Genomic DNA, 56,951 nt, shown 5'->3' on the forward strand with positions numbered 1-56,951 from the left:
ACCTCCCGCTTAACAATGCATGCAACATCTTCAAGCCCCTCTTGGGCAGTCGGAACTTTTTGGTCAAGCTTTGCTTGCGCAAAGCTTGCTGGGGGGCTAACGCCCCCACACCCCAGAACTTTGCCAACCAAGCCAGCTTTGGGAAAATCAAGCATGAATTCTGAAATCCGCAGGTGAATGAGGGTTTAATATCAAGCCTTGTCATTTGACATTGTTGGGAGTGAAACGCTATCAGATCAACAAGCGTTTTTAGAATTGCACGTCATTTTTCCGCCAGCGCTGAAACTTTGCCTGCGCAAAGTTTCATCAAAGTTTGTGATTCTTTCGTGGATTGCTGTTTAGGAAGGTTTTCACTTGAATTGGCAGTTCTAACTGAGATTCTTTTGAGCTACGCATCTAAAAAGGGTTCGAGTTTTTAGCGCTCCTTGGAGCGCGAGTTGAAGTCGAACCCGTTAAAGAACGCTCTTTTGACAATGAATCCAAAGTACAATCCGACCACTGAAAAACCCACTAAAAATTTAGCCACTCAAAAGGAATCACGACCTTTTGATCAAACTTTTGCTCTGCAAAAGTTTGTACTGGTGGGCCCGCGGGGGTTCGAACCCCGGACCTCCGCCGTGTGAGGGCGGCGTCATAACCAGGCTAGACCACGGGCCCGTCCCCGGAATTAGTGGGCGGAGGGGAAAATATAAAGCTTTCGCTAAGTTTCGTCGAGTATCTCTTTAGGGGCCCCCGCGAAGGCCACCAGGTACTCTGCCTCGACTACGTGGAGCCTGCCCGGAACGACCATAACGTGGGGCTGTCTCCCAAAGTCCTCCCTGATCATGTCCCTGACGTATCCTGCCCTGAGCGTCGGGTTCAGCGAGCCCGCCCTCGCAAGAACCACCACCAGCGTGTCCGGGGTGAAGACGTTTTCCTTCTTCATTTCCTCTACCTGGAGCAGTATTTCCATCGCCTCGTTGGCCGTCATGTAGCGGTTCTGCTCGGCCTTTATGTCGAGGAAGAGCATCGTGTGCAGGTTTCTTTCCATGTTCTCCTTTATCACGTCGTAGTGGCTCGTCGGAAACCAGTTCTTCTCGGGGTAGGCAACGGTTGCGCTCTTGCCAAACTTGTATATCTGCAGTCCGGTTATCGCTATCGCCGAGTAGATGCTCGGGGCGTGAATGACGTAGCTCTCGATTCCCAGCTCCTTGGCCCGTATCCTGAGGTCGGAGTGAGTCGTCGCCACCATTGGATCGCCTGCGGTGAGGAAGGCCACGTCCCTCTCCTTGGCTTCGCTCAGCACAATGCGCTCAAAGTGAAGTTCGACCTCCTCCCTGCTCAGTCGTCGAATTGGCTTTCCGATAAGCTCTTCCACCTTATCCAGGGTAGTACCCGCTAGGAGGGAGGTGTAAAATTCCGCAAAGATTAAGTCGCACTTTCTGGCGGTTTCAAGTCCTTTGAGCGTGATGTCCTTCTCGTCGTAAAGGCCGAGTCCTATGAAGTATATCGCCATGAGCCTCACCGGGGAGCGTAGGGCGGGGAGTTTTTAAGGTTGACTTTGCAAAGCAAAGTTTGTTAGGCAATTGCCGAAAAGCTTATAACGATTGACGAATATTTTACCAACATGCTTGAAAAGGAAAAAGAAGCCCTGGCAAAGAGAATAGCGGGGGAAATAACCCTCTCCTCCGACCCCGGCAAAACCATGCGCAAATGGCGCGAGATCTTCGGAATCAGCCAGACAGAACTCGCCGAATACCTCGGCGTCTCTTCTTCGGTCATAAGCGACTACGAGGGGGGCAGGAGGAAGAGCCCGGGTGCGTCGACCATAAGGAAGTTCGTTGAGGCCCTCCTGGAGATCGACGAGCGTCGCGGTGGAAACGTCATCAAGGCCTTCAGCAAGACCATCGGTAGCGAGCTTCCGACGAGCGCAATACTCGACATCAGGGAATTTGCTCTGCCTCTCACCATTAGAGATCTGGTCGGGGCCGTGAAGGGGGACGTCGTAGCCAACATGCACCTCCTCGACAGGCGCATATACGGTTACACCGTTGTTGACAGCATAAAGGCGATCCTCGAGATGAGCAGCGAGGAGTTCCTCAAGCTCTACGGCTGGACGACGGAGAGGGCACTGATATTCACCAAGGTCACAACTGGAAGGAGCCCGATGATAGCGGTTCGCGTTCAGGGGCTCAAACCGGCCGTTGTGGTTCTTCACGGGGTCAAGAAGCTCGACGAGCTCGCAGTAAAGCTGGCCGAGCGCGAGAGAGTTCCACTAGTCATCTCTCACGCGTCAAGTGAGGCGGAGCTAATAACTGGGCTCAGAAGGCTCGTTGAAAAAACGGAGAAGGAGCTATGAGCTCAATCCAATCTTTCCTTGCGCCACACCCCTCCCTGGGCTAGTCGGGTTAACCTGTCCCGTATATGGGCGAGCACATCGCTCAGTGTTTTCCCATTATCGTATTCCTCCAGTATTGCAAGGAGCTCCTCCCTGCTGTAGTCTTTCATCTCCCTGGCCAGTTCAGTCATCCTCGGATACGCGCGGACTATATTGTCGACTATTGTTATGTCAGCCATTCTCGCCGAACGGGAAAGCGGGTTGAGGTCGACGGTTATCACGAACTTGCCCATCCTCACGAGAGCCTCCGTTCTGTCGCCGTCCTCCAGCGGGACGACCACCACGTCGGCCTTCCAGATGCCTTCCTCGTCAACCTTTCCCCTCTCGTGCTCCAGGCCGGGGATGCGCTTCGTGGGGTTTATTCCGAGGAGCTCCACATCGGGATCGTGCTTCCTCAGCTCCTCGGCTATTGCCCTAACGCGCTCCTCCGTGCGGTAGAACAGGTTTATCTCAAGCCTGGCGTTCAGCGCTTTTGCCAGCTCTATCGTCTCCTTTGGGACTAGTGCTGCAACGTTCCCGTTGACCGAGATGACTGGGTGCTCCGCGAGGAGCAGTTTGGCCACTGCGGCCTTCATTGCCTTCTCGGCTGGTTCTATGGTTCTTTCGCCGATAAGGTAGTCAAAGGCCTCACCGCGGCCGTGGGCTATCAGCCCTGCCTTGGCGGTCATGCCCTTCTCCATCCCCTCGATGATCTTCTCCCTGTAGTACAGGCTCCAGTAGCGCGGGTGGCTCTTCGGTATCTCCACCATTCATATCACCGATTGAAGTTACTCACTCATGCTAAAAAGGCTTCCCAAAGCGGAAGAAGCCCCTATCGGGCTCTAAAGGGGGACGCTCTGGCCTTGTTTTGGGCGAAAAGGAGTTCTAAACCTTTGGTTCAAAAAACTGTTATAAACTCGAAGTTCAGAACTTAAGGTGAACAAAACTGTTCATATGTACGGGAGGTTTCATCCATGTACCGAATTACTGCGAAAGAAGAACTGGATGTTAGGGATTTCTTCATGGAGGTCGAGGCGCCACATGTGGCTAGAGCATGGAAGCCGGGCCAGTTTGTTGTTTTACTGATACACAAGAAGGGCGAGAGGATTCCGATGTCCGTCTATTACGCCGACAGGGAAACCGGAAGGCTGGGGATGTTCATCAGGAGGCACGGGAAGACCACCTTCGACCTCTGGGACAACTTCGACGTTGGCGACTCCCTCTACGCGGTTGCCGGACCGCTCGGGATGCCGATTGAGGTCAAGCACTACGGGAACGTCGTCTTCGTCTCCGACGCCGTCTGCGGCCAGGCCGAGAACTACGCCACGCTCAGGGCAATGAAGGAGGCCGGGAACTACACCATCTCCATCCAGACCTTCGAGGACAGGGCCCACTCCTACCCCGAGAAGTTCTTGGCGAAGCCCGTGGCCGACGAATACTACCTCACCACTGAGGACGGCTCTCGTGGAATCAAGGGACACTACCTCGACGTTCTGAGGGAGCTCATCGAGAAGGACAAGGTGGACATAGTTTTCGGCGGCGGGAAGCTGGGCTCGCTAAAGAAGCTCGCCGAGCTGACCAGGGAGTACGGAATTCCGACCATCGTCACGGTGAGGCAGATAATGGTGGACGGAACCGGCATGTGCGGCTCCTGCAGGATACTCTACGACGGGGAGATAAAGTTCGCCTGCCGCGACGGGCCGATGTTTGACGCCCACAAGGTAGACTGGGACGATGTCATAAGGCGTGACGGTAGATTCGTCCGCGAGCAGGAGATTGCCAAAAAGCACTACCTCGAGTCCAAGGGGGTGGTCTGAATGGCAAGGCCAAAGCTCATCAAGGAACGCGTTCCTACGCCCGAGAGACCCGTTGAGGAGCGGGTTAAGAGCTTCGTCGAGGTCAACCTCGGATACGACTTCGCCTCGGCCGTCAAAGAGGCCGAGCGCTGCATACAGTGTCCTCCGGAGTACGCACCATGTATCAAGGGCTGTCCGGTTCACATCAACATACCGGGCTTCCTGAAGGCCCTCCGCGAGAACGCGGACAATCCAGACGAGGCCGTAAAGAATGCCCTGCGCGTTATCTGGAACGACAACACCCTGCCGGCAGTTACCGGCCGCGTCTGCCCGCAGGAGGATCAGTGTGAAGCGCCGTGTGTCATGGGCAAGGTCGGAGACCCGATAAACATCGGGAAGCTCGAGAGGTTTGTAGCTGACTACGCGCGCGAGAAGGGCATAGACGAGGAACTCCTCTGCGAGTTCAAAGAATCCTGCACCGGAACAGGAGGCTCCGTGGCGGTGGTGGGTGCCGGGCCAGCTGGCCTGACCTGCGCCCTCGAGCTGGCGAAGATGGGTTACAAGGTCACCATCTTTGAGGCCCTTCACGAGGCGGGCGGAGTGCTGATGTACGGCATTCCCGAGTTCAGGCTGCCCAAGGACATCCTCAAAACCGAGCTGGAGAAGCTCGAGAAGCTCGGTGTTGAGGTGAAGACCAACTACATAGTTGGCAAGACGGTTACCATCGAGGAGCTCCTTCAGGAGTACGACGCGGTCTTCATAGGCACCGGGGCTGGAACTCCAAAACTGCTCAACATACCCGGAATACTCCTCGACAGGATATACAGCGCCAACGAGTTCCTCACGCGCGTGAACCTCATGAAGGCCTACAAGTTCCCCGAGTACGACACTCCGATAGCGATAGGGAAGAAGACCATAGTCATAGGCGCCGGGAACACGGCCATGGACGCGGCACGCTCCGCGCTCAGGCTCGGCTCCGAGGTCACGATAGCTTACCGTCGCGGGAGGGAGGACATGACGGCCAGGATTGAGGAAATCCATCACGCCGAGGAGGAGGGGGTTAAGTTCGAGTTCTTCCTCACACCGGTTGAGTTCATCGGCGATGAGAACGGCAAGATCAAGGCGGTTAAGTTCGAGAAGATGCGCCCGCTCGAGGAGAGGGACAAGCGCGGAAAGAGAAAGATAGTCGGAACCGGGGAATACGTGACCCTCGAGGCAGATACAGTCATCATAGCGATTGGTCTGGAGCCCAACAGAATACTGGTTGAGGCCAGCGGTTTTAAGGCCAACCCGGACGGAACGCTGATCGTCGACGAGAACCTCATGACCAGCATACCCGGTGTCTTCGCCGGCGGAGATGCAATAAGGGGAGAGGCAACGGTTATACTGGCGATGGGAGACGGAAAGAAGGCTGCGAAGGCAATAGATGCCTACATCAAGCAGAAGAAGGCAAATGCCTGACCCTTTCTTTTTCTCGCCCCCTACCACTGCCTTTTTCTATCCCCGACGAAGAACTTCATGAAGCCCGAGAAGTCCTCGCCGCGGAAGGCCGCGTAGAGATTCTGGGTCTCCTCCGGAGTGAGCCACTCGATCCTCTCTGGAATTCCCTCCTCAAGGAGGTAGAGTATCTCGTCCCCCTTCCTGGCAACGTCGAGGGTGTAGATTTTTTTCCCGTGCTTCCTGGCCAGCTCGATCTCCCTGACGACCAGGGAGGTGAACTTGCCGACTATGGCTATCGCCACGAATATCTCCGCCTCTGGAATCAGGTGGTCGGTTGTTCTGAGGCCGTAGTCTGAGGGGATTACAAAGTTGTTGGAGCCGAACTTTTCCTCGAGTATCTCAAGAATGGCCTTCTCGGTGTGGGTGTGGTACAGTATCGTGGGCTCGCTCAGGTAGACGAGCGGGCCGTAGGTTTCGCGCTTCTTTTTCTTGAGGAATCCAAGCATGGAACCACCTCAGGTGGGGATAATGTCATCATCTTGGCATCAGGAGGGATGACACTCATCATCGGCAGTACAGAGACGGTCATCTCGTCGCCCTATTCGGGCAAAACTCCCCGAGTTGGGGATTTCAAATCATCGGAAGTGGCCACCATCATCGGAAGTGTTTTTGTGGTCGCAGTTCTTAAACCTTCTGTAATTCCCGGTTGGTAAAATGGGAGCCCCTGTGGGTAGACCAGAACCCCCAATGATTGTGTCATCGGAAGCACCCCTTAATTATATCTCATCTTGGTCTCCTGTGTTGTTTTCGTTGCCTTCCTTGAACACTTTCTCGACTTCGCTGATCATCGAGTCAAGTTCTTCATCACTATATCTTTCCCCTGACTCGTACTTGACACCAGCTGATCTGAATTTTTCGCGAATTTCTTTGATGTCTTCCGCGGTGAAGATTCCAAAGTAGGAAAGGAAAAAGTTGAGTGCTGTTATATAGTCTCCCTCGTTGATTTTTTGCAGGACTGCGGCTTTTAGCATCTCTCTCACGAGGTTATCCCTCTCATCAAACCTTTTCTCGATGTTTTCAGCCCCGAGAACATCGAACAGCATCTTTGCCCGCTCCCGTGGGTCTTCAATATCAATCTCGCCCCGGTTCACCTTCAATCTGAACTGTTTTGCATTTTTCATCATCTTTATAACCTGTTCGTCCCCCAAGAAGAAGATATAATTCCCAAGGACTTTCACCGCAGTCGCAACAATGTCAGAATAGCTGTAACTCTCCCCTAGTGCCATTTTGAGTTTTTTCTTGAACTCTTCGAGTAGAATATACGATTCTGGGGTTAATGTAACAACACCTTTTTTCTTTGCCACAACAACCACCGAGGAATCCTCGCTAAAAACACATATAAATCTTTTTGAAAATGCAGTTTTTTATGGTATGGATACTGTATTTTATGTCGCTACAACAACAGTGACCTTATCGAGCTCGGTTGTGGGTATTTGCTCAGGGAGCTCTGTTACAACAACAGTGTTTTCCACGACAACTGTCGTCTCAAAAAGCACAGCCCCCTCAGAATTCAATAGCCGCACGACGGTCGCCGCCCCGGGCTCAACACCCTCAAAGAGAAGCTGAAGCGCCGCTATTCGCCCCTCGTGGTCGAAAACAAAGTTCACTCGGGCTGTTGGGTGTTCCACCGAGGCAGAAGCCCAATCTGACCCATAACGGGCGCACAAGAGTAGAAGAAAGCCCACGAAGGCTTCCCTTTTCATCGGCATCACCCCCCGAGTGCGATTTCCTCAAGGGCGACCTCCTCGACGGCTTCAACCTCCACAAGCCTCTCCACGAGCTCCGGTTGCTCCTCGAGGTGGTGGACGAACTCGAAGATGAGCTTCCCGGCCTTCACAACCTCACTGAGCTTCTTCGTGCCGTAGCGGTCTCTCAAAGCCTTAATTGGGCACTTCCTCGCCCGCCCGAGGTCACAGTAATCGCAATAGTGGAGAGCGGGCTTCAGATAGCTCTCCTCGTCGAACCGCTCCACCACATCGGCGAGCTTCTGGAGGAGGGCTTCCCGCTTCTCATCGCTTAAAACGAGGCGGGAGAAGTGGCGGTTGGAGGGACGGACATTCAGGACGAACACCTCGTCGAAAAAGAGTGTGTAATACTTCAAAGTCAGATAGTCGTGCACCCATATCCACGATTTACCCCCAAACTCCAGCGAGCGCCCCTTATCCTTGATTTCGAAGCCAATTTCAACCCCGTCCCGGAAGAGGAGGACAAAATCAATAGTTGAGGTAAAACCGACCACCCGGCTGTTTTTGCTCTTAAAGGTGAGAACACAGCTCCTTTCCCAGTCTATCCGCTCCAGCTCGGGGTGTTTCTCTAAGAATTCATCGAGGTGGAGCCTGACGAAGTAGTTGAACACCGTGCCCCGCTTCCGCTTTTGGCGGAACTGGGCGAGCTCCTGACCGCCCCACCGGCCGGCGCCGGATCGGTGGGGGTTTTCCACCTGAAGGCGGCGGATAGCCTCCATTTTCTTAAATGCCTGCCATTCGCATCTTGCATAGGTTGAAAACGGAATGAGGTTTGTAGGGACTTTATGCTCATCTGAGAGGTCATCTTTAACAGCTTCCGCCTCGATACGGGCATATTCCTCGGCGGAAAGGGCATCGAGCCGCTCTTTCAGGTCGAGGACGAACGAGGCAAAAGCCCTCACAACGAGATGGTGCGCCTCGGAAACGGCCCGCGAGACGGGGGGAGCGGAGATGGTGATGCGGGACATTTTACTACCCAGTTAAGTAAATGACAAAAAGTGCTTAAAGGTGTGCACCGTGGTGCAGAAATGAAAGAAGAGGGGGGACGGCTGCCTCCGACCTCAATCCACCTCAACGACCGCGAGCTGGTAAATGGCGGTATGGTGGGGCTGGAGATAGAAGGTGGCCGTGTATCCGTCCCTTTCTGCAAAAACCGGCACATCTCTGGGGAATGCGAGGTAAAATGGCCTCGATACGGTGAAGTCCTCGACTTTGTGCGGCTTGTGATCCGTTTCTCCCCAGACCTCGATGGTGACGGTCGTGTTCGCCTCGGGGAAGTATGCATAGGTTGAATCGTTTTTGTAAGCCGCCAAGATGACCCTATCTCCGTCGCGGAGGTAGTGGGTGTCGTTATACTTGTCCACAACATACCAGTCCCAGATCATTGTGTTGTTCGCTACGGATACTGTAATTCTAACGAGGCGAGGAGCCGGGAGGTTGATTGTCCTCATCGAGGCGATTTCCACGACCTCAAAGCCCGGAAAGACCGCCCTGCTCCCGTCCACAATAACATCGGGCTTTACGAGCTCCAATTCCTTAGTGTGGGGCGGTTTCTTCTTTATCTGAAGAATAGCCTCTCCACCGCGGCAGTTGTAGAGGTAGATGCCATCCCCTGCATCTGGAAACGAGACATCACAATTGTTGATCGTGAGCTCGAAGGGAACTCTAATCGTGAAATTGGAGAGCAGTTTAGTGCCCTTCTCGATGGTGATGGCGCCGGGGGCGCCCGAACCCAGAATCAGCGGTTTCTCGGCGCTCGGGTGGACAACCAAGGCCGCTCCAGGGATTTTTTCAATTTGGCCAACTGGAGGCTTTATGTACTTATCTGCGCTACTGATCGTGAGTTTTAGCGCTTCTGTATCCGTAAGCCTAAACCCTAGGGCGACATCGTTCTCGGGGGCGGTCGGGTCGAGGACTTTCGATGCGGTGACTGCTGTTGTATCACCCTCGCTATGTACGATCGCGGTGGCGGTCGCAACGAGGAGAGTGAACAACACAGCTGAGAATATGAGCTTCTTCGTCGCCTTCAAGCTTTCACCAATAAGAAAATAGAAGAAGCGCTTTAAGACTCGGTATTCATCGGTGCGGTTGTGGGGGTGAGCCCAACAACAGCAAGTCCCATCGGCGCCCGCCCCCGGACGATTGCGACCGCCACGAGGTGATCTTTTCTAACGAAGCGGAGCTTCCAGTCAACCGAGGTGCCCAAATCGACTAGCAGAGAGCCGTCAATCCGGTAAACAAAGTCGGTGAAGGGGTCGCGGTGTTCGATGCGGGGCTTTCTGATGTCGAGCGACTGCCCCTCGGTTACGATACCCGACCACACGACGATTTTCTTCGCCTCAATCGTGAACCGCGGGAAGAAAAACGGCTCCTGACTGAAAAACGGCTCCGGAATTGGTTTATCACCCGGGTAGAGGTGGCACTCCGGGTAGCAGTAGAAATGTACTTCAGCCGGACGGTATTTTACGACCTTGTACATAATCTTCTCCTCACCGTCGATTTTCTCACCGTAGCGCCATATTGCCTTGAAATCGGGGGAAGCACCACGAGGCGGAAGATTTACGATGTAGTGGACTGCGACGACGAGGGCGAGCAGAACTATGGGTGCCGCGACGGCGAGTTTCGTCTTTGAGGCAGGTTTCTCCACATTATCACCATAGAAAAAGAATAGAACAAGTGGTTTAAGCCTCGCGGCTCAGCTTTCGACTGGGACAAATGCAATATTCACCACATCGTGATACCCATCGGGCTTCGCAAAGAGTACGATGTGGTTCTCTCCGAGGTATCTGCCCGACCACTTCGCCCCACCGAGGAAAATAAGCAGTTCTCCCCTTTTTTTGTAGTACTGGTAGCTGTTCATCAGCTGGTTCCACTCAGGGCTGCCCCACTGCGGCCTTCTGACCCCGATACCGCTCGTGGTGGCCGCACCAGTCCAGATGGCGATTTTGTCCGCCTCGATGTATAGATAGCCCGCACTGGCGGGATCGTAGAGGCGAATCTTCATCCCGAAGGGGTTTTTGAGCTCACACTTGTCTTTGCAGTAGATGTCAACCTGAAGGGCATCGTAGACGGAGAGGTTGTAGGAGACGACTGTGTGCTTTTCTATCGCCTCTGCGCGGCTCCAGATGCCTATGAAGTCTTCCTCGGGGGTGTTTGCAGGAGATCCGGGCACGGGCGGTGTTGCGCCGGGAACAACACCCTTCTCGCGGACGAACAGGCCAAAACCGACCGCAAGTGTGGCGGCCACGATCACGATGATATACTTCCAGTTCATTGTTTTCACCAGAATCTATGGTGAAGAAAAGTGTTTAAGGCTCGAATCGCTTCCGGCCGGGGTTTTTTATTTATATAAAAAAACTCTGCAAGAAAGAGAAAAAGGTCAGTTGTTCGGAACGAGGGATATGAAGTTGACTTTGATGTGTACCGGCCGAGAATCCCAGCTTTCTGCGGGGGAAATGCTAACTCTGTTGTAACCCGATGTAGAACTTGCGGCTGGTACGAATTCAATATACATTGGCGCTGTGGTATTATCGTCGCTATATGTCGCATAAACCTGCACGAGTATGAATATACTATTGTTTTCAGAAGTCATTGGCGCGAGACTGGGGTTCACGAATTCAAGTGAGTAGAGTTGCGATGGGTCAACTTGAAGCTCAAGCTCGAACGGCTCGGCATATGTGCGCCTTTCGTCGATATTTAAAGTCTCATTGTTCACACCTACCCAGTTAATCGAAGATACACCCGATGCCGTCGCAGATGGGTCATCTACGAAAATTTCAAGCCCGCTGTCCGTCGTTGTGTCAAATTCGGTTGTGCTAAAATATGCTGTATAATACTGTAGCATTAACGGGTCGTTCAGCCAGCTCCTATCGATGTCGCCCCCTTCCCCATCGGCGGTGCTCTGCTCCTTGCTTAGGACGAGGTGCAAGTATCTGTTCCCAATGAAGCCGTCTTCGACCTCGTTTAGCTCGATGCGCACTTTATAGATGTATATTTTTGTTGTATTGTCATAGCTCTTATCGGCGACCTTGGCGCTTCGTATGGGGAAAGTGGCGCTCACCGGTGCGGTCGCATTCAAATCGAGGTTCATTGGGCTCTTGAACTCGATGTAGGCAACATAGGTGCCGTTCTCGTTGTAAACAGGTATCTCTGTCCCAGACGGCGGGAGTGGAGCGAAGTAGTAGTAATCATAACCCTCCTGCTGTTTGGCGACTTCTCTCGTCGTTTTGTCCCCGAACATACCGAGGACACCGAGTGCCCGGTCTTTGTAGAACACGACAGCCAGCACAGCAATACCCACCAGGAGCAGTCCTATAATCAGCCTCTGCATTGTGGTTTCACCACAATATATAATAACCAAAACCCTTTAAGCCTCGTCACTTCTCCGGAGGGTTTACATACAACAAAAGACTGTGCCCCGGCCAGTTCCGTGAGTTTCTGACTCTTGGGGTGGAATCGTCGGGTCAGCCGTTTACCCACTCACAATAGATAGAGTCCCCGAATCCCACGACACTGACTATGGTACAACATTCTTGAAAAAAAAAGTAAAGTGGGTCAGGTCTTCACGAATGACCTGCGGAACCTCATCAGGATAGGCTTATCTCTCGAGATATAGCTTGAGAGCATAAAGAACTCGTGAAACTGCTCGCTCCTCATATTAACGATGTAATCGACCAGCCTCTCGTTAAATCTGTAGTAGTTCTTCAGCTGGCGGGCTTTGTTCTCGGAAAGGAGGCCGATGAAGACGGTGTTCAACTGCTCGAGTATCCTGTTGTCAATATCATCGGGGCTCTGGCTCGCTATCAGCATTGCGATGTTGAACTTCCTGACTTCCTTGATCATCTTCACAGCCGTCGCCACGAAGGTGTCCCCGAAGCGGCCGATGAGGCTCTTCAGCTCGGCGGTGTTGAAGTAGTTGTGCGCCTCGTCTATGAAGAGCACGATGGGGAGGCAGAGGTAGTCTGGGTTCTGCTGGTAAATGCTCATTCTGTAGCGGTAAAGTTCTTTGAGGAGCTTATGAACCATTAAGAGCGCTACAGTGGTTTCTACCCTTTGTCCCGCACCCGCCGAGGGTAGGCGGACAATAGTTACAGTGTAGGGTTTATCAATCTCCTCGACCCTGACCCGCTCATCTCCAGCAAAATCCCTCGTAATGGGGTTCCTTGCGAGGTTGTAGATGCGAGTGAAGACCCCAGTCCAGCTCTTTTTGTATTCCTTGATGTCGCTGACCCCAATTTCTGCAAGAACCTCCTCGGCGCTCTTCTCTTCGGCCCACCTCACGAGGTCGGTGAAGGTTTTTATGTCCTCGTGGTGCTTTATGTAGTCGAAGAGCTTTGTGAGCAAGTATTCCTGCTTCTGTCCGATGGCATCTTTCCCGCTCGAGCTCATCACTGTTGTCAAAGTTATGAAGTCGTCAGTCGTCATTTCGGAAAGCGGCACCTGGAAAGCTCTGTCCGTCCCGAACTCCTCGGCGAGGCTCTTTATCGTGATGGACTGCACTTTTAGGTTCTTCCCGCTCTTGCGGGCGAGGTCTTCGAGCTTTTTGAGGGCGAACCACTCACCGCTGACATCGAACACCACAACGGGGATGCCCCGGCGGATAAGCTCTTCAAGGGCGACGGAGGCGCCGTAAGACTTACCCGAACCAGACTTTCCAAAAATGCCCGAGTGGTTGTTCCCGAAGCTCTTAAAGGGCAGAGCGACCGCCGAGCCGTCAATCGTGTGCCCGATGCCGAGGAAAATTGCATTACTCAGTTCTCCGAGCTTCTCTCTCAGCTCCTCGGGCTTGAGAATGTACTTGATAATCTGCTTTATCCTCATAAGCTCGGCATCGAAACCGTTTTTTCCTGCCTGCTCGTATATGTCTTCGTGAGGCATAATGACCATTTCCTCGTGCTTCTCTATCCTGACCGGACGGTCTCCGGCCACGACGATGCCCTCGGAGATGGGGGCGGCCTGTCCTGCACTTGTGGCCGCTGGTGGGCTTCTGAGCCTTCCGGGGGCGCTCTCCTCACGGAGGCGGGCGAGGTCACTCGCGGTGAGGGCGCCGCGGGGAACGACGACCATCCGGCTCTCGACTTTCAATGGCGCCGGCTCAGCGGCCTTCTTGAAGAGGTAGAAGTTCATCGCCGCAACGACGAGGAAGACGACGACCGCGGCGGTGGCGGTTTCTGAAATGAAGTCGCCCGAAAGGGCATAGCCCGCGACGAAGAGCCCGATGGGCGCTGTGAGGAAAAGCGCGAAGATGACCGCGGCTATTAACCAGCCGGTTCTCATAGTTTCACCACACTGTATATAGAAGAAAGACCTTAAGCCTCAGGCTTTTTAGGGCGACAGTCGTCGTAACAACCACCGTTCTCTCGGGCTTGCTTCGTGGTAGGCCAAGGCGCCCAGCATAACGAGCGCCAAAAAGCCCAGGATCGCCGGCTTCCAAAGGACAAGGACAACCCCGGAAACGATGGCGATCACTCCGATGAGATTGTCAACGACTTCATCGCCAAGCTCCAATGTCACCACCGTGGAAAAATAAGAAAAAGTGGCTTAAGACCTCAGCAGGTTCGGGAGCACAGGGAGAATTATCGCGAGGAGGAGCGAGTACAGGATAATGAACTCCGGCAAAACCCTCTGCGGCCACGGGAGCCACAACAGGGCGGAGATGGGGGCGACGAGGGCGAGAACAAAGAAGAACTTGACGATACCCCGGCCGGTGCGCCCAAGCGGCCTGTACGGCCCGTAGCTGGCCGTCTGCTTCGAATATTCCTCGAGAAGGTCGAGGGGGTCGATCTCAATAATCGCCTTGTATTCGTTCCGCTTCTTCTTCCGCCCCCTCGTCTTCCGAACAGACACGGGTGCGCGGACATTTTTCTTCTTTTTCCGCCTCGCGGCCATTTTCACCACCCCTCAGATGACCGTAACCCGTGGGATCACCGCTCCGCAGGTGTGATAAACCTGGAACCCCTTTATGACGACTTCCTCCCTCCAGCGCTCGTCGGTCGGGCTTATAACAAGCTGGTGGCCATCTTCGCAGAAAACCCGGGCTCCCTGCAGGTTTTTGAGGAGAACCGACGGCTCGGGAACCCTAAAAACACGAGCGGGCGCCACAGGGCAGATGCGGGTGATGGCATAGGTGTTCTCTTCATTGTCTTCGAAGAAAATCAGCTTCACCGGGTTCGTCAGTAGGGCATACTTCTCCTTGAGGGCAGTATCAACCGAGTGGAGCGGCCGAAAGTCGTTGTTGTAGAAAAAGAGGCCGATATCCCGACCGTTGAGTATCGACGAGGTTTTCCCGAGGCGGTGGGCGAACTCCTGAAGGAGGCCGTCTTTCTCCTCGTCGTAACGAACCGCCTCGTAGAGCGCCGCAAAAGTGTTAATATAAGCCCTCTCCACTCCAAAGTTCCAATCGTGCCTCAGTATCACTTTCTCCGCTCTGCGGAGCCAGTCGGCCTTCGTGAGGTCGCAGAAGAGGTCTAAAACCGCTTGGGCAGTTTTGGACTGCGCACTTATCACATTATCACCATACAACAAGTATAGAAAAGTCTTTAAGACTCGAGTTCATCTGCGAGGATGCCCAGTCGGCGGTAGAACTCCAGCTCCCTTTTCGTTGCCTTTCTCGGCCAATGGACAACGACTCGGGGTTCATAGTCATAGAAAACGAACTTCCGCACTTTGAAGTTAGCCACTACGGTGTAAATGCTTGTGAGGGCAACGGAGGTCGTGAAAGCGAGGGCGAGCTGTCTTATGAACCCAGGGGACAATTTCAAGGCGGTAGAGCTCGCCGCCAAGGCGAGGAGGGCGATCAGGAAGGGAATGACAATATCCCTGTTCATAACACTCCACCTCCAATTAAAAATAAGTAGAAAAGTGTTTAAGGGTTCAAAGTCTTTTCTCAAGGCTTAAATGCACGAGGTATGCGAGGACAAGCGCATTTATCAACCCCTCATCGTCGAGCACCCTGTCCTCTTCTTTCACATCTTTATCATCATAGAGTTCATTCAACTGCACTTCGATGAAGCGCTTCACGAGTGCCTCGAACCTATCCATAGTTTTCGCTACACTTTCCCATTCTTGTGGTGCTTGGCCATATATGTCAACAAGGTTGCCTCTCTGGTCATCTGCAACATCTGCCCTCGCAACAATATGATCGACTTCGAACTTATCTTTTTCAACGAATTTACCCTCGAGGAATGTGTCTTTTGAATCGTGTTCATCGCGAGGGATGAGCCTGTAGAGCACAAAAGCTTCCTGACCGAGGTCGTTTATAAACCTTTCAAGCACGATGTAATTCCTGTTTTTAAAGAGTGCATATGTCGCCGTGAAATGTATATCATCGTCCCACAGGTATGTAGCTTCAATTTTGAGAGGTTCGACCTCTTCAATCCCTGATTTCGTGACTTCGAAGACCCTAATGAGCCAGAGTTCCCTGTTCTCTTTCCAGTTCTTTTCAACGACAACATCTCTGTCTTTTTCAACATCATACACTTGTGCGAAGTAGTTTTTAAAGAGGCACCTCGGCGATATTTCATAATTCCGAGGTTCTTCTTTTAACAGGCACATATCAACTGATAGTGTTATGAGCTTCACATCACAAACATCAACACTGCCGATGAGCGCCTCGTGCCCGAGTATCGCTTCAAAATCGATGTGTTTTTTACCAACCGGCTTCATCGTTTCACCAACATAATCATATAACAAAAATCCCTTAAACTGACTGTTACAATCGGCACCCAGAAATCCGGGCAATTCCCAATTATGTCACCACAGAAAGTTATATTGTGTTACACTATCACAACCAAAATCGGACAAAATAGAAAGAAGCCTGACCGGGGCGCTCAGCCGGTTTCATAGTCGCCAAAAGCCTCATCTGCAAGGATACGGCTCAGAAGAGCTTCAACCTCACGAACCCGGGGGTCATCGGAGTCGAACCCTATTTTTTCTTCTGGTTCTTTTTCTTCGAGGTCGGGGAGGGGGAAGGGGAGCTTTTCGGCTGTGAGGCCGTTTTTTTGCCTGAGCTCCTCAACGAGGGCTTTGTGGTCGTCAACGAGATCGTCCCAGGCCAGCCTGCCCAGAGCGGTGAGGAAGGGGTCGAACAGGGATATGATGTGGATTTTCTCCACCTCGGCGACGGCTTCAACAATCTCCAGCTCGGTAAGGAGCTCTCTGAGGCGGAAGAAGCCTTCGAGCACCTCGATCTTGATGTCTTCCTCGTCGAAGAAGCCGGCTTCATAGGCTTGCAGGAGGGCGGTAACCTCGTCGAAGAGTTTTTCTATCTCCTTCACGACCTCTTCCCTGCGGGCAGAGATAATGACGGTCGCGGCGGGCTTCTCGGCGCTCACAAAGAGGGGGGCGACCTTTTCGAGGACAGTGCGGGCTTCGCGGGGGCTAACGATGTTTTCGAGCACTTCGAACACTTTGCGGTCGTCCATACTTTCACCAATAGTAATAGTGGACAAAGGGGTTTAAGACTCGTGGGTTGTGGCGGCGACGAGAAATTTTATATATCTCAAGTGGATATATGTGGGTAGGTATATATGGGGGTACTGGGATATGGGGTTGAGAAATCTCGAGGAACCGGAGGAGATAAAGGAGTTCATCAGAAAAGTCAGGGCTGACCTCGGAGGAGACAACAACATAGATAGCGATGCTCTCGCTGTATGGACTTTCAATAAACTTCCAAAATACTTCTGGGACAACTGGAAGGCTGAACTAAAGGAAATGGGTATAAAATGGCAATTGTTTCTCAAAGTGCTCAAGATGCATACTGACGACTTTATAAAATGGGCACTCTATGGCAAGATGGAGTGGAGCGAAGTCGTCGAGAGAGTCAGCTCGACGGTAGAGCAGTATGCGGAAAAGAGGTGATAAGGTTGGAGAGAAAGCTCGACGAATTCATCGGGGCAAGTACAAAACCCGTGAAGAAGATCAAAGAGCTGGAAAAGCTTGGTGAGAACAAATACCGCGACAAATCGTGGGACTTCACAACGGCCGACACCAAAATCCTTACTCACGGCCTCCACAGCTATCCAGCAATGATGATCCCGCAGGTTGCGCGAAAGGCTATCGAACTTTGGGGTAAAGGCGCGAAATACATCCTCGACCCGTTTATGGGGAGTGGTACCGTCCTCGTTGAAGCCAAAATCCACGATATCAACTCATACGGCTTTGACATAAACCCTCTGGCCGTCCTTCTGGCTAAGGTTAAAACAACACCCATAGATCCAAGACTTCTGAAAAAAGAGTTCGACCACATAGTCGAGGGAACAAGAGAGAAAATCGAAAAGCTGAACAAGGGACAGCTCGATGTGGAGATTCCGGACTACTACAACATAGATTACTGGTTCAAGCCCCACATATCGAAACAGCTTGTCTTGCTCAAGGAGGAGATATGGGCCGTCGAGGATGAGGATGTTCGTGACTTTTTCAAGGTGGCATTCAGCGAGACGGTTAGATATGTGAGCAATACGAGAAACTCCGAACATAAACTCTACCGCATTCCCGAAAACAAACTCGCCACCTGGAACCCCGATGTCCTGCAGACATTCATAAAATATGCGCGGAGAAACATACAGAAAATGGGGGAGTTCTATAGGATAGCAAGAGATAAAGAGGCTTTGGCCGAACCGATGTTTCACAATGTCCTCAAACCAGCCAAAATTAAAAAGATCGATATGGTACTCACATCACCACCCTACGGAGATAGCCGCACGACGGTGGCCTACGGCCAGTTTTCTCGACTTTCATTACAGTGGATGGATTTGGACTACGAGTATGTCCGGAAGATTGACAAAATCGCGCTCGGTGGAAAGCCGACGAAGACATTGGAGCACGATATCCCTTCTGAGAGGCTCGATAAGGTTATCCAGAAAATAGCGGAGATCGACGAGAAGAGGGCGCGGGATGTCCTGAGTTATTTCGTGGACTTCTATAAGGCTAGTAAAATCCTTGACAACTACCTCAACGATGGAGGATATGTAGTCTTCGTTGTCGCCAACCGCACGGTGAAGGGCATCAGGATACCAACCGATGAGATTTATGTCGATATGTTCAGGAGTTTTGGCTATAAGCACGAGATTACCTTTGTAAGGACAATTCCAAACAAACGGATGCCTCATAGGGTCTCCCCGAGCAATAAAAAAGGAGAGACAGTCAGCACGATGGCATACGAGAATATCGTAGTTCTTAGGAAGATATAGTTTCTTTTTCGTCCATCTTTTCAAGCCATCTGAAAAGACTTTTCTCTTTTCCATCATTAGGGTTTTTGTCTGGTTCTTCACTGGAACTCCGCTCTTCCAGTAATTTCTGGATATCTCCAAGCAGATGGGAAAGTTTATACAATCCTTCACGATAGTAGGGAATTTTCTCCTGATACCCCTTGTAAACTTCTATTTCATTCATCAGCACCCGAATCTTATTCTCGAGATTCTGGATGTCGACTTCTAATTTTGAACGGATTTTGGTACTTGGTAGCTTCTTCCCAAGTTGCCGTTTCTTTTTGGATAGTTTTTCATTGGTTTTGTCCATCTTTTCCTGAAGTTTGGAAATCCTTTCCCCTATGGCCTTCTCGAGTTCTTCGAGAGCATCCGAGAGCACATAGAAACGATCGTCTCTCACATATACCCTTTCCACCCCCGAGTCCATCAGGGCAAATATTGGATATAGAGTTATCTTTTCATCCAAGGTTACGAACCACATTTTGAGGTGTTCTTCAGGATACCTTATTTTCAGGACAGCAAGTTCCCCAACGACTTCGCGCCATCTCTCTCGTACTCTATGTTTTGCCGAGATTAGTAAAAAATCGGAAGGTGAGAGTGGAAAATTCCCTGTTACATACTTCTCTAATTCGACCCTTGCAGGGATGTTTCTTTTTAGTGGGACAATGAAATCAATATTTTCCCCAGCTCTTCGTCGTATTGTCTTATCTTTCCCTTTACTCACGGTCAAGGGATATATTGGGATGAAACTCTTTCTGACATAGGGGATATCCGCTTTATCAAGGAACACTGACAGTACAATTTCAAAGGCATCGCCTCCTCTCGAGAATTTGCTTTGGAAAAACGACTCTGTAAATTTTTGTATCTTCTCTGAAAAACAATCATCGGATTCTTTGGTATTTTCACCAAATTCCTCGTTACATTCCTGTCTGACACGGTCTCTATATTCCTTCAGTATCTCGTCACGGTGATTTAGATAGAGATCGCGCGACTTCAGTATAATGTCGGCTATAGCGCTCGATATCCCTTCCGAGTTTAGCAGGGTGTCGATATCATACCCAAGTTCTGATATTGCGCGCTCTATCAGCCGGTGTGTAGGAGGGACATTCTCTGTAATCCTTTTGTTATATTCCCCCATTGGGCCTCCCCCTCATAACAACAACAGCAACGGGATATAATCCGTTATTTTCTTCGTCCCCCCACGGTGACGATCCTTTTCTAGGATAATCGGTTTCTCACAGTCGATGTCTTCGGGGATTTTTTCTCCCAACAAGTCGATCTCCCGAGCATAAAGTTCGAGTATGTCCCTCTTTCGGATTCTCCAAGCTGTCCCGTGGTTGTGCGGACGACCATCAGGATAACGGCCGAAACGAATATCAAGAACGATTTTTCCTTCTTTCACGAGTTCTATGAATCTCTCGGCGCTAAAACCCGAGTACAGTTTTGCACTTTTCAGCCTAAACTCTTCACTACCTTCTCTCCTTCGGGTTTCTGCCTCAATAACGAGCAGACATCCGCTCAATTTTCTCGCGATCCGATTTAGAATCTCTTCTACCGGATAGCAAACGACGACATCATTTGGAAGTTTTGGGTTTGCAGGGTTGAACTTCTTCTTTGTTACGACACACACCACTTTTTTTCCATCAATCTCCCGGATGTCAAGTTTAAACTGCTGTGTATTGGAAGTATATTTGTGTGCATAGACTGTGATATGAAAAACGGGGCCACCGTTTTCATCTCCAGTCTTTTCGAAATTATTCACAAGACACTCAAGTGTCCAGCCGACATTTCTATACTCTCTTGGTGGTTCGAAAGTTATGAGGGTCACCAGACTTGAAGTGTAACTGCGGGAACTCTTAACTTCGATTCCCCCAATATCGGGAAGCTGTATGTTGTTCTCCTTTATTCCAAGTAGATCTTCGAAAGTTTTTCCGATACCAGTATCGTGCCGCCTTTTCGATGGGATCCACCCCATCTCTTTTATCTCCAAGAGGCGCTGTTTCAACTCCGCCAGAGATTTTATTTCGGTCATTTCCCCCACCATCATAGACACCCGGTTCGGAGATATGGTTGCTTGGACTCATAAAGTTGACGGGCCCGAATTGTAAGGTGGGTTCACTGGTAACAGATACTACTATAAACCCACCACAGGTAAAACAATTGGGGGTGGAAAACGGGGTGGTCTTGGAGGAGATTTTGGGACTCACCGGGATTGTCGCAGGGGACAGGCGAAAACTAACCACGGCTATCAAAACCGCACAGGCTGTATTCTTCTACTATTCGTTGATCTTGCTGGTTGTTTTGTTGCTTCCCCAGGGGACTGCAGTACTCAAGATCTTCGGGTTGGCCATTTTCGTGGGCACTTACCTACTTTTCCGCATCGGGCTGAAACGAAGAAGTAGGGGGCGGATGAAAGAGAAGAGGGAAGCGATTTTCAAGGCCCTCAAAAAGATGGTCGTCAACTTGATGAAGAAACCAACAACCGATATGGACGAGGCAGTCAGGGAGATAGGAGAAGAACTCTCCAAACTCTTCATAAAAATCCCCCTCTCGGTGTGGGTTTTGGATGCTCTCAGGGAGTTCGAGCGGCTCCTATTCCCAGCTGTTGTTCTGTACTTCCTTTTCTATAAACTGCTCTTGATCTGGTGGGTTGAGGCGCTCGAATATCTCAAACCAACGACGGCAAACCTCGAGGCGGGAGTTGTTGGTTATCTTGCGGCCACGGTGTTAATCTCGCTCCTCAGCATCGACATAACACTCTTCGAAAAGGCGATTCGGAAGAAATACCGCAAGGACAGGCTGAAATTCTATGCCAGCTGGGTGGGATTTGGTATTTATTACCTCCTTGGGCCGCATTTCCTGTTCGTTTTTATGTTTCAGGAGCTCACAGAGATTGAGCCAAAAACATCAGAGTACCTGCTTCGGTACAAATCCGGAACCAGCCTCAATAAAACGAGGCCTGTCGAGAACGAGGCCTTGGAATTCTTGAAGGTTATTACTCACGATTACGAAGTCAGACCCATACTCAATCCAGAGAAGGTTATCAGCGACCACGGAGAGATGGTCTCAAATATCGATTATATGTTTCAGAGCGCGGCGCCTACAGCCGTCGGAACACTGAGAAACACCTATGTTGTTATAGATAACAACACTGGGCGACTTTCGATAATCCACATAGTTCTTGAGAGGGTGGTTGAGGAGCGGTCGCGGTTCTGGGTGGTGATGCGGGGGCCAAAGTTAGATATGAAGTACAACCATTTCATTCGGGTCTCCGAAGTGTACTTCAAAGGAAGCATCGTAGGCGAGGTGGTGCGGAAAATATCGGATGAGATGGACGGCTGAAATCGGACAAAACCCTCGATTTGTAGCGCGACAAAATCACAACCACTTTGTCCCACTGCAGTTGTTCTATCAACCCGAGCCCGCCTCTCTGTGGGACAAAACCCTTTCTACCATAATTGTCCTGAAGAGGACAAAAGGTTTATATATTATTTTGTCCCATATTACTACGGTGGTGAAGATGGCTGTGTTCGCTTATCTAAGAGTGAGCACGAGCGAGCAGGACATCAACAGTCAGCGCCAGTCCATTCTCAAGAAAATCAGGGAGCTGGGGGTCAATCACGAGGAGGTCATATGGTTCAAGGAAGAGGCTATGTCCGGCTCCGTTCCTGCTTTAAAGAGACCAATTTTCTCCAAATTATTCGAAGAACTCGAGGAGGGAGATATACTCATTGTTGCAGAGTTGTCGAGGTTGGGGCGCTCTTTAAATGATGTGATAACACTACTCAACACCCTCATCAATGAAAAAAGAGTTAGGATCGTCTCAGTTAAAGAGAACCTGGACAGCGCCGGCGATACGATGTATTTCAAGATATTCTCAACAATCATCTCATTATTCGCGGATTTGGAGAGAGAATTCATTAGGATGCGGACGAAGGACGGGCTGGAGCGAGCTCGGAAGCAGGGGAAGCGACTCGGTCGTCCCCGGAAGCTGAACTATAAGTCAATACTGAGGCTGTGGGAAGAGGGTAAGTCGATTCAGGAGATAGCCGACTTACTCGACTACAAATACAGCAGTGTTCGTAAGGTAATAGAACGAATGCGAAAGCGAGGCATCGTCGAGCAGGGAGAACAAAGAAAAGTTAGATGGGATATTGTGGATATGTTGTAAGTGTTGTCTCATAGGTCATCTTGCACTTTTTACGATTTTGCACGAACTCAATATGTGTTGTCCATTTTATTGTGCTCATTCCCCACCCTCGAATCTCTTTTCGTAAAATTCCCGTCTCAACTCCGCATATACCCTGTAGAACTCCTCATCGTGCTCTTTCCAGTTCTTATAACCTGCATCTTTGAGCTTTTTATGTGTGAGCTCGTGTAGGAGGAGTTCGAAGAGGCCCCAGCGGGCAAGGGCGGTTGGGGTGGCCCGCACAACAACGAGGTCTTTGGTGCCAGAAGAGGCCGTCCCGGGGCGGAAGCCACCGTCCGGCCATTTTCGTCCCCGTTCCCGCTCAACGACGAGTTCGACTTCTTCCCAGCACAGCTCTTTGAGAATTTTCCGCGCTTCGTTCACGATGTCCACAGTGAACTCCAGCAACAATAGTAGCAATTGCACCTTAAACCTTCGAATTAGGTTAGACCAACCTAAAAGCTTCCACTTCCGAACATAGGGGGATATACCTTGTTTCGGAAGTGGAAAGTGTGTGAGGTGGGGGTTCCGATCCTTTAAACCCCTTTTGTCATATAATTAGCTGGTGAAACTATGAAAGGGTATCTCTCGGTCAAGAGGTTGTTCGTGCTTGCAGATGTTGTTTTTCCGCTTTATAGAGAAGAAAGTGAGGTTCTCGTGAAACACAACCTGTGGGAGCTCAAAACAGCGAAAGGAACCTCGCTCTTCTACAAAAAGCCGACAGCCATCACGATCAAGGGGCAGAGGATAGTACTGGTTGATATCCCCTCCGCTGTCGCCCTGGCGCATTTTCAGGAAAAGATAGAAGCCTGCGAAGGGGATAAGCTCGTATTTGAGTGCAATATCCATATTGAAGATGGCAGGGTCATCGTTGAGGTCAATGACGAGCCTCTTGGCGCTGATGCTGTTGAAAATATCCAGCCCGGAGTAAGGATGTTCTTTTGAGTTTTTGTTCTTCATACCACCTTTTCTTTAGTCGGGGGCCTACTGGGGCCATTGGGGTTTTAGGGGTCAGAGGGGTCTATGGGGCCTTGACCCCTCGGGTTCACAACAAGCTGATGGGGACAGATGGGTATGGTTACTACTCTTCTATATGCAATAGAAGATATACAGATGCATCACCAGCCCCAGAAGCCTCAAAAGCCCCTCAAGCCCCAGTAGGCCCCTCGTGTCTGTAAAAGTAGATGATGACGGCATCGACTTGGACAACATTGCAGAAAAAAAGGTAAAAACCTCACTCAACTCTGGAGATGAGATACTGCCTCAGCTCCTCGATGAAGCCATCTTTGAAGTAAACGAACTTTCCGCGCCCGCGGCCCTTGGACTTCTCCCTGACGAGGTCGTTCCTCTTCGCCTCTGCGAGGAACTCCTCAATGACCTCGAACCCGAAGCCGAGCTGTTTTGCTGTCTCCCCCCACATAAGCTCAAACTTTTCGCGCGAGATGCTGCCCCTGCCCTCAAGCCTTTTAACGAACTCCTCAATGAGCTTCTCTTTCCTCTTGCGCGCGAAGCTCCTCTGCGCTATGTAGCTATCAACAACGAATTCGACTGCCGTGTCTATGTCCATCTCCGTGACTTCATCCTCGAGGAGTAGCCTCGCCAAAGCAGTTGAAAGCCTCACCGCCGCCCTAACGAAGTCCGCCGCATTTTCTTTTACCTCCCTGTCCATCCCGTCTTCCATAAGCCTTTCTGCGAGCTTTCTGGCGAGATACTGTCGTTTCTCCCTCGGGAAGGAAGGCCGGATGTTCCTCGCATACCTAACGAACTTCTTGAGCCTCTGCATATCGAAGACGAGACCGTTCGGCCTCGTGCAGGAAACTTCCTGCCTGTAGTCCTCGAAGGTTGTGAAATCCAGCTCAACGAGCTCAAAGAAGTCGCTCACGACCTCCTCTGTGCTTATCACATCGTCGAGGGTTGGTGTTAGCACGATGTCGAAGTTTGTCTCACCAGACTCACCTGACTTTGTGAGAACGACTTTGCCCTTTGCATTTCCACCACTTTCGATAGTTTCTTCAACCTGCACATCAGCTATCTTATCCAGTTCATTGGCTATCTCTCTAGACTTCCAATCCGCCCCTGCAACGAGGATATTTATACTTCTGCGGACGGCCCCGTTTGGGACTCTTGTCGCCCCTACCGCCAATATGAGCATCGCTATTTTTGTTTTCTTTATCATATCGGTCGCTGGCTCTATCCTCCAGGCAAAGTCGTGTAGCAGTATGTCCAGCTTCTCCTCCCCCGTGAGCTTCCTAAACTGTTCAAAGAATCCCATATCATCATCGGTTATCTCTTCTTCCTTTTTCTGCCTTTTTTCTTTTTCCTTTGAGACAGAAATGAAGCCTGTCACATATAGTCCGAGTGTTGCTTCATATAGCGAGCGGGACTCGACGATGTGAGGAATACCTTCCAGGATGTACTCTTTACCTTCCTCAACCTCGCGGGCCATCTTCCTTGCCGTTTCACCATCCGCGACGGCGGTAAAGCTCTTCCTCGCCCCGTCGCCGGTTCCGATGACTTTTAGCTTGATGGTGTCTACAAAACGGTTCTCGGGGTTGTACTGGAGTTTCAGGCGATCTATATTCACATCTGGAAGTGGCTCTGGGAGGAGCTGGCGGACGAACTCCCTGCTGTGGAGTTTGAAGCGGTAGGGGCGGGCACGAAGTTCACCGACTCCGAGTACTTTTACCTTTATTTTGACCGGTTTGTGAAGGTGTTCGGCGGAGAGGCCCTCGAGAACTTGCCACTCGTCTGGAAGCCGCAGTTTTGGGAGGAGAACCGCTCCGGGGAAGGTCGCCTCGAGGAGTCGCTTTAGTTCTTCCGTGTCGATACCCCTCGTCCGCTGAAATACTTGCTGTGGCTGTATAATGATATAGTTCCCTTCTACGAACAGCTTGTATTCCCCGTTGCTGATCTCATAGCCATCAGCGAGAAATGAGAGTGTCTTTCTCATATCGTCGATGTCTTCTTCGAGTTTTATGTCCTTCCGCAATGTGTTTGGAAGCCTTTCTCCGTCCGTAATACCGTTGTAGAGCTTCCACACACCTGTGACCTCGTTATAAATCCTTCTGAGCGCCCCCACTTCTTCGGGAGTTAGTGTTGTGGGGTCGTCCCTGAACTTCTTCAGCAACTGTGATGTCGAGCTAATCTCAATGTAGTTTTTGAGTGCGCCGTATATCAATGCGAGTCTCACTGCTATGTTGCGCTCTTTTATTTTGCCTCTTTCGATATCTTCGAGTATGCCCTTGACTTCTTTACTAACCCGATTAGGGAGATCGTCGTCGATAGCGGCTTCGAGTATCTTTTTCAGTTGAACAGCTGTTTCTGCAGACATCAGGCATCACCTCTGCTCCTTCTTCATCCTGACGACGGCCTTCTCACCCTCCAAGGCCAGCTCCGCTTCAACTGGCACCTCCTCTATGAGAACCGAGGCGACTGCGGCCGGTATCACGATGTCGGTTGTGTACTCGTATTCGTGCATTCTGAACAGGAACTCCGAGCGCCCCTTTTCCGTGACGAGGGCGCACACCGGCTTCTCTCTCCCGAGGAGCGCCCTGAGCCCCCCGCGGAGCTCCGCGGGGAGCTGGCTGTTCGCGATGATAAAGTGAGCAGTGCCTGAGCCAGAGCGGTATATCTTGCCTGTCACCTTGCCAGAGCACATCGCTATCACCATTAATTATATGTCAAAAATATCTTAAACTGACTGTTGCGAAATAAGATAAAGATGGTTCATTGTGTTGCAGTAGATATGGCTTCGACTTCCGCTATGAGCGCCCGCTCGAACTCTTCGTTACCTTCGAGGAGCGCCTTCATCTTCTCAACACAGGCATCGTTCTCTTTCACCATTTTACCACCTCCGGTATTATCATATGCCAAAAAGGGGTTTAAACCCCTGTTGCTGTTTGGTCATTCAGAAGCGGAGGCCGTATTCATACCCCCACTTCCGAAAAACTTCTCGTAGGTATAATCATCAACGACGAGCCCGAGCTCTGGCATTAATGCCTCCTCAAAGCCTTCGAACATCGAATCATAAAGCTTCCGCACCTGCCTAAAGAGTTTCTTGTTCTTGAGGAGCGAATCGTAGTGTATGTAGTCTATTCCCTCGACCCTGCCGAGTATCAAGTTCTTTAGCTTGTTGTAGTGCCTATGCCTCTCATCGAAGCTGTAGTAGCCCCGTAGCTCCTTTTCTGCCAGTTCAAAAGCTCTGACCTCAAGGAAGTTATCTACGAACTTTCTCAGTGCCCTGACCCCGATGATTTGCTCGTTATAGCCGTATTTCCGCAGGAACGGATACTTCTCCTGAAGCTTCTTGAATTCCTCCTTGTTGAAGCGGTGGCTTGGGGTGAAGTAGTCGTATATTATTTTATCGAGCGAGCTCCAGCCAAAAAGCTCGTTTTCCTGATAGTGTTTCCGGAACGACCTCAATTCCTCGCTTAGGAGTGGGTGTAGGAAAACGAATGTGACCCCTGAGCGCTTCCCAGTCCTTGCGACCTTGTTCCTGACCAGGAACATAATCCCCTTCTCGAGGTCTATCATCTTTTTACCCTTCCCTGTCTTGAACTTGAGCTTTAGAACCTCCGTGCTTCTTGCACCTGTGAAGGCTATGATGAGGTATGCTATTTTCAGTTTATCCCAAAGCCTCTTGCTCATTTTCCGTTTCAGAACTTTCTCCTCGTAGAGAAGGTTTAGCCAGGCAAGGCCATCGCGAACCTGCTCCGCTGTGACGGCTTTCTCACTCTCAATCTTCTCGAATGCTTCAAGAAGGTCGTCGAGGTCTCTCTTCGTCGCTATGCCACCGCTGAGGTAGTTGTTGTAGTTAAAGACCTCGCGGGGGATGTGTTCGTAGAGCGAGCGGTTGTGGTAGCCGAAAACAATTCTTTCGAGCATTTCCCGTGTGTAGAGGATAAAAACACGGGTGGTGTGCTGGTTTTTGGTTTCTCCTTCCCTCGTGAACATCTCCGCGAGCTCCCTCGCTTCAATTGTCAGTCTCTTCTTTCCAAGCACCTGCGCGCCCTTGATCTCCGTGAGGTAGTTGAGAAACTTATTGTATACACTTATTTTGTTGCGGCGGGTGCCCTCGGGGGCTCTTTTTTCGTCTAGTTCTGCCCTGTATTTTACCAGATCGTCAACAGTTATCACGATCGTGTTCCGTGCCCACTTCTCCGTCTTTTTCCCCTCGAACAGGTTGCCCCTCCGTGTCCGCTTCGTCGTGGCAAGCAGGTCGCCAAAATTCTCGACCATTCCCATCACCCAAAATACAGTATTTTTCTTATGAAATACTTGCTTCCAATGAAAAATACTGTTTTTTACCTTATAAGTTTTGCTGTGTTTTCCTGTGAAATGATTACAACTAGAAATGTTAAACCCTGTCCTCTCAAAACCACCATAACTTCTATGGTGATGATGAAAATGGCCGGAGAACAGCCCGAGGACTCAGATTTGGTTAATGGTGCTCATTCTACGGGTCGCTTCTTGCGAGGACACTCATCATCGGTCAACTCCCACTACCGGGCAGGACTTATTAAGGTTTAGCCCGGAATTTCAATGGGGAGAGACATGAGGGTAATTCCACTCGCCTCAGAAAGCCTCGGCGTGAGGAGCCTGGCAACGTTCGTGGAAGCCGGAGGAATAAAAATCCTCATAGACCCCGGTGTCGCCCTCGGGCCGAAGCGCTACGGCCTTCCGCCGGCGAAGGTTGAGATAGAGGCACTCCACAGGATGCGCCGCAAGCTCCAGGGATACGCGGGGAAAGCGGACGTAGTGACGATCTCCCACTACCACTACGACCACCATACTCCATTCTTCGAAGGCCTCTACGAGAGCTCCAGCGAGGAATACGCGAGGGAGATATACGAAAGAAAGCTCCTTTTCATAAAGCACCCACGGGAAAACATAAACTTCAGCCAGAAAAAGAGGGCCTGGGCCTTCCTCAAGAAAGCGGAGCCGATAGCGAAAAGGGTTGAGTTTGCGGACGGCAGGAGCTTCGACCTCGGCGGAGTTACGCTGGAGTTCTCACCCGCTGTTCCGCACGGAAGTGAGGGCTCGAAGCTCGGCTTCGTCGTGATGACGCTAATAGACGACGGCTTCCGCTTAATCCACGCGAGCGACATCCAGCTCCTCAACAGAAAGGCTGTGGAGTGGATAATCGAGAAGGTTCCGGATCTGCTCATAACAGGTGGACCGCCGACGTACCTGGGAAAAAGAGCAGAGGGGAGCTGGGAGACGGGAATCAAAAACCTCAACGAGATAATCCGCGAGACTGGAGCAGATATAATACTCGACCATCACATCGTCAGGGATAAACGCTATCCGAAGTTCTTTGACGAGCTGGAGAAAAGCCCCAAAACGTTCGCGGGCTATCTACGGGTGGAGGACAGACCGCTCGAAGCATACAGGCGGGAGCTTCACGGAAGAGAAAGGGGTGAGAACGCGGAGGTGCCTTTCAAGTTACGTTGATAGAAATCCCCCATCAACCGGGATTATTGCACCGTTCACGTAGCTGGCTAAATCGCTCGCAAGGAAGAGTATCACCCTCGCGACCTCATCGGGCTCCCCAAAGCGGCCCACCGGGAGGCGCGCGTTGAAGTTGAAGGATATGCCTATCTTCTCCATGTCGAGCTTCATTATCGCCTCTTTCTTGAGCCTCCTTACCCCTTCGGTCTCTATTCCTCCCGGAACGACCACATTGGCCCTGATTCTCTTTCCGTATTCCCTCGCTATCGCCCTCGTTAAAGCGACCACGCCGAGCTTTGCGGCATCGTAGTGGGCAAGGCCTTTGGCAAAGGGCAGAAACGCCTCTATGGAGCTCACATTGATTATCACGCCTCCCCGCTCCTTTCTAAGCCTCACGAAGTTCTGGCACATCCAGAAAACGGAGTGGAGGTTTATCGCCATGACCTTTTCGTAGAACCCTTCATCGACCTCCGTGAAGTCCTTGAACCAGTAGACGCCGGCGTTGTTGACCAGCACAGTAGGCTCCCTGCCCCTCAGGACCTCCCAGAGGGCATCGACCTCCACCTTCCGGGAGAGGTCGACGCGGTGAAGGTTCACCTCCACCCCAAACTCCTCCACAAGGGCTTTAGTTTCTTCCAGACCTGACTCGTTGAGGTCGACGAGCTCAAGGTCTGCTCCAGCTTCGGCAAACCTTATGGCGGTGGCGCGGCCTATTCCAGAGGCAGCACCGGTAATAAGTGCCCGCTTTCCCTTAAGTGAGATCAGCTCGGAGAGGCTTTTCCGTCCCGCCATGTTCCGGTGTAGTACTTTAACGTTGATATACTTTTCCCGGGAAACCCTTAAATCCTCCCGAAAGAATTTTCCATCAGGTGATGGAAATGAGGGACTTCTACATCGCCCACGAGGACGATATCAAGGCCGGAAAGACCACTGACGTTTACTTCATCAGAACCCGGAAGATACTCGTCGAGAAGGGCATCCACAGGAAGGTTTTCGCCGATGTAACGACGACTTCTTTGCCCCATGGCTGGAAGTGGGGGGTCTTAGCTGGAATCGAAGAAGTGGCAAAGCTCCTTGAGGGCCTTCCGGTAAACGTCTACGCGATGCCTGAAGGCACGATATTTCATCCCTACGAGCCTGTCCTCCAGATAGAGGGCTACTACAAGGAGTTCGGGGTCTACGAGACCGCTTTACTTGGAATGCTCAGCCAGGCGAGCGGTATAGCCACCGCCGCCCTCAGGACGAAGATAGCGGCCAACTTCAAGCCAGTTTACTCCTTCGGCATAAGGCACATGCACCCGGCAATAGCACCTATGATAGACCGCTCCGCATTCATAGGCGGCTGCGACGGCGTTTCCGGTGTCTTGGGGGCGGAGATGATTGGAGAGAAGCCCGTCGGAACGATGCCCCACGCGCTGATTCTTACAGTAGGTGACCAGGTAAAGGCCTGGAAGTACTTCGACGAGGTTGTTGAGCCAGGGGTTCCGAGAACCGCTTTGGTTGATACGCTCTGCGACGAGAAGTTCGAGGCTCTGATGGCGGCTGAAGCTCTCGGCGAGAGTCTAACTGCTGTAAGACTTGACACGCCAAGCTCAAGGCGCGGTAACTTCAGGAGAATAATTGAAGAGGTCCGCTGGGAGCTCGACCTGAGGGGCTACGATCATGTTAAAATCTTCGTCAGCGGGGGCCTAAACGAGGAGAGCATAAGGGAGATAGTCGATATAGCGGACGCCTTTGGCGTCGGAGGTTCAATAGCCAGCGCCAAACCCGTTGACTTCTCCCTCGACATAGTAGAGATCGAGGGGAAGCCGATAACCAAGCGCGGCAAGCTCAGCGGGAGAAAGCAGATTTATCGTTGTGAGAAGGGCCACTACCACCGCGTTCCAGCTGAGAAGAAGCTTGAACGCTGCCCGGTCTGCGGTGCAAAGGTCGAGCCGCTCCTCAAGCCGCTCATCGAGAACGGCGAGATAGTGGCGGAGCTGCCGAAGGCCAGGGAGATAAGGGAGTACGTCCTTGAGCAGGCGAGGAAGTTCAACCTGACGCTTGAGTGAGCGGCTCTCTCATCATTTCCATTTTCCCTTTTCTGCCAGGAGAAAGCCCTGTTGATTTCACCCACTATAGAACAGGAACCAGCCGGAAGTTCCAACTAAGGAGTAAGGAAAAAGAAGAGGCTTCAGGCCTCCTCGATGTAAATGCAGCTGACCGGGCAGGCCTCGGCAGCCTCAACGGCGCAGTTGTAGAGGTTCTCGTCCTCGATAACCTCGACGATAGGAACGCTCTTGCCCTCGTCGTTCATCTCGAAGACGTCCGGGCAGAGGCTGGCACAGATAGCATCTCCAATACAAACGTCCTGGTCAACCCTAACCTTCCAAGCCATGGAACATCACCGGACTTAGATGAACTCCTGCGAATATAAACTTTTCGATGTTAAGAGTGTGGAGAAATGCCCAAAACCTGAGACAGCGACTCTGATGACTATTCTACTACAGGATTGCCTAAATATGGCCAGAATTATAAAAGTTGAGTGATATCAGAGGTATGCTGCTATTCAACTTGCTCCATGTAGATGCAAGCTGCGGTGCAGGCTTCCATTGCCTCTTTAACGCAGTCGTAGAGGTCATCTCCCACCACATCGACCTTTGTTCTTGCCTTTCCGGTTTCTTCATCCAGCTCAAAGACCTCCGGGCAAAAGCTAACGCAAACGGCATCGCCTACGCAGTATTCCTCATCCACCCATACCCTCCACTTGGCCATGGGCATCACCTCTCTACGATTGTCAAGGTTTTAATATAAGTTTTTCGCTTAAGCCGTTATGAATGCAAAGATGTTTCTGAACAACATAAAGACTCTTGATGAAGTTAAACAAATTTGCCGCTAACTATAAAAGAGGGAGTTGCCAGCAGAAACGAAATCCCAAAAGAACAAGAAAAAGAGCAAATCAGTAGAGTCCGAGCCTCTTCTTGTACTCCGGACTGATTCTGTCGGGTGTCCAGGGCGGGTCGAAGGTTAGCTCTATCTCGGCATCTTTAACACCGGGAATCTCAAGGACTTTGTCCTCAACTGCTCTCAGAATCCACATAGTGAGAGGACAGCCGGGAGTCGTCATGGTCATCTTTATGTAAACCGTATTGTCGGGTCTTATATCAAGTTCGTAGATGAGCCCGAGGTTGACCACGTCTATCCCAATCTCTGGATCGATAACCTCCTTGAGCTTTTCGAGAATCATCTCCTTGGTGAGTTCAACGTTTTCCACCGGGGCTTCCTTTTTCTTTGGCTGTTTTATCTCTATTGCCTTTATCCCATCCATGTTCCCGAGCTCTGTTTGGAGCTTTATCAGCGTCGTGTCATCGATCTCCTTTGAGAGCTCTATGAACAGGGTACCGTCCTCTTTAACCTCCACGGTTTTAACTAGATCTTCGTCTATGAGTTCCTTCATCCTCGCGAGAACATCAACTTCCGTGACCATTTACATCACCTAAGGCGAATTCCGAGAGACACATTTAAACCTTTTGGGCCAGAATTGTGGAATCAGCGGGAGAGAACGTCGAGTATCAGAGCCTCGGCCATCTCCGGCGTTATGGCCCTGGCGCGGAGCTCGCGGAGAATCCTTTGAATGGCGAAGCGCTTTACGCTCGGTGCCTTCTTGAAGGTCTCCCAAAGCAACGGACAGCCGAACTTGAGATCGTACTTTCCCCCTATCAGCTCTATTATCTCTGCTTTGTCCAAGGCCAGGAAGGCGGGAAGGTTGAGGGTTACGAGTTCGCCGGTTCCATAAATCGATATCAGCCCGGAGCTGAGCAGGTCGCCGCTGGCGAGGATTTTTATCCCGTTCTCCAAGGCGTAGCACTCAACGGCCTTCATAACCATGGAGTGGCATTTGCCGCATATGGGAGCGCCCTTGTTCATCTGCTCGGTTATCACTTCGAGGTAGCCGGGAACGTCCACGAAAACCGCGCCCCTGGAGCGGACCCTCTCAATTACGCTCTCGTTCATCTGGGGGAGCCTGACCGTTACGGGCACCACGTCAAAGCCCGCCCAGCAGAGTATTTTGAGCGCGGCCGTGCTGTCGGAACCACCGGAGAAGGCCAGGGCCACTTTAACTCCAATCGGCGAGCGGTCGAAGTCATCTCCGTAGAGGCGATACTCTAGAAGGGCTTTCAGTCTTGAGTAGGCTTTCTCTCCGATTTTCTCTCTAACCCTATCCAGGGCTTCAAGGTTGTACTCCAGGCGGTAGCGCTTGACGAAATCCTCTCCCACTGGGGTTATCATAAAGTTGGAACGAAGTTATTTGCTTATAAATCAAACGATAATGTTATTTTGATTCGAGATCAAACATAATCGGGATGCTGGATATGAGGGAAGTTCCGTTCGAGGAATATCTGGAATTCATAAAAAAGCACGATCACGTCATTATAGAGAATCAAAGAATAGAGATTGGAAAACCCATCCAAATCAAAAGGTTTCAGCCTCAGAACTTCAAGCTTGAAACAACGACCGTATGGAGCTTTCCCGAGCGCGGAAAATGGGCAACTCATTATACAAATGCGAAATACAGAGGAAATTGGGCCCCCCAAGTTCCACGAAACTTGATTCTGCAGTATACAAAACCAGGAGATGTCGTTTTAGATGCCTTTTTAGGAAGCGGAACAACGCTGATAGAGTGCAAACTTCTTGGAAGACATGGGATTGGAGTAGACATAAATTACGAGGCTTTAATGGTGGCATGGGACAGGTTAAATTTTAAATATGACCCCAGGATGGAAAATCAGTCTACATTAAGTTCGTATCTTGGAATAAAAGAGGAAATAGAATGGGTTAAGCCTGAGATACGCCTTTACCATGGTGATGCGAGGAATTTAGACAAAATTAAGGATGAAAGCATAGAGCTAATAGCTACTCACCCACCTTATGCCAACATTATTGGCTATACAAAAAGGGCACGTTCTCTTGTCGAGGGGGATCTATCCAACGTTAAGTCAATAGATGAGTTTGTTTCAGAAATGAAAAAAGTTGCCGAAGAGTTCTACAGGGTACTGAAACCTGGAAAATACACTGCTATTTTGATGGGGGACACTAGACGTCACAGACATTACGTTCCTATAGCGTTCAGAGTCATGAAGGTCTTTCTGGAAGTTGGATTTATACTAAAGGAAGACATTATCAAAATCCAGCACCACATGAGGGGTACAGAACCCTGGAAAGCGAGGAAGAGGGACTTCTATTTGATAGCTCATGAACATCTGTTCGTGTTTAGGAAACCCAGCAAAAAGGAGAAAATAGCGAAATTTAGAGACAGCATCAAGATCTAGTTGGTGCTAAAGCTTTATTTTCCACGTGGAGAGTATCTTCTCTGAAAGTTCTTCTGCTCTGTCCATTATTGTATTGACATTCCATCTTGGATACTTTTGAGGTATCTCCTTGGTTAGTGGGTATGCAGAGTTAATATAGTGCTTAATTTTTTCAGAATATAATGCATTGCCTATGTGCCTATTGTCATTAATAGATATCAACGTAAGATTCCCAATGTTGTTTATATATGGTTCCAGTTCTTTTTGTTTTTCTATTATCTCCTTGCCAGTTAGTGTGCTCCCAAATATTGCCTTAATCCAATCCTCTGATGGATTTTGGGGCAAGATATGTTCCAAGGAAACCTCATTAGGATCCGCAATAATACCCTTTTCTCTGTTGGTTAGTGCGATTAATATCTCCTTTGCCCTTTCAGGTGTGATTGGCGACTGTTTCAGTCGGGATTTTATTAGATCATCATTTTGGATAGTATCCAAGAATTCCTTGAGACTTTCTTTTTCAGAAATTTGTTGTCTGATAAAAATCTCAAAGCGTTGATATTCTCCAGATTCAATGAGAGTATTGAGCTCATAAGCAAGCCCACCATAGAGTTTTTCAAGGCTACTAGGACTATTGCTTAGTAACTTTAGATATCTAACAATGACAGAGTTTGTAAACTCCAAGATCTTTGCAAATTCTTCTTTCTGGTTGTTTTCATAAAGTCTGTACGCGACCATTAACAAGGGTAGATCTTGTTGGACCCCGAAAATCTTGTGCTCTAATAGGAGACTAATAATTTTCATGTCAATCTGACTCTTTTTAGATACTTTCTCTGGAGGATCCATTAGTATTCTGTAAACCCTAGAATACCACACTAACTCATTTAGTGTCTCCCTAACTCCTTGTTTCTGAATTTTTGGCTCCAACAGGTCTTTTAATTGCTTATATAACCCTTTCTTTCTAGCTTTTCCATTAAATATCATGTAGTAATATCTCAGAAAGGTATCCATTTTCCCCATTGTGTTATTTTTAATCTGCTCCCACTGATTTCGGATATGATCCCTGAGTTCAGAAGTAGTAGCTTTTGAGAATATATAGTTCCTGATAAGATCAGTCACCGTCAATTCAACGCCTCTATCATTAAGGGTTTCAAAGATTACGTGGGCATCCTCTTCATTCTTAGCTTGTGTTGCTATCACTTGCAGACTATCCATTAAAATCGAAAACAAGTTTTGAAGCTGATCTTTAATCTCTTGGAGATCCCGCGTTCTCCGACGATTTTCACGGAATAACAATTTTCGTATTTGTCTATAGGAATATTCGTAGGCCTTCCACATTTTAACGTGGGAAGGCATGACATCATTTGAACCACGTAATTTTTGCCATTCTCTTTTCTTTTCTCTAAATAAGAGGTAGTCCCCATTAGCTCCCCTATAACGTACTATAAAATTCAAAAAGAAATCCCTATCATCTGGGTGAGGATCAATCAAAGGAATTTCTTCCCCACTCGTCTCATCGAATCCTGCAATGATCCGTTCATGAATGGAGCGAAGTGCTAATCGCTCTAAGTAATCCTTAATCTTAGGATCTGCTCTCCTATTTGTTGATATAATCTCAAATATAACATCTCTCATGGCCGCAAAGATTATCGTGAGGGTAAGCAACCTTTGCTGACCGTCAATTATTATCCTAGTTTTAGCATCTCCAGGCTTCTTTGCGAATATCATAGCACCCATAAAGTGGAAATCTCTATTTTTGCTCTCTATGATATCCATAAGATCATCCCATAGATCAATTACTTGTTGCCTTTGAGAGCCTGTAGTGTTCCAAGAGTATGGCCTCTGAAAATCTGGTACCACATAATGGTACGAACCCGTGTTTAATATTTCCCTAATGGTTTTATCATGGCTCTGAATAAACAATTCCTTTCTTTCTGCTTCCACAAAACATCACCAGAATACCCAATCACTTAAGAAATATTTAAAACTTCTTATACTATCTTACTTGGGTGAGATATATAATGGTAAGATACCACGTGCTAGGATATTCAAGTTTTGAAGATTATTTTGAAGACTTTATGAACACATTACTTCCTACTAACAAAACCTACGAGTACTTTGTTGACTGGAAGAAGATCAGAAGCCATACTGAGAAATACGAAAAAGAATTGTCCATTCTAGAAAGACTGAACGGCCTCGATAAAGACAGAGCCAAATTAGTGCTTAAAGAGATAATAAACGACTATCCCTCTGTCCTCCCAGTCATCCCAGCTCTTATAGCAGAGAGAGGGACTAATGGGAGAGTAGATGTGTACGATCCACACAAGAGGGAATTTTTGGAGTTTGACTTCAACCCTCACGGTATTTCAGAATCGGAAGCGGAAGCGATCATTGAATTTTGTGAAAAAAGCGGAGTACTGGACATCTTAACGCAGGTTGAAAATCTCCATGAGTACTTACTTGGAGTTGAGGTAGGCATAGATACAAATTCTAGAAAAGGACGTAGTGGAGCATTATTTGAGGGCATGGTCAAGAGACTCATAGATACGAAGGTTCCAAACTACATTAAAGTTGTCACACAGGATAAGTACTTCTCCCTATATGAAACTATTGGAAAAACTAAACGAGAAAAAGCTAAGAGGCATGATTTCGTTCTATACAGAAACAATACTCCAATTATTGTAATTGAAGTCAATTTTTACAATGTTACCGGAAGCAAGCCAATAGAAATCGTCGGAAGTTATATCACCTTAAATAGGGCAGCCAGAGAAAAAGGGGTAACTTTTGTATGGATAACAGATGGACCAGCGTGGAAGAAGATGAAAGAACCCCTCCTACGGGGGATGAAAGAAATAGATTGGGTGGTTAATTATTCGCAGCTCTCCAAGTTACTTGCATATTTTGATTCGATAAACTGGGAACTTGGAGAGTTATAAGAACTCCACGAGTGCCTTCTGACCAGAAATACCTCCATTAAATTTCTTTTGATGAGCAGGTTGTTTTCCATTAATAGTTTTTACAAGCTCTACAGCTTTCATGGGACCTAGCCTCATTTCTTCTGGAATATTCGTAACAAGCATCTCTGGAACTTCACCCCTGCGATCGGCTTTTGAGTTTATTGGCCTCTTCGCGTAGATCTTGAATATCTCAAATCCCTCTATCCCCTCATACAGCTCACGAACCGGCTTTACATAGGAGTTGCTCAGGATAAAGTAAACCCCTTTCTCATGCAGCTCAAGGCAAACATCCCTGAGGCGCTTCTGATCTTCTTTGCTGAAGTCTTCTTTCGAATAGCTAGTAAAACTGGCAGTTTCTGAAACCGGGTGATAGGGAGGATCAAAATAAACCAAGTCTCCAGGCTTCGCAACTCTCAAGATGTAAGTGAAATCTTCGTTGTAAATATCGAGCTTTTTCAAAACTTCACTAGCCGTTCTGAGCCGCTCTTCATCCACTATTTTAGGGTTTTTGTATCTACCAAACGGTACATTGAACTCGCCTTTCCTATTCTCACGATATAAACCATTGAAAGCAGTTTTATTTAAGTACAAAAGCAGGCTCGCGAGTCTGATATTTGGAATCTCAAATCCACTTCTGACTATCTCATTGAACTCAGCACGGGCCTTGTAGAAGTACTCCTTCTCATTTTTGTGCCCCTTTGCGTCGTCAATTAGTTCGTCAACGTGGTCTCTAACGACAACATAAAAGTTGATGAGTTTAGGGTTTATGTCGTTTATAGTTCCCCTTTTGGGCTCCATCCAGAAAGTAACAGCACCGCCGCCAAAAAATGGCTCGTGGAACGTTCTATTTCTAAAGTCCTCAGGCATTAACGCAACGATTTCATGGAGTATCTGTCTCTTTCCACCGGCCCACTTAAGGATAGGTTCTGCCATCGATTACATCCTCCTAGCCGTTATTGATGTTATGCCCTAATAAGGCATTCGATAAAATTACGTGCAACATAAATATAAAATTTTTGGTGCAACATAATGTTCACGATTTATACTCAAGACCCAATCTCTTTCTAATGTAGTTGGATATGTCCAGCCCCTCCTCCTGCGCCCGCTTAGAGATCATATCATACTCATCCTCAGTAACGCGGATTGATAACCACTTATTACGCTTGTTTTTAGCAGTCAACGTCCTAGCTTCAAGTTCCCATATTTCTTTGAGAGCCCTAGCCTTTTTCTTGATCAATCTGGGGGTGTTTAATCCCGAAAACTCTCTAACAAGAATTTTCTCGAAGTCAGAAGTTACCTGGGGATCTCCTTTGGAATATTTGGAGAACTCTGCCACGGCAATCTCAATAGCAAGTGCAGAGCTTGAAATATCTTTAGATTTTAAAATGGTCTCAAATGCCCTTATTCCCGCAAGAGGAATCTTAAGTTTACGAGTGGTAGGTGCCTGAAGATCTATCAACCTTTCAATAATGCCCTTAAACATTTTTGTTGCACCTCTCGGAAATATATCTTGTTTTTTATAAGTATAGCTCTTTTGAGTTTGAGAAAACCTTAAAAGAGACCCACCTTAACCCCGTTCACGAACCAAAATCCTTCTGGAGGGATTCAAAATGATGAAGATAGTTGAGAGGGTCAAGACCAAGACGAGCATCCCGGTTTACGAGAGAACAGTCGAGAACGTTCTAAGCGCCATCCAGGCAAGTGAAGACGTCTGGCGCATCGTCGACCTCAGCGAGGAGCCGCTTCCGCTCGTGGTGGCTGTCATCACTGCCCTCCACGAGCTTGGCTACGTCGCCTTTGACGGCCCGAACGTCGTCCTCACTCAGAGCGGCAGGAAGCTGGTGGAGAAGTACGGAATCGGCGCGAGGAAGGACTACACCTGCTCCCACTGCGAGGGCAAGACCGTCGAACTCGATGCCTTCAGCGACCTCCTTGAGCAGTTCAAGGAAATAGTCAAAGACCGCCCGCAGCCCAAGCACGACTTCGACCAGGCCTATGTTACCCCCGAGACAACCGTCGCCAGGATAGCCCTCATGCACACCCGCGGGGACCTTGAGAACAAGGAGGTCTTTGTTTTGGGAGACGACGACCTTACCAGTATAGCCCTCATGCTCTCTGGTCTCCCGAAGAGGATTGCCGTCCTCGACATTGACGAGAGGCTCGTAAAGTTCATCGAGAAAACCGCCGACGAGCTCGGCTACGAGAACATCGAGATGTTCACCTTCGACCTTCGCGAGCCGCTCCCTGACTACGCGCTCCACAAGTTCGACACCTTCATCACCGACCCGCCCGAGACCGTTGATGCGATAAGGGCCTTCGTCGGCAGGGGAATAGCGACCCTCAAGGGGCCCGGCTGCGCCGGCTACTTCGGAATAACGAGGCGCGAGAGCTCGCTCGACAAGTGGAGGGAAATTCAGAGGGTTCTCATCAACGAGTTCAACGTCGTTATCACCGACATAATCAGGAACTTCAACGAGTACGTCAACTGGGGTTATGAAGAGGAAACCAGAGCCTGGAAGCTCCTGCCGGTCAAGGTCAAGCCGTCCTACAACTGGTACAAGAGCTACATGTTCAGGATTCAGACGCTCGAAGGCTCAAAGGGCTTCGAGGAAAAGATAGAGCTTGGAGACGAGCTCTACAACGACGAAGAGGCCTCGACCACATGAGGGTTGAGGGGCTCGCAGAGTGCGTACGGAAGAAACTCGGCCGGGTTTCCGGCCTCCATTCTCTCATTCTGTACGGTTCCCTCCTTAGGGGTGACTTCGTCCCGGGGACGAGCGACGTGGACTTCTTTGCGGTTCTTGGGGATGGCACTGATCCAGAGATTATTATTGAAAAGATAAAACCTGTCCTTGAGGAGTGTTCAGCCTTTCTTAACCCTGTGGAAGTTGACGTAGCATGGGAATGGCTCTCGAACCTTCGCGATCCCCTCAACTTGGGTTATCCCTACAAGTTTCTCACCGTTTACCAGCGAGATTTCAGAGAAAACCATGTAGTCCTGCTCGGGGAGGATGTGGTTGGCATCATTCCGGAGTATTCACTTGATGAACTCCTTCCCGGGAGGCTGGAGGGTATTTTGAGAAACCTCGAGCGCTTTTCGAGGAACCTGAAGATGCTCCATATCCTGGCCGGCGAGACGGCCAGGTTGATGGCCTTTTTGAGCGGTTCAAGCCTTAGAAAGGACGACGTTTTGAGAACACTCCAACAGCTCGGCGACAACGAGGCAGTGATGATTTACACCGCTTATCTAAAGGGCAGGAACGAGCCCTTCGACGGGGACTTCCTTCAGGAGTTTGTTAAGTTGAGGGTGGAAAAAATGAAAACGCTATTTCTTCCTCCACATAAGCAGCGCCACTAACAAGAGGCCCGTTCCGAGGAGAAAGTATGTATAGCCACTGCTCCAGTGTCTTTTCGTGCCGACTGTCCTGAAGCCACTGACTTCATAAGCCGCTATTGTCAGTGGACTGCCCGTGGGATATATCACCACGTAGCCGTCCAGTCCTTTAACATCGGCTTTTCCCGTGGTGTTGCCAACGTATCCTGAGTTTTTAACGAGGATAAAGGTCGCGTTCTCAAGAACAACGACCGACCCCTTGGCTTTTGGATTGGGAATATCGGCGTAGATGAGTTTCCTGAGGAATGAAATGCCCCTACTGTGAATCGGGGTATTGGCCAGTCCAGCCTTCTCCAGTGCCCAGAGAACCTTTGCAGTTGACGTTATGCCCGCTATCGAGCCCTGGGTGTACGGGAAGGCCCCGTTGGGGTATTGTCTCTCCTTTAGCATCTCCAGTGTTTCTTTCAACTCGTTTTCCATACCAAACTCTATGAAGACTATCACGGCGTAGGCAAGGTAATACGTCGGGATGTTATAGTAAGCGGGGTTCCCGTTTTCCGGGTTGGTGGTTTCAATCATCCACGTCAGGTTCTTGCGGAGGTAATCGAGGGAAGGGGAGTAGTTGTAGCTTACGTTGAGGAACCTGAAAACCAACACGACGTATTCTGTGTTGTAGAAGTCTCTCCAGACACCGTTTTTCCCGGTGGAGATGAGATAGTCCACCTCTCTCTGGTAATCCATGCCCATAAGGGCCTTAACCCTGGCCAGCTCGGCCACCTGCCAGGGGAGCAGTCCGGAGAGGTTGGAGGGAAGTTTGGGAGTTTTGTTACAGGTTAAGAAATAATCGGCCAGGACAACCTTTTCCCAGTCATCCTTGACTTGTATCTTGGAGAGGTACGGGCAGGCTATGGGGCGGAGGTCCTCAAAGCTCCTGATTTTAGAAACACCCAACAGATCAAGGACGCGATAGTGCAGAACACCCCAGAAGCCGAAGTGCTCCATTTTGAGGAGCTCCTCGCGGTATTTCTCATCCCCTGTGGCATAGAGGGCCATGGCGATTGAGAGTGTATCGTTGAACTCGCCCACCAACTCACTCCCCTTGCCGAGGTACGCAAGGGCAAAGGCTCTGTATGCACTGAGTTTCCCATTTACACTCATTTTTTCAAGGTCCTTTGAGTCCTCCAGTGCCAGATAGCCGAATATCCTCTCAACGTCGTTCTGTGGCTTCACTGAGTAGAGGTAGCCCTCGCCCCTCTCGATGGCCTCTTTAACCTGCTCCCTGAAACCAACGAGCCTGTCATCTATATAGTCCCCATCCAAGAACTCCTTGAGTGCCAGAACGGAGAGGGCTGTCCCGGTGTAGTCCTCCCAGGAGCCGTCGGCGTTCTGCCTGTAGATCAGCCAGTAGGCGGCGCTGTTAAGCGTTGAGTTGTAGCGTCCCCTCGCTATCCTCTCCCCCCTCATCAAAGCCAGCATCGCCATTGCCGTGTACTTAGCCTCGTGCTCTTCCCCGTATTTATACCCCCACGAATCGAAGGGTGTCTTTATCGCCATCAGCCACTCACATCCTTCAAGAACGTGAGTATAGTCTCCGGTTTTGTACAGGGCCAGAACGGCGAAGGAAGTTTCCGGAACTGTGGGTGTGTAAACGTAGGGCTGGATTTTAGCGCTCGCTGGAGGAGATGATGCCATGAGCATGAGGGCGAAAACTACAACGAGAACCTTCCTCATTGAAATCACCCCATGAAAAGAAAGGGGAGGGGCTTAAAAATCAACCGTAGTAGACCTTGACGTCGAGCTGGTAGCTGGCGGTCCAGTAGTAGGTATCGTAGGCGTAGACCAGGAAGTACCAGGTTCCGGGGGCGGGGTTGGTGTACTCGACGTGCTCGCTTGAGCCGTAGTTCTCGGAGCGGTCGACGAGGTTCTGGTTCGGGTCGTAGAGGTACAGATCGAGGTCGTCGTAGCTGCTTCCACTCAGATCTCCGGTTATCTTCGTTGCTCCGCTGTTGACGGTCATCTGGTGGACGTTGTAGTCGTGGTAGCTCACGCTTCCGGTGAAGGTCTGCTCATCGACGGTCGGCTGTGGGGGCTGGGTTCCACCGCCTCCTCCACCGCTGGATTCGCTGAGTGAACCGTCGCTGACCACGTCAACCTGGTAGTTAGCACTGCCCGAGTAGCTGACGACCTTTATGGTCCAGGTTCCGGCGGTCGGGTTGTAGTAGCCGACCTTTTCGAAGCCGTAGTAGGCGGTGTAGGAGTAATCAACTTGGTTGCCGTTCGGGTCGTAGAGGTACAGATCGAGGTCGCTCTTAGCGTTGTCCCAGTAGAGGGTCGCGGTTATGAAGGAGGCCCCGCTTACCGCGAACTGGTGGGCTTCAGTACCCTTATCGGTGACGTAGCCGGTGAAGGTGAGCTTGGCGTAGCTGTCGTAGTGGGCAGCCTTGTAGGCGTTGACCCTGCCGGCACCGTATGCTATATCGACTATCTCGTCTGGCTTGACTATGTCGGCGGTCTCGATGAGGGCGGTCTTGACCATGTCCGGACTCCAGCTCGGGTGGGCCTGGAGGATTAGGGCAGAGATTCCAGCGACGTGTGGGGTGGCCATCGAAGTTCCCGGGGCGGCAACGTAGTAGTCACCGATGGTAACGTCAGTGAGCTGGGTTCCGCTGGCCCTCGCCGCTATGATCCAGTTGCCCGGAGCGACGACCTCGGGCTTGAGCCTTCCGTCGGCAGTTGGTCCCCTGCTGGAGAAGTCGGTTATAGTGTCGTATTTGTCCACGGCACCAACAGTGATAACCTTGCTGGCCGCAGCAGGGGAACCGACGGTGTACTTGTCGGGCCCGCTGTTTCCGGCTGCAACACAGACGACTATTCCAGCGTCCCAGGCGTTGTTCACGGCCTGGCTGAGGGAGTCGGTACCGTCGGAGCTCTGGCTCGAGCCGAGGGAGAGGTTGATGACCCTTATTCCGTACTTGTCCTTGTTCTGGACCGCCCAGTCCACACCGGCTATGATGTCGGATATGCTTCCCGAACCGTCTGCACCGAGGACCTTAATGCCCACGAGCTTGGCACCGGGGGCCATTCCCTTGTACTTGCCGTTGCTGGCCGCCCCGGTTCCCGCTGCAATGGAAGCGACGTGGGTTCCGTGGCCCTGGTCATCGTAGGGACTTGAACGGCCGTTAACGAAGTCCTTCCATCCGATAACCTTGCCTTGGAGGTCCGGGTGGGAGGCGTCTATTCCAGTGTCGATGATGGCGATGGTTATTCCCGAGCCATCGTAACCGAGGTTCCACATGTTGGTGGCCATGACCTGTGCGGCGGACTCGTCGAGGCCCTCGGTTTCAACATTGACCTGAACCTTGTAGTCCTCCTGAATGAACTTTATTCCAGAAACCTTGGTGTTGCCAAAGAAGCCGGTGTCAATCATGCCCGCTATCATGAGCAGGTCCTTGACCTTCATCTTGACGGCAACTGCCGGGATAACCTTGTAGGTGTACTTAATTTCAGCACCCATAACTTTGAGTATCCTGATGGCCCTGTCCCTGTCTGCCGGGCTATCGAACATTATTACGGTGTTGATTTCCTGATTCCAGTTCATTCTCTGAACCTTCTTGAACAGGCCGGGGGTTAGAAGGCCGTAGTTCTTCTCCTGAATGCCGTTATTTCGAACGGATGGTTTTACGGGTACTGCGGCGGCCGTTCCTGCCAGGAGTCCTACGAGAACCAATGCCAACACCACTATACCCCATCTCTTCATTGTAGCACCTCCATGTGCAGCAGACCCCATATGGGGACATCTTAACTGCTAACGTCCAATAAGTTAAAAATTTTGCGCAACAACATATCTTTAATTAATGTACATTGGCTCAATGTACATCTTTGTGTTAAAAAAATGTGCTTCTATATAACTCAAGCTGCATTAATTGGGGGTAACTCTGGTGACATTGGTGTCATTGATGCGACACTTAGGCACAATGAGTGCACATTTAAACCGTCAATAACTGTAAGAAAAATGTAACGAATGGTAAAATTGAAAAATCAGAGCTCCTCAAGACCGAGCTCCTTGAGCTTCTCCCCGGTTATCTTTCCGTCCTCGGTCCAGCCACGGAACTTGTAGTACTTCGGAAGCATCAGGTGCAGCCTAACAACGTGGCCCTTGTTGGGCCCGTTCCTAACGGGTTCCTCAAGCAGTCTCTTCGGTAGGGTATCTTCTTTGAGCGGGTCGAGTCCAGCGCGTAGGTTGAAGAGCCTCTCGGCGTTCCAGATGCGCTCTCCTATCTTGAGGTAATCCTCTGTTGAGAAGTCCCAGCCAGTGGCGGCGTTTATCATGTCGCGGTAATCATCGGCGCCGAGACCGAAGGTGGTGAAGACACACAGTCCGGCGGCATCGATGAGAGCGGTTAGGTCCTGGAAGAGTATGACCATCTTGACCTTCTCATCGCCGATGTCGTGCGGGTCCATCTTGTATGGGTATCCTAGGATCTCAGGGCTTATCATGTACTGCTTGATGTGACAGCCACCGCGGTTGTTGGTTGCGTAACCGAGACCGTGGCCTTCAGCTCCGCGCGGGTCATAGGCTGGAAGCTCCTGCTTCTTGACCCCCATGAAGTACTCGACACCGTTGTACATCTCGGCCAGGCGATAACCGCCTTCGGCCAGTTTGTCACCGAAGCCCTCCCTCTTGGCAATCTTCTCTATGTAGTAGTGGAGCACCTCTGTGTTGCCCCACCTGAAGGGCGGTGCCTCCTCCCCGAGATCCTCCTGCTTGAGCAGTCCCTTCTCGTAGAGCTCCATGGCAGTCGCGAGAGTTCCTCCGAGGCTGATCGTGTCCATACCGTACTCGTCTGCCATGTGGTTGGCGTGGATTATGCTGGCAAGGTCGTTTATTCCATTGTGAGCACCCAAAGCCCAGATGCTCTCGTATTCGGGTCCTTCGGTTATTCCGAGGGTCGGAAGCTTGTTGACCCTTCCACAGCCTATTGGACAGGCGTAGCACGGCTTATTCCTGATGAGGTACTTCGCGGTCATGGCCTCGCCGCTCTGCTCTTCGGCATATTCAAACTGGCTGTACTGGAAGTTCTTTGTTGGATAGAGGCCGTTCTGGTTGATTATGTTCACGAGAACAGCCGTTCCGTACTTTGGAAGTCCTCCCCCAGCGACCGGATCGTTTCTGAGCTTGTCGGTCTTCTCCTTCACAACGCTTGTGAACTTTGCCCTATCGGCTACTTCCACCCTCTTATGTCCGCGAACAACTATCGCCTTCAGCTTCTTGCTTCCCATCACGGCACCAACGCCGCCCCTTCCAGCGGCCCTGTGCTCGTCGTTCATAACGGCCGCAAACTTGACGAGGTTTTCTCCAGCAGGACCAATGAGTGCAGCGCGGATTCTCTTGTCGCCGATTTCTTCCTTAAGGGCCTCCTCCGTCTCTGTTGAGGTCTTACCCCAGAGGTGGGAAGCGTCCCTGAGCTCAACGCTCTCGTCGTTTATGTAGAGGTAAACCGGGTGGTCGGAGGCACCCTCAACTATTATCGCGTCCCAGCCGGCGAACTTCAGCTCGGCTCCAAAGAATCCACCGGAGTTGGCCATGGCTATGTAGCCCGTCAGCGGGCTCTTGGTTATCACCATATACCTTCCGCCGGTCGGTGCCGTCGTTCCGGTCAGCGGGCCGGTGGTGTAGAGTATCTTGTTCTCAGGGCTCAGCGGATCAACCGTTGGATCCATCTCCTTCAAGAGGAAGTATATGCCAAATCCTCTGGTTCCGAGCCACTTTTTGGCGAACTTCTCATCGAAGGTCTCTTCCTTTATCGTCCCGTCCGTCAGGTTTACCCTCAAAATTTTTCCCCAGTACGCAAACATATTTCGAAGCCTCCAGCGGTTCTTGGAAGCATTTTTGTACATTGATGCTAATAAATTTGACGAAAGCAAAAAAATGCAACATTGATGCTATGATAAGCACATCAGTTTAACAAACATCGACGCTGACTTTTTCGAACTTAAAAGTTCGCGGCTGGAGGAGATGTGTTGAGAAAAGATAAAAGTATGAATCCGAGTTCACCAATAGCCCTTCATTCCCTTCTCCGGGATGGGGCAGAGGACTATTCTTCTCGACCACAGACAATCGGCACAGCTCGGCTTGTTGCTCCAGCAGTCTGACTCGGTGTCCCATACGAAGGAGCAGGACTCGTTGAGGGGGCAGTCCGCACAGCTTGGGTAGAGGGAGTTCTTAACGACGAAGCGGAACCAGCTGTAATCCTTGCTTGTCCATATCTCCTTCAGGCTCTTCTCTCTAACGTTTCCAAAGGAGTACGCTATCACCTTTTTCTCCCTGCCGAAGACTATCTCCGGGTAGGTATGAAGGAAGCGGTAACAGGGTGCAACTTCCCCGTCCCATCTGACAACTGCGACTTTCTTTTCGACGAATTCACAGTGCCTCTCGGTCCTCAGGGAGAACTCCGCGAGCTTGTACATGTAGCCGTGATACACCGCTTCAAGCTTGTCTATTATCGGCTTCATGTCAACGCTTCCATCGTAAACTATTAGCTTTGCGTGTTCCTTCGTTATTGGAATCAGATTTGAGATGAGAACCGTGTCAACGCCCAGCGACCCGACGTAGTGGACGATGTCTATCAGCTCCCTGTAGTTCTCCTTTGTGACCACCACTTCAACGCCTATGTGCGGGACGTCACTGTTGAGCCTTTTCTTGACCTCCTGAATCTTTCTTATCCTTGAACCGGTCACGTCTGGCTTTATGTGCCCTATGTCCACCGGCTGGGTGGGCACGGAGTCCACCGAGAAGTATATCAGGTCAAGACCGAGCTCAACGAGCTCCTCTATCCTTTTGTCCGTCAGGAGGAAGCCGTTGGTGCTTATACCAAGGGCGAAGCCCCGCCTTTTGACCTCCCTCGCCATGTCCATGAATCTCGGGTGCACCGTGGGTTCCCCAATTCCACCGAAGTATATCATCTCAAGTTCTGGAAGCTCCTCCGCATCGTCGAGGATTTTGAGGAAGAGCTCCCAGTCCATATCGCCCTCTGGGTCCTCCCAGTACTGTTTGAAGCACATCTCACAGCGGAGATTGCATCGGTTGGTTATCTCCAAGTAAAGGTATTTCAAATCCGGTTTCTTGGGGATTAGAACGAAAGCACCGTTAAGCTCGAACTTATGAGCGTCCTTCTCCAACGTAAACCACCTAAAGACGAAGTAAAACGGGGGCCTTTATAACGTTTAGTGGACAGATATGGGCAGCTGGAGTAGGGCATCCGGCAGGAGTTCGAGAAGCGAATTGTGGTGCGGTGGCCGGGATTTGAACCCGGGTCACCGGCTTGGAAGGCCGGTGTCCTAGACCAGGCTAGACTACCACCGCACGCGAGAAGTGGTGGGGCGAGGGGGATTTGAACCCCCGACACCCGGATCTTCAGTCCGGCGCTCTCCCAGGCTGAGCTACCGCCCCACGCCCAATGGATAGGGTAGAGGGCGAATTTATAAATCTTGCGGTGGGCCGAAAGCAGACCCACCAGGGGAAGGGAATCTGTGAGGGGGTGCTATATCTTCGGTTCGACCGCGTAGACCGTCCTGTCCTCCCCGATGCCTTCAATCAGACCGCGGTGGCGCCTCACACAGCTCTCGCACTCGCCGCAGTGTACAGGCTTCCCGTCCTCTGTGAAGCCCTTCGGCATGTAGCAGGAGTTCGAGTACTCGTATTTGGCGTCAAGCTCCTTCAAAAGCCTCGCTATACCCTTCTTGTCGAGGTCTATGAGCGGGGCGACCACCTTGACCTCTGCCATCGTTCCGTATCTCAGCATCTCGTTCATCCTCTCCACGAACTCGGGCGTGTTGTCCGGGAACGTTGCCCCCTCCTCAGCGTTGAAGCCGACTATTATGTCCCCGCCTCCGAGCGCATCGAGGAGCGAAGCGGCGACGCTTATCAGCACGACGTTCCTTGCTGGAACCCAGACGCTTTTTGCCGTTTCCTGTGCAACGTTCATGTCCTCAAGCTCCTGTGCTGTGACCCTTGGCGTCTCGCCTCCAACGAGGGTCGTCCCGCGGAGCTTGGAGAACTCCTCAAGGAAGTCGAGATGGATTATCTTCAGCGGAACGTCCAGCTCCTTCGAGAAGAACTCGGCAACTTTGTTCGTAACGCGCTCCTCGTTGCTTCCGTAGTTTATCACCAGCATGATGACCTCGTCGTAGTTCCTCTTCGCCCAGTAGAGGCAGGCCGTTGAATCGAGTCCACCCGAAAACAGCACGACCGCGCGCTTCATTTTTCTCCCCCAACTCAAATCCAATTTTGAAGGCTTAAAGTTTTCCGGAAGTTCGATATCACTCGTGGCCTCATTAAGGGCCTCTTCTGTGGCTTTTTCTATCTCTTCAGGACTCAAATCTCTGCCCAACGAGAATGTTTTCCACTCCTTCATGTTTACTCCTCCAGCGCCAGTCCCACTATATCGCTCACGCTCGAAAATCCCTCGCTTTCGAGGTATGCCCTGATGCCCTCGTTTATCTCCCGGAACACTCCCCACCCGCGGAGCGAGACTGCCGTTCCAATTTGCAGGGCGGAGGCTCCGGCGAGGAGAAACTCGACCGCATCCTGCCACGTGGTTATCCCTCCGATTCCTATCACCGGGATATCAAGGGTTCTGGCCAAATCGTAGACGGCCCTCAAAGCCACGGGCTTCACTCCAGGCCCGGAGTAGCCACCGACGCGGTTGCTGAGAATCGGTCTTTTCGCGTATACGTCTATGGCGATGGCTTTCAGCGTATTTATTGCCGAGACTGCGTCAGCGCCAGCCTTTTCAGCGGCCAGGCCAAGCTTCGTGATGTCGTCTGTATTGGGAGTCAGCTTCGCTATAACTGGCCTGTCGGTAGCGTCCTTAACGGCCTTCACTACATCGTAGACCATCTCCGGCCTCTGACCTATCTCCATACCGTAGCCTTTGGCGTGCGGACAGCTGAGGTTCAGCTCGAAGGCATTCGCCACCTCGCTCAGCTTTTCCGCCAGAAAGGCGAACTCCTCCGGTGTTCCTCCGAAAATCGATACTATCAGCGGGAAATCGAAGGTGTAGCCTTCAACCATCTCCAGAAAGCCCTTCCAGCCCGGATTGGGCAAACCCATCGCGTTTATTAGCCCGTAGGGAAGCTCGACAATGGTTGGGTTATCGTAACCTGCCCTCGGCTCGATTCCGATGGATTTGGTAACAACTCCCCCGGCGCCCTCCTCGTGCGCCCTTATCCACTGCTCCGGAGTTTTGTCGTTGATTCCCGATGCGAGAATGAGTGGGTTCTCGAACCTTATCCCGAAAAGCTTCACTTCAAGGCTCGCCATCTTGACACCTCAAAGGCAAAAGATGTCGCTGGACTATTAAGGTTTTGCATCTTCCACGCATACAGACACCATGAATCCAGAAGGGCTGCTAGCGGCGGCGGGCGCGCCCGGGGGTGGGAACCCTCCACCGTCCCCTTCCACCGGGGCTCGCTCACCCCCGCTACCCCACGAGCGCCGAACGTCCCGCCTACCGCTGCTCCCTTCCGGGCCTGGCGGGGTTCGGCGGGCAAAGGGAGTTAGCGGAGCCCTCCAGCTCCGCCCCTCCCACCGCCGGCCCCGTGGGACGAGGGATCACCGTTGTGCCCCGGCTTCCGGGGACGGCTTTGGGAACCGCCCCCCGGGCTTCGGCCCCGGCATATCGACGGTTTCCGGTTGCAGGGGACGCCGAACCCCCCGGCCTAGCCCGCCGCCAGCTAACTTATCCTTGGGCAGATATATAAAGCTTTGGTAGGCTCGAAAACCAAAGGTTGCCCACCATTGGATTGAAAAATTTTCATAAATGCGTGAACGAATAGGTGCATGGGTGATACACCGTGCGCTTAACTGAGCATCCCCTTCTGCGTTTTGAGCGTGGCAGGGAGGTTACAATATATTTTGAAGGGAAACCTATCAAAGCCTACGAGGGGGAGACGATAGCGACTGCTTTACATGCCTCTGGAATCCGGGTTCTGAACTATTCCGCCAACGAGAAGCGGCCCAGGGGGCTTTTCTGCGCAATCGGCAAGTGCTCCTCCTGCTTGATGATCGTGAACGGAATCCCCAACGTCAGAACGTGCATAACCTTGGTTGAAGACGGTATGAGGATAGAGCGCCAGCACGGGAGGGCGAAACTGCCGAGGGAGGCAAAGCCCCCGGAGTTCAGGGAGGCGAAAGTCGTAAGGGCGGACATCGTGATAATCGGCGGTGGGCCGGCGGGGTTAATGGCGGCAATCCACGCGGCCGATGCCGGGGCGAGCGTCGTCCTTTTGGACGAGAACCCGATGCTCGGCGGCCAGCTCGTCAAGCAGACCCACAAGTTCTTCGGCAAGCGCGAGCAGTTCGCGGGAGTCAGGGGAGTGGAGATAGCGAAAATCCTTGAGGATGAAGCTAGGAAGAGGGAGAACGTTGAGGTCTTCCTTGAAACCTCCGCCGTAGGCATCTTCCAAGAAGGTGGGGAAAAGCTCGTTTTAGCTGTCAGGAACAACCGCGAGCTGATAGAGTTCCGCGGAAGGGCGGTTATCGTAGCAACCGGCGCGATGGAGAAGATGATTCCCTTTGAGAACAACGATTTACCGGGAATCTACGGCGCCGGAGCCATTCAGACCCTCATGAACACCTACGGTGTGAAGCCTGGCGACAAGGTTCTAATCGTTGGGGCCGGAAACGTGGGGCTTATCCTGGCGTACCAGCTCATCCAGGCCGGCGTTGAGGTGAAGGCGATAGTCGAGGCCATGCCGAAGGTAGGCGGCTACTTCGTCCATGCCGCCAAGGTTAGAAGACTTGGCGTCCCGATACTCACGAGACACACCATCCTGCGCGCCGAGGGGAAGGAAAAGGTCGAGAGGGCAGTCGTTGCCCGGCTGGACGAGAACTGGAGGCCAATTCCGGGGACTGAAAAGACCTTCGAGGTCGATGTGATAGCCCTTGCCGTAGGCCTGAGGCCCAGCATCGAGCTCCTCCACCAGGCCGGCTGTCAGATAAAGTATGTTAGAGAGCTCAGCGGGCACGTGGCAGTTCGCGACGAGTGGATGGAGACCACCGTCAGGGGGATATTCGTCGCAGGGGACTCCGCCGGAATAGAGGAAGCAACCACAGCGATGCTCGAAGGAAAGATAGCCGGAATCGCTGCCGCCCTGAGGCTCGGCATAGCAGACGAAAGCTGGCTGAAAGAGATGGAGAAGGCCCAGAAAGACCTCCTGGAGTTCCGCTCCGGGCCTTTCGGCAGGCACGTGCTTGAGGGCATAAAGAAGGCCCTTATCGGAGGTGTCGCCAGTGAGTGAAATTCCCTCCTACCTCAGAAACGGCTACATAACGCCGGAGGAGCTTGAAAAGTTCATCCCCCTGCCGAGCGAGGAGAGGCTGAGGAAACGGCCGGTTGCGATTCCGGAGTGCCCCCAGGAGATACCCTGCGCCCCGTGCAGGGAGATATGTCCCACCGGGGCGATAAGCATGCCCACCCCGAATGACCTGCCGATAGTCGATTACGATAAGTGCATTGGCTGCTCCCTCTGCGTTCAGATCTGCCCAGGTCTCGCTTTCTTCATGGTGCACTACGTCGGCGACAGGGCGAGGATAACTATGCCCCACGAGCTCCTTCCGGTTCCCGAGAAGGGCGAGGAGGTCATTCTCCTCAACCGCGTTGGAGAGCCGGTTGGAAGGGGAAAGGTTCTCACAGTCGTGCCGAGGGAGAAGAGCAAGGGCGACACGCCGATAATCATCGTGGAAGTTCCGATAGAGCTGGCCTGGGACGTCAGGGCGGTTAAGGTGGAAAGGAGGGGGTAGCATGGGGGGAAAGAAAATCGTCTGCCGGTGTAACGACGTCACCGTCGAGGAAGTCGAGGCGCTCATAGATTCCGGCGTCACCGATATCGAGGAGCTGAAACGGCTCCTCCGCATAGGGATGGGCCCCTGCCAGGGGAGGACGTGCGTCCCCATAGTCCTCGGCATACTGGCCAGAAAGACCGGAAGGAGTCAGGAGGAGATACCACTTCCGAAGGCGAGGGTTCCGATTCGGCCCGTTCGCGTAGAGGTTATAGTGGGTGGTGCCGATGAGTAAAATCGCCATAATCGGCGGCGGGATAATAGGCGTTGCTACCGCCTACGAGCTGGCGAAGCTCGGGGAAGAGGTAATCCTCTTCGAGAAGAACTATTTCGGCTCCGGCTCGACCTTCCGCTGTGCCACAGGAATCCGCGCCCAGTTCACCGATGAGGCCAACATCAGGCTCATGAAGTACTCCGTTGAGCGCTGGGAAAAGCTTGAGGAAGAGCTCGGCTTCGATATAAACTTCAAGCAGACCGGCTATCTGTTCCTTGCCACGAGCGAGGAGGAGGTTGAAGCGTTTAAGGCCAACATAAGGCTCCAGAACAGATTCGGCGTTCCGACCAGGCTCATCGGCATGGATGAGGCCAGGGAGATAGTGCCCATCCTCAACACCGAGCCTTTCCTTGCAGGCGCATGGAACCCAAAGGACGGCAAGGCGAACCCCTTCAAGACGCTCTTTGCGTACCTCTTCCGGGCCAAGGAGCTCGGCGTTGATGCGCGCGAGCACACGGAGGTTATAGGCTTCGAGCAGGAGGGAGATGCCATAACCGCCGTGAGGTTCAGGAGCAACGGGAAGGTCGAGAGCGTTAAGGTTGACGCCGTCCTCAACGCGGCCAACGCATGGGCGCCCCTCATCAACGAGATGGCCGGCCTCAGCAGAGACATCATACCCATCACCGCCTACAAGCACCAGCTCGTCAAGACCGAGCCGCTCGAACCCGGCCAGGCCGAACCGTTGGTGTGCCCGCCGAGCTGGAACGACGCCTACATAATTCAGGACGGTGAGGACGGCGGAATAATCTGCGGTGCCGGGATAGAGCACAAGGCTAAAGGCTTAGACGACTACGAGCCGACTTACGACTTCCTGCGCGGCGTTCTAGAGTATGCCGTCAGAATCGCCCCGCCGCTCCGCTACGCTCACGTTGTCCGCCAGTGGGCGGGCTTCTACGCAAAGACGCCGGACAGCAATCCCGCCATCGGAAGGCTCCTCGACAACTTTTACATTGCCGCAGGCTTCAGCGGTCACGGCTTCATGATGGCGCCGGCGGTTGGGGAGGCGATGGCCGGGCTGATATCGAAAGGCCGTTCCAAGGTTCCGCTCGACTGGGAGTGGTACGACCCGTACCGCTTTGAGCGCGGCGAGCTGAGGAGTTCGGCGTTCCAGATAGGTTGAGTCCCTTCCCCTATTCTTTCGACATCCCCACGGCAAGAAAAAGGTTATAAATCCTGCTGATTAGCACCGTGAGGGTCATCATGAGGATAGTCTTCGATATAGGCGGATCGGTTCTCGTGCCAGATGATCCAGACGTTGATTTTATCGGCAAGATGGCTTACGAGCTCATCAAGATAAGCGAGGATCACGAGGTGGCGGTGGTAGTCGGCGGCGGGAAAGTCGCCAGAAAGTACATCAAGGCGGCAAAGACCTTCACGCCCAACGAGACCTTCAAGGACTACATCGGCATACACATCACGAGGGCCAACGCGATGCTCCTCATAGCGGCTTTGGGCGAGAAGGCATATCCCTTCGTCATCCAGGACTTCCGTAAGGCCTGGGAAGTTATACAGCTCAAGAAGATACCGATAATGGGCGGAACTCACCCGGGCCACACCACCGATGCCGTCTCTGCTCTGCTCGCCGAGTACCTCCAGGCCGACCTCCTGGTGGTTGTCACCAACGTCGACGGCGTCTACGACTCCGATCCTAAAAAGAACCCAAACGCGAAGAAGCTCGACAGGATAACCGTCGACCAGCTGGTGGAGATAGCGATGCAGGCGGAGAGTAAGGCGGGGGGAAGTGGAGTTGTGGATGCTCTCGCTGCCAAGTTCATCCAGCGCGGCAGGATAAAGACCTACATCGTGGGCAAGGACGATGCGTACCACCTCTTCGACGTCGTGAAGGGAAAGCACAGCGGGACTGTGGTTGAGCCTTGACTTTTACCCAAATTTTTCCGCAGAGTTTTGGAACCGGGCGTCTTTTAGTAAAAGCCAACTTTTTATACCTCCTCGCCCTTCTCCCTCCGGTGGTGCTCATGAAAGTTGTCGTCGTCGGTTCCGGTACAGCCGGAAGCAACTTCGCGCTGTTCATGCGCAAGCTCGACAGGAAGGCCGAAATCATCGTCATCGGAAAGGAACCAACGATGCAGTATTCCCCCTGTGCACTTCCTCACGTGATAAGCGGAACCATCGAGAAGCCCGAAGATGTCATCGTCTTCCCGAACGAGTTCTATGAAAAGCAGAAGATTAAGCTTATGCTCGGAACGGAGGTCAAATCCATAGATCGCGAGAGGAAAGTTGTGGTCACGGATAAGGGGGAAATCCCCTACGACAAGCTTGTTTTGGCGGTTGGCTCGAAGGCCTTCGTTCCACCCATTAAGGGCGTTGAGAACGAGGGAGTGTTTACGCTCAAGAGCCTCGACGACGTGCGGAGGATAAAGGCATACATCGCCGAGAGGAAGCCAAAGAAGGCCGTTGTAATCGGTGCCGGTTTAATCGGCCTCGAAGGGGCCGAGGCCTTCGCGAAGCTCGGCATGGAGGTTCTGGTCGTTGAGCTGATGGACAGATTAATGCCGACCATGCTCGACAAAGATATGGCAAAACTCGTCCAGAGGGAGATGGAAGCCAACGGAGTTTCCTTCCGCTTCGGCGTTGGGGTCAGCGAGATAATTGGCAGTCCGGTCAGGGCTGTTAGAATAGGCGACGAGGAGGTTCCGGCTGACCTCGTCCTCGTCGCCACCGGCGTAAGGGCAAACGTCGACCTCGCAAAGGCGGCCGGCCTCGACGTGCACTGGGGCATAGTCGTTAACGAGCACCTCCAGACGAGCGACCCTGACATCTACGCCATAGGCGACTGCGCCGAGGTAGTCGATGGCGTGACCGGCGAGAGAACCCTAAGCCAGCTCGGAACCTCAGCTGTGAGAATGGCCAAGGTCGCGGCGGAGCACATAGCCGGAAAGGATGTCTCATTTAAGCCGGTCTTCAACACGGCTATTACAAAGCTCTTCGGCCTTGAGATAGGCACCTTTGGAATAACGGAGGAGAGAGCAAAGAAAGCTGGACTGGAGATAGCCATCGGAAAGTTTAAAGGCTCGACGAAGCCGGAATACTATCCCGGCGGAAAGCCCATAACGGTCAAGCTGATTTTCAGAAAGCCGGACAGAAAGCTCATCGGCGCCCAGATAGTCGGCGGCGAGCGCGTCTGGGGCAGGATAATGACACTTTCGGCCCTGGCGCAGAAGGGTGCAACCGTCGAGGACGTCGTTTACCTCGAAACAGCCTACGCCCCTCCGATAAGCCCGACGATTGATCCGATAAGCGTGGCTGGGGAGATGGCGTTGAGAAGGTTCAAGTGACTTCCCTTTTCTTCCCATTTCAGCAAACTTTAAGTTCGCCCTAGCAAACTTGGTTTTTAGGTGATGAGCGTGAAGGTGGACGAAAGGGACAGAATTCTGCTTGGCCTCGGAACCGGCGTCCTGCTGGCTTCATCCCTCCGAATCTTTGTGGCCGGAGCGTACTCAAGCCTTGAAAAGACTTTCTTCTACGGGATGAGCTTTCCATCCGGGCTTGGAATCCTCATGCTCCTTCTCGCTGCGTTCCTCGTCGGAAGGATGAGCAGAAAAGCCGGCGCAGCCCTAACAGCGGCCTACGCAACAGCCGTCCTGATAACCGATGCGACCGAATACACGCACCTCGTAGCGGCTTTTGCCTTGCCGGTGGCCCTTGCGCTCGTCAAGGAGCTGGACGTGAAGTATCTGACCATGGGGCTCGTCGCCGACCTTTCACTCCGCGTCCTGGCTGTCGGTGCCGAGCCGGCTGACTTTCCGTACACGAGGGTTATCCTGGCGCTCTCCCTGTTCCTGGGAGCCTACGCCCTCTGGAAGGAACCTGGAACGCTCAAGAAGCCCGGCTTCGGCCTCTACGCCTTCGCGGCCCTGCTCGAGCTGGGGCTGATTTATCCCAATGCGGTGATGCGCTACTCCGGAATGACCGTCTATTACCTCCCGGAGTTCGTCGGCTTCTCCCTGCTCCTCGCCCTGGCGATACTGCTCGGCCCGCACCTGGCGAGAAAGCCA

At 51.5% G+C, this 56,951-nt stretch carries 58 protein-coding genes, 3 tRNA genes and 1 other RNA gene (1 of these 62 running past the window's edge); 21 read left to right on the plus strand and 41 right to left on the minus strand.

All coding sequences use genetic code 11. The annotated features are described in order from the left end of the window. Positions 1–579 precede the first annotated feature (579 nt). Both E3E25_RS00005 and dph5 read right to left on the minus strand, forming a co-directional pair. A tRNA-Val gene (locus E3E25_RS00005) sits at positions 580–657 on the minus strand. Between the two features lie 43 nt (positions 658–700). Beyond that, complete coding sequence (gene dph5, locus E3E25_RS00010) at positions 701–1,495, minus strand: diphthine synthase (protein ID WP_167892530.1); 795 nt, start codon at positions 1,493–1,495, stop codon at positions 701–703. 111 nt (positions 1,496–1,606) lie between these two features. Here dph5 and E3E25_RS00015 point away from each other — a divergent pair, with 111 nt between their 5' ends. Then, positions 1,607–2,338 (plus strand): helix-turn-helix domain-containing protein, encoded by a 732-nt coding sequence (locus tag E3E25_RS00015; protein WP_167891330.1) that lies wholly within the window; start codon positions 1,607–1,609, stop codon positions 2,336–2,338. A gap of 2 nt (positions 2,339–2,340) precedes the next feature. On the opposite strand, the gene E3E25_RS00020 is transcribed toward E3E25_RS00015, so the two are convergent. After that, the gene (locus E3E25_RS00020) at positions 2,341–3,126 is read right to left on the minus strand and encodes a 4-phosphopantoate--beta-alanine ligase (protein ID WP_167891331.1); all 786 of its coding nucleotides are present in this window, start codon (positions 3,124–3,126) and stop codon (positions 2,341–2,343) included. 204 nt (positions 3,127–3,330) lie between these two features. Here E3E25_RS00020 and E3E25_RS00025 point away from each other — a divergent pair, with 204 nt between their 5' ends. Both E3E25_RS00025 and gltA read left to right on the plus strand, forming a co-directional pair. Next, positions 3,331–4,173 (plus strand): sulfide/dihydroorotate dehydrogenase-like FAD/NAD-binding protein, encoded by an 843-nt coding sequence (locus tag E3E25_RS00025; RefSeq protein ID WP_167891332.1) that lies wholly within the window; start codon positions 3,331–3,333, stop codon positions 4,171–4,173. Next, the gene (gene gltA, locus E3E25_RS00030) at positions 4,174–5,613 is read left to right on the plus strand and encodes an NADPH-dependent glutamate synthase (protein ID WP_167891333.1); all 1,440 of its coding nucleotides are present in this window, start codon (positions 4,174–4,176) and stop codon (positions 5,611–5,613) included. It abuts the gene before it with no gap. Positions 5,614–5,633: 20 nt separating this feature from the next. Here gltA and E3E25_RS00035 read toward each other — a convergent pair whose 3' ends face one another. From E3E25_RS00035 to E3E25_RS00105, 15 genes are all read right to left on the minus strand, one after another. Further along, positions 5,634–6,098, minus strand: a complete 465-nt coding sequence (locus E3E25_RS00035) for a hypothetical protein (RefSeq protein ID WP_167891334.1) — start codon at positions 6,096–6,098, stop codon at positions 5,634–5,636. Positions 6,099–6,368: 270 nt separating this feature from the next. After that, positions 6,369–6,965 carry a hypothetical protein gene (locus E3E25_RS00040; protein WP_167891335.1) on the minus strand — a complete coding sequence of 199 codons (597 nt, stop codon included), beginning with the start codon at positions 6,963–6,965 and terminating at the stop codon, positions 6,369–6,371. A gap of 72 nt (positions 6,966–7,037) precedes the next feature. Next, positions 7,038–7,361, minus strand: a complete 324-nt coding sequence (locus tag E3E25_RS00045) for a hypothetical protein (protein WP_167891336.1) — start codon at positions 7,359–7,361, stop codon at positions 7,038–7,040. Beyond that, positions 7,361–8,365: a hypothetical protein gene (locus E3E25_RS00050; protein ID WP_167891337.1), complete on the minus strand. Its 1,005-nt coding sequence runs from the start codon at positions 8,363–8,365 to the stop codon at positions 7,361–7,363. The genes E3E25_RS00045 and E3E25_RS00050 overlap by 1 nt, the downstream gene beginning before the upstream one ends. A gap of 93 nt (positions 8,366–8,458) precedes the next feature. After that, positions 8,459–9,427 (minus strand): hypothetical protein, encoded by a 969-nt coding sequence (locus E3E25_RS00055; protein ID WP_167891338.1) that lies wholly within the window; start codon positions 9,425–9,427, stop codon positions 8,459–8,461. Between the two features lie 32 nt (positions 9,428–9,459). Further along, positions 9,460–10,044, minus strand: a complete 585-nt coding sequence (locus E3E25_RS00060; protein WP_167891339.1) for a hypothetical protein — start codon at positions 10,042–10,044, stop codon at positions 9,460–9,462. A 48-nt stretch (positions 10,045–10,092) separates the two neighbouring features. Continuing rightward, the gene (locus E3E25_RS00065; RefSeq protein ID WP_167891340.1) at positions 10,093–10,671 is read right to left on the minus strand and encodes a hypothetical protein; all 579 of its coding nucleotides are present in this window, start codon (positions 10,669–10,671) and stop codon (positions 10,093–10,095) included. Positions 10,672–10,776: 105 nt separating this feature from the next. After that, positions 10,777–11,727: a hypothetical protein gene (locus E3E25_RS00070; RefSeq protein ID WP_167891341.1), complete on the minus strand. Its 951-nt coding sequence runs from the start codon at positions 11,725–11,727 to the stop codon at positions 10,777–10,779. Between the two features lie 224 nt (positions 11,728–11,951). Further along, positions 11,952–13,673 (minus strand): ATP-binding protein, encoded by a 1,722-nt coding sequence (locus E3E25_RS00075; protein ID WP_167891342.1) that lies wholly within the window; start codon positions 13,671–13,673, stop codon positions 11,952–11,954. Positions 13,674–13,721: 48 nt separating this feature from the next. Further along, complete coding sequence (locus E3E25_RS00080; protein ID WP_167891343.1) at positions 13,722–13,904, minus strand: hypothetical protein; 183 nt, start codon at positions 13,902–13,904, stop codon at positions 13,722–13,724. A gap of 33 nt (positions 13,905–13,937) precedes the next feature. Beyond that, entirely contained in the window at positions 13,938–14,291 is a 354-nt protein-coding gene (locus E3E25_RS00085) for a hypothetical protein (RefSeq protein ID WP_167891344.1), read from the minus strand. Positions 14,292–14,297: 6 nt separating this feature from the next. Continuing rightward, complete coding sequence (locus E3E25_RS00090) at positions 14,298–14,903, minus strand: hypothetical protein (protein WP_167891345.1); 606 nt, start codon at positions 14,901–14,903, stop codon at positions 14,298–14,300. Between the two features lie 32 nt (positions 14,904–14,935). After that, a complete protein-coding gene (locus E3E25_RS00095; RefSeq protein WP_167891346.1) occupies positions 14,936–15,223 on the minus strand; it encodes a hypothetical protein in 288 nt (95 codons plus the stop codon). Positions 15,224–15,269: 46 nt separating this feature from the next. Next, positions 15,270–16,061: a hypothetical protein gene (locus E3E25_RS00100; protein WP_167891347.1), complete on the minus strand. Its 792-nt coding sequence runs from the start codon at positions 16,059–16,061 to the stop codon at positions 15,270–15,272. Positions 16,062–16,225: 164 nt separating this feature from the next. Next, positions 16,226–16,819: a hypothetical protein gene (locus E3E25_RS00105; RefSeq protein WP_167891348.1), complete on the minus strand. Its 594-nt coding sequence runs from the start codon at positions 16,817–16,819 to the stop codon at positions 16,226–16,228. A 91-nt stretch (positions 16,820–16,910) separates the two neighbouring features. Between E3E25_RS00105 and E3E25_RS00110 the strand changes: the two genes are divergently transcribed. Next, positions 16,911–17,255, plus strand: a complete 345-nt coding sequence (locus E3E25_RS00110; protein ID WP_167891349.1) for a hypothetical protein — start codon at positions 16,911–16,913, stop codon at positions 17,253–17,255. A 5-nt stretch (positions 17,256–17,260) separates the two neighbouring features. After that, complete coding sequence (locus E3E25_RS00115; protein WP_167891350.1) at positions 17,261–18,586, plus strand: DNA methyltransferase; 1,326 nt, start codon at positions 17,261–17,263, stop codon at positions 18,584–18,586. Here E3E25_RS00115 and E3E25_RS00120 read toward each other — a convergent pair. Next, complete coding sequence (locus E3E25_RS00120; RefSeq protein WP_167891351.1) at positions 18,573–19,742, minus strand: hypothetical protein; 1,170 nt, start codon at positions 19,740–19,742, stop codon at positions 18,573–18,575. The genes E3E25_RS00115 and E3E25_RS00120 overlap by 14 nt on opposite strands. Positions 19,743–19,754: 12 nt before the next feature. Next, positions 19,755–20,648: an MvaI/BcnI family restriction endonuclease gene (locus E3E25_RS00125; RefSeq protein ID WP_167891352.1), complete on the minus strand. Its 894-nt coding sequence runs from the start codon at positions 20,646–20,648 to the stop codon at positions 19,755–19,757. 65 nt (positions 20,649–20,713) lie between these two features. On the opposite strand from E3E25_RS00125, the gene E3E25_RS00130 reads away from it, so the two are divergent. Together E3E25_RS00130 and E3E25_RS00135 are read left to right on the plus strand one after the other, a co-directional pair. Beyond that, positions 20,714–21,946: a hypothetical protein gene (locus E3E25_RS00130; RefSeq protein WP_167891353.1), complete on the plus strand. Its 1,233-nt coding sequence runs from the start codon at positions 20,714–20,716 to the stop codon at positions 21,944–21,946. A gap of 178 nt (positions 21,947–22,124) precedes the next feature. Then, positions 22,125–22,775, plus strand: coding sequence for a recombinase family protein (locus E3E25_RS00135; protein ID WP_240910763.1), 651 nt, complete (start codon positions 22,125–22,127; stop codon positions 22,773–22,775). Between the two features lie 75 nt (positions 22,776–22,850). Here E3E25_RS00135 and E3E25_RS00140 read toward each other — a convergent pair whose 3' ends face one another. Then, entirely contained in the window at positions 22,851–23,204 is a 354-nt protein-coding gene (locus E3E25_RS00140; RefSeq protein WP_206204593.1) for a hypothetical protein, read from the minus strand. A gap of 162 nt (positions 23,205–23,366) precedes the next feature. Between E3E25_RS00140 and E3E25_RS00145 the strand changes: the two genes are divergently transcribed. After that, the gene (locus tag E3E25_RS00145; RefSeq protein ID WP_167891356.1) at positions 23,367–23,738 is read left to right on the plus strand and encodes a hypothetical protein; all 372 of its coding nucleotides are present in this window, start codon (positions 23,367–23,369) and stop codon (positions 23,736–23,738) included. A 289-nt stretch (positions 23,739–24,027) separates the two neighbouring features. Here the strand turns inward: E3E25_RS00145 and E3E25_RS00150 are convergent, their stop codons facing one another. The 3 genes from E3E25_RS00150 to E3E25_RS00160 form a co-directional block, all read right to left on the minus strand. Next, positions 24,028–26,124: a hypothetical protein gene (locus tag E3E25_RS00150; RefSeq protein ID WP_167891357.1), complete on the minus strand. Its 2,097-nt coding sequence runs from the start codon at positions 26,122–26,124 to the stop codon at positions 24,028–24,030. Between the two features lie 6 nt (positions 26,125–26,130). Next, a complete protein-coding gene (locus tag E3E25_RS00155) occupies positions 26,131–26,451 on the minus strand; it encodes a hypothetical protein (RefSeq protein ID WP_167891358.1) in 321 nt (106 codons plus the stop codon). Positions 26,452–26,696: 245 nt separating this feature from the next. Continuing rightward, the gene (locus tag E3E25_RS00160) at positions 26,697–28,037 is read right to left on the minus strand and encodes a hypothetical protein (RefSeq protein WP_167891359.1); all 1,341 of its coding nucleotides are present in this window, start codon (positions 28,035–28,037) and stop codon (positions 26,697–26,699) included. 309 nt (positions 28,038–28,346) lie between these two features. On the opposite strand from E3E25_RS00160, the gene E3E25_RS00165 reads away from it, so the two are divergent. Then, positions 28,347–29,246 (plus strand): MBL fold metallo-hydrolase, encoded by a 900-nt coding sequence (locus E3E25_RS00165; protein ID WP_167891360.1) that lies wholly within the window; start codon positions 28,347–28,349, stop codon positions 29,244–29,246. On the opposite strand, the gene E3E25_RS00170 is transcribed toward E3E25_RS00165, so the two are convergent. Beyond that, positions 29,238–30,035: an SDR family NAD(P)-dependent oxidoreductase gene (locus E3E25_RS00170; protein ID WP_167891361.1), complete on the minus strand. Its 798-nt coding sequence runs from the start codon at positions 30,033–30,035 to the stop codon at positions 29,238–29,240. The genes E3E25_RS00165 and E3E25_RS00170 overlap by 9 nt on opposite strands. An 86-nt stretch (positions 30,036–30,121) precedes the next feature. Between E3E25_RS00170 and E3E25_RS00175 the strand changes: the two genes are divergently transcribed. Beyond that, positions 30,122–31,294 (plus strand): nicotinate phosphoribosyltransferase, encoded by a 1,173-nt coding sequence (locus tag E3E25_RS00175; protein WP_167892531.1) that lies wholly within the window; start codon positions 30,122–30,124, stop codon positions 31,292–31,294. Between the two features lie 122 nt (positions 31,295–31,416). On the opposite strand, the gene E3E25_RS00180 is transcribed toward E3E25_RS00175, so the two are convergent. From E3E25_RS00180 to E3E25_RS00195, 4 genes are all read right to left on the minus strand, one after another. Continuing rightward, positions 31,417–31,620, minus strand: coding sequence for a ferredoxin (locus tag E3E25_RS00180; RefSeq protein WP_088865231.1), 204 nt, complete (start codon positions 31,618–31,620; stop codon positions 31,417–31,419). A 167-nt stretch (positions 31,621–31,787) separates the two neighbouring features. Further along, a complete protein-coding gene (locus tag E3E25_RS00185; RefSeq protein WP_370456627.1) occupies positions 31,788–32,003 on the minus strand; it encodes a ferredoxin in 216 nt (71 codons plus the stop codon). Between the two features lie 178 nt (positions 32,004–32,181). Next, positions 32,182–32,709, minus strand: a complete 528-nt coding sequence (locus tag E3E25_RS00190) for a metal-sulfur cluster assembly factor (protein ID WP_167891362.1) — start codon at positions 32,707–32,709, stop codon at positions 32,182–32,184. 62 nt (positions 32,710–32,771) lie between these two features. Beyond that, positions 32,772–33,512, minus strand: a complete 741-nt coding sequence (locus E3E25_RS00195) for an ATPase (RefSeq protein ID WP_167891363.1) — start codon at positions 33,510–33,512, stop codon at positions 32,772–32,774. A gap of 74 nt (positions 33,513–33,586) precedes the next feature. On the opposite strand from E3E25_RS00195, the gene E3E25_RS00200 reads away from it, so the two are divergent. Beyond that, on the plus strand, positions 33,587–34,552 hold the full coding sequence (locus E3E25_RS00200) for a site-specific DNA-methyltransferase (protein WP_206204594.1): 966 nt from the start codon (positions 33,587–33,589) through the stop codon (positions 34,550–34,552). A gap of 6 nt (positions 34,553–34,558) precedes the next feature. Here E3E25_RS00200 and E3E25_RS00205 read toward each other — a convergent pair whose 3' ends face one another. Next, positions 34,559–36,472, minus strand: a complete 1,914-nt coding sequence (locus E3E25_RS00205) for a DUF262 domain-containing protein (RefSeq protein ID WP_167891365.1) — start codon at positions 36,470–36,472, stop codon at positions 34,559–34,561. Positions 36,473–36,549: 77 nt separating this feature from the next. On the opposite strand from E3E25_RS00205, the gene E3E25_RS00210 reads away from it, so the two are divergent. Continuing rightward, positions 36,550–37,464, plus strand: coding sequence for a DpnII family type II restriction endonuclease (locus E3E25_RS00210; RefSeq protein ID WP_167891366.1), 915 nt, complete (start codon positions 36,550–36,552; stop codon positions 37,462–37,464). Here the strand turns inward: E3E25_RS00210 and E3E25_RS00215 are convergent. Further along, positions 37,459–38,418: a DNA adenine methylase gene (locus E3E25_RS00215; RefSeq protein WP_167891367.1), complete on the minus strand. Its 960-nt coding sequence runs from the start codon at positions 38,416–38,418 to the stop codon at positions 37,459–37,461. The genes E3E25_RS00210 and E3E25_RS00215 overlap by 6 nt on opposite strands. A 100-nt stretch (positions 38,419–38,518) precedes the next feature. Then, positions 38,519–38,968, minus strand: coding sequence for a plasmid mobilization protein (locus tag E3E25_RS00220; RefSeq protein ID WP_167891368.1), 450 nt, complete (start codon positions 38,966–38,968; stop codon positions 38,519–38,521). Positions 38,969–39,095: 127 nt separating this feature from the next. Between E3E25_RS00220 and bpsA the strand changes: the two genes are divergently transcribed. Together bpsA and E3E25_RS00230 are read left to right on the plus strand one after the other, a co-directional pair. After that, positions 39,096–40,151, plus strand: a complete 1,056-nt coding sequence (bpsA, locus tag E3E25_RS00225; RefSeq protein WP_167891369.1) for a N(4)-bis(aminopropyl)spermidine synthase — start codon at positions 39,096–39,098, stop codon at positions 40,149–40,151. Next, positions 40,148–40,843 (plus strand): nucleotidyltransferase domain-containing protein, encoded by a 696-nt coding sequence (locus tag E3E25_RS00230; RefSeq protein ID WP_167891370.1) that lies wholly within the window; start codon positions 40,148–40,150, stop codon positions 40,841–40,843. The genes bpsA and E3E25_RS00230 overlap by 4 nt, the downstream gene beginning before the upstream one ends. Here the strand turns inward: E3E25_RS00230 and E3E25_RS00235 are convergent. The 9 genes from E3E25_RS00235 to ffs form a co-directional block, all read right to left on the minus strand. Beyond that, entirely contained in the window at positions 40,811–42,550 is a 1,740-nt protein-coding gene (locus tag E3E25_RS00235) for a hypothetical protein (protein WP_167891371.1), read from the minus strand. The two genes, E3E25_RS00230 and E3E25_RS00235, sit on opposite strands and share 33 nt — an antisense overlap. A gap of 40 nt (positions 42,551–42,590) precedes the next feature. After that, positions 42,591–44,576 carry a S8 family serine peptidase gene (locus E3E25_RS00240; RefSeq protein WP_167891372.1) on the minus strand — a complete coding sequence of 662 codons (1,986 nt, stop codon included), beginning with the start codon at positions 44,574–44,576 and terminating at the stop codon, positions 42,591–42,593. A 281-nt stretch (positions 44,577–44,857) separates the two neighbouring features. After that, on the minus strand, positions 44,858–46,675 hold the full coding sequence (locus E3E25_RS00245) for an aldehyde ferredoxin oxidoreductase family protein (RefSeq protein ID WP_167891373.1): 1,818 nt from the start codon (positions 46,673–46,675) through the stop codon (positions 44,858–44,860). 195 nt (positions 46,676–46,870) lie between these two features. Then, entirely contained in the window at positions 46,871–47,998 is a 1,128-nt protein-coding gene (locus E3E25_RS00250) for a tungsten cofactor oxidoreductase radical SAM maturase (RefSeq protein WP_167891374.1), read from the minus strand. Between the two features lie 106 nt (positions 47,999–48,104). After that, positions 48,105–48,182: transfer RNA gene (locus E3E25_RS00255), tRNA-Gly, on the minus strand. Between the two features lie 10 nt (positions 48,183–48,192). Next, positions 48,193–48,269, minus strand: a tRNA-Phe gene (locus E3E25_RS00260). Between the two features lie 91 nt (positions 48,270–48,360). Beyond that, positions 48,361–49,080: a 7-cyano-7-deazaguanine synthase QueC gene (queC, locus tag E3E25_RS00265; RefSeq protein ID WP_167891375.1), complete on the minus strand. Its 720-nt coding sequence runs from the start codon at positions 49,078–49,080 to the stop codon at positions 48,361–48,363. A gap of 155 nt (positions 49,081–49,235) precedes the next feature. Beyond that, entirely contained in the window at positions 49,236–50,141 is a 906-nt protein-coding gene (locus E3E25_RS00270) for a dihydroorotate dehydrogenase (protein WP_167891376.1), read from the minus strand. A 95-nt stretch (positions 50,142–50,236) separates the two neighbouring features. Continuing rightward, positions 50,237–50,550, minus strand: an RNA gene (gene ffs, locus E3E25_RS00275) — signal recognition particle sRNA. A 124-nt stretch (positions 50,551–50,674) separates the two neighbouring features. On the opposite strand from ffs, the gene E3E25_RS00280 reads away from it, so the two are divergent. The 7 genes from E3E25_RS00280 to E3E25_RS00310 form a co-directional block, all read left to right on the plus strand. Then, positions 50,675–52,120, plus strand: a complete 1,446-nt coding sequence (locus tag E3E25_RS00280; RefSeq protein ID WP_167891377.1) for an FAD-dependent oxidoreductase — start codon at positions 50,675–50,677, stop codon at positions 52,118–52,120. Beyond that, entirely contained in the window at positions 52,113–52,622 is a 510-nt protein-coding gene (locus E3E25_RS00285; protein ID WP_167891378.1) for a 4Fe-4S binding protein, read from the plus strand. Before E3E25_RS00280 ends, E3E25_RS00285 begins: the two co-directional genes overlap by 8 nt. 1 nt (position 52,623) lies before the next feature. After that, complete coding sequence (locus tag E3E25_RS00290) at positions 52,624–52,896, plus strand: (2Fe-2S)-binding protein (protein WP_074631508.1); 273 nt, start codon at positions 52,624–52,626, stop codon at positions 52,894–52,896. Next, complete coding sequence (locus E3E25_RS00295; protein WP_167892533.1) at positions 52,889–54,055, plus strand: FAD-binding oxidoreductase; 1,167 nt, start codon at positions 52,889–52,891, stop codon at positions 54,053–54,055. The genes E3E25_RS00290 and E3E25_RS00295 overlap by 8 nt, the downstream gene beginning before the upstream one ends. 80 nt (positions 54,056–54,135) lie before the next feature. Then, entirely contained in the window at positions 54,136–54,813 is a 678-nt protein-coding gene (pyrH, locus tag E3E25_RS00300) for a UMP kinase (protein WP_167892534.1), read from the plus strand. A gap of 98 nt (positions 54,814–54,911) precedes the next feature. Beyond that, entirely contained in the window at positions 54,912–56,231 is a 1,320-nt protein-coding gene (locus tag E3E25_RS00305; protein WP_167892535.1) for an NAD(P)/FAD-dependent oxidoreductase, read from the plus strand. A gap of 63 nt (positions 56,232–56,294) precedes the next feature. Next, positions 56,295–56,951, plus strand: the start of a protein-coding gene (locus E3E25_RS00310) for an endonuclease/exonuclease/phosphatase family protein (RefSeq protein ID WP_206204595.1). The gene runs 1,095 nt beyond the window's last position; the window shows 657 of its 1,752 coding nt (coding positions 1–657); its start codon is at positions 56,295–56,297; its stop codon lies beyond the right edge, outside the window.

Origin of the sequence: Thermococcus sp. MAR1, assembly GCF_012027305.1 — an archaeon.
In the GTDB taxonomy this organism is placed as follows: Archaea; Methanobacteriota_B; Thermococci; order Thermococcales; family Thermococcaceae; genus Thermococcus.

Bases quoted from the DNA above. Each gene is read 5' to 3' on its own strand.
- gltA (WP_167891333.1), top strand. From the start codon at position 4,174: ATGGCAAGGCCAAAGCTCATCAAGGAACGCGTTCCTACGCCCGAGAGA.
- E3E25_RS00050 (WP_167891337.1), bottom strand. From the start codon at position 8,365: ATGTCCCGCATCACCATCTCCGCTCCCCCCGTCTCGCGGGCCGTTTCC.
- pyrH (WP_167892534.1), top strand. From the start codon at position 54,136: ATGAGGATAGTCTTCGATATAGGCGGATCGGTTCTCGTGCCAGATGAT.
- E3E25_RS00305 (WP_167892535.1), top strand. From the start codon at position 54,912: ATGAAAGTTGTCGTCGTCGGTTCCGGTACAGCCGGAAGCAACTTCGCG.
- bpsA (WP_167891369.1), top strand. From the start codon at position 39,096: ATGATGAAGATAGTTGAGAGGGTCAAGACCAAGACGAGCATCCCGGTT.
- E3E25_RS00095 (WP_167891346.1), bottom strand. From the start codon at position 15,223: ATGAACAGGGATATTGTCATTCCCTTCCTGATCGCCCTCCTCGCCTTG.
- E3E25_RS00145 (WP_167891356.1), top strand. From the start codon at position 23,367: ATGAAAGGGTATCTCTCGGTCAAGAGGTTGTTCGTGCTTGCAGATGTT.
- E3E25_RS00190 (WP_167891362.1), bottom strand. From the start codon at position 32,709: ATGGTCACGGAAGTTGATGTTCTCGCGAGGATGAAGGAACTCATAGAC.
- E3E25_RS00015 (WP_167891330.1), top strand. From the start codon at position 1,607: ATGCTTGAAAAGGAAAAAGAAGCCCTGGCAAAGAGAATAGCGGGGGAA.
- dph5 (WP_167892530.1), bottom strand. From the start codon at position 1,495: ATGGCGATATACTTCATAGGACTCGGCCTTTACGACGAGAAGGACATC.
- E3E25_RS00160 (WP_167891359.1), bottom strand. From the start codon at position 28,037: ATGGGAATGGTCGAGAATTTTGGCGACCTGCTTGCCACGACGAAGCGG.
- E3E25_RS00215 (WP_167891367.1), bottom strand. From the start codon at position 38,418: ATGGCAGAACCTATCCTTAAGTGGGCCGGTGGAAAGAGACAGATACTC.
- E3E25_RS00125 (WP_167891352.1), bottom strand. From the start codon at position 20,648: ATGGTGGGGGAAATGACCGAAATAAAATCTCTGGCGGAGTTGAAACAG.
- E3E25_RS00220 (WP_167891368.1), bottom strand. From the start codon at position 38,968: ATGTTTAAGGGCATTATTGAAAGGTTGATAGATCTTCAGGCACCTACC.
- E3E25_RS00025 (WP_167891332.1), top strand. From the start codon at position 3,331: ATGTACCGAATTACTGCGAAAGAAGAACTGGATGTTAGGGATTTCTTC.
- E3E25_RS00105 (WP_167891348.1), bottom strand. From the start codon at position 16,819: ATGGACGACCGCAAAGTGTTCGAAGTGCTCGAAAACATCGTTAGCCCC.
- E3E25_RS00195 (WP_167891363.1), bottom strand. From the start codon at position 33,512: ATGATAACCCCAGTGGGAGAGGATTTCGTCAAGCGCTACCGCCTGGAG.
- E3E25_RS00070 (WP_167891341.1), bottom strand. From the start codon at position 11,727: ATGCAGAGGCTGATTATAGGACTGCTCCTGGTGGGTATTGCTGTGCTG.
- E3E25_RS00135 (WP_240910763.1), top strand. From the start codon at position 22,125: ATGGCTGTGTTCGCTTATCTAAGAGTGAGCACGAGCGAGCAGGACATC.
- E3E25_RS00230 (WP_167891370.1), top strand. From the start codon at position 40,148: ATGAGGGTTGAGGGGCTCGCAGAGTGCGTACGGAAGAAACTCGGCCGG.
- E3E25_RS00210 (WP_167891366.1), top strand. From the start codon at position 36,550: ATGGTAAGATACCACGTGCTAGGATATTCAAGTTTTGAAGATTATTTT.
- E3E25_RS00185 (WP_370456627.1), bottom strand. From the start codon at position 32,003: ATGCCCATGGCCAAGTGGAGGGTATGGGTGGATGAGGAATACTGCGTA.
- E3E25_RS00245 (WP_167891373.1), bottom strand. From the start codon at position 46,675: ATGTTTGCGTACTGGGGAAAAATTTTGAGGGTAAACCTGACGGACGGG.
- E3E25_RS00035 (WP_167891334.1), bottom strand. From the start codon at position 6,098: ATGCTTGGATTCCTCAAGAAAAAGAAGCGCGAAACCTACGGCCCGCTC.
- E3E25_RS00200 (WP_206204594.1), top strand. From the start codon at position 33,587: ATGCTGGATATGAGGGAAGTTCCGTTCGAGGAATATCTGGAATTCATA.
- E3E25_RS00020 (WP_167891331.1), bottom strand. From the start codon at position 3,126: ATGGTGGAGATACCGAAGAGCCACCCGCGCTACTGGAGCCTGTACTAC.
- E3E25_RS00165 (WP_167891360.1), top strand. From the start codon at position 28,347: ATGAGGGTAATTCCACTCGCCTCAGAAAGCCTCGGCGTGAGGAGCCTG.
- E3E25_RS00270 (WP_167891376.1), bottom strand. From the start codon at position 50,141: ATGGCGAGCCTTGAAGTGAAGCTTTTCGGGATAAGGTTCGAGAACCCA.
- queC (WP_167891375.1), bottom strand. From the start codon at position 49,080: ATGAAGCGCGCGGTCGTGCTGTTTTCGGGTGGACTCGATTCAACGGCC.
- E3E25_RS00175 (WP_167892531.1), top strand. From the start codon at position 30,122: ATGAGGGACTTCTACATCGCCCACGAGGACGATATCAAGGCCGGAAAG.
- E3E25_RS00120 (WP_167891351.1), bottom strand. From the start codon at position 19,742: ATGGGGGAATATAACAAAAGGATTACAGAGAATGTCCCTCCTACACAC.
- E3E25_RS00240 (WP_167891372.1), bottom strand. From the start codon at position 44,576: ATGAAGAGATGGGGTATAGTGGTGTTGGCATTGGTTCTCGTAGGACTC.
- E3E25_RS00075 (WP_167891342.1), bottom strand. From the start codon at position 13,673: ATGAGAACCGGCTGGTTAATAGCCGCGGTCATCTTCGCGCTTTTCCTC.
- E3E25_RS00235 (WP_167891371.1), bottom strand. From the start codon at position 42,550: ATGAGGAAGGTTCTCGTTGTAGTTTTCGCCCTCATGCTCATGGCATCA.
- E3E25_RS00180 (WP_088865231.1), bottom strand. From the start codon at position 31,620: ATGGCTTGGAAGGTTAGGGTTGACCAGGACGTTTGTATTGGAGATGCT.
- E3E25_RS00150 (WP_167891357.1), bottom strand. From the start codon at position 26,124: ATGTCTGCAGAAACAGCTGTTCAACTGAAAAAGATACTCGAAGCCGCT.
- E3E25_RS00170 (WP_167891361.1), bottom strand. From the start codon at position 30,035: ATGGCGGGACGGAAAAGCCTCTCCGAGCTGATCTCACTTAAGGGAAAG.
- E3E25_RS00100 (WP_167891347.1), bottom strand. From the start codon at position 16,061: ATGAAGCCGGTTGGTAAAAAACACATCGATTTTGAAGCGATACTCGGG.
- E3E25_RS00295 (WP_167892533.1), top strand. From the start codon at position 52,889: ATGAGTAAAATCGCCATAATCGGCGGCGGGATAATAGGCGTTGCTACC.
- E3E25_RS00045 (WP_167891336.1), bottom strand. From the start codon at position 7,361: ATGCCGATGAAAAGGGAAGCCTTCGTGGGCTTTCTTCTACTCTTGTGC.
- E3E25_RS00155 (WP_167891358.1), bottom strand. From the start codon at position 26,451: ATGTGCTCTGGCAAGGTGACAGGCAAGATATACCGCTCTGGCTCAGGC.
- E3E25_RS00290 (WP_074631508.1), top strand. From the start codon at position 52,624: ATGGGGGGAAAGAAAATCGTCTGCCGGTGTAACGACGTCACCGTCGAG.
- E3E25_RS00065 (WP_167891340.1), bottom strand. From the start codon at position 10,671: ATGAACTGGAAGTATATCATCGTGATCGTGGCCGCCACACTTGCGGTC.